The sequence below is a fragment of the Vibrio sp. B1FLJ16 genome, assembly GCF_905175385.1.
Lineage (GTDB): Bacteria > Pseudomonadota > Gammaproteobacteria > Enterobacterales > Vibrionaceae > Vibrio.
On sequence record NZ_HG992750.1, the window covers coordinates 1095462 to 1153132 of the forward strand.

The following is a 57671-nucleotide window of genomic DNA, read 5'->3' on the forward strand; positions in this document are numbered from 1 at the left end:
AAAAACGTCTTGGCAAGTGGATACCATGGGAAAATCCTTTTTATCTCTTCGAAAGACTACTCTAGCTTGTCTAAAGCAGCATACGAACTTGGTGCAAATGGCTTTTTGCACAAAAATGAGAGTAAGCAAACCATTAAGGACGCGATTATCAGTGTTTCTCGTGGTTACTCTATGTTTAAACTTAAACACACGCAGTTTTCAAGCAACCTTGCGTTGTCAAAACGCGAAGCGATGGTATTCCACTATTTAGCTCAGGGTTATTCAAATAAACGAATCTCAGAGCAATTGTCACTCAGTGCGAAAACCATCAGTACTTATAAAACGAGAATTCTGAAAAAGTATCATGCTACGTCGCTGATCGAGCTACTGAATACCATTCCTGAATCAGAGGGCGTACAAACTAGCTTTTAGTCGTCATATATCTAGCGATTGCGTCAGTTAATATCTGATGCATCGCATCATGGCGATTAATTTGCTTCATTTGTGCCACGACCTTTGGCCAGCCATTCGCGAAATGGGATTCAGGGATCGGTATAAAGCGAAACCCTTCTATCGGAGCCTGAAAGTTATGAAGTATTCCTGCAAACCCAGTTTCTTTTACAAATTTTAGTAAAGCGTTAACATTGTCCAATGTGACGATTCGATTGACAGTTAAACCTTGATCTTCCAATGCTCGTTTAGCAAGTTGCTCGCGCTCTTTCCATCCAATCAATCCAAACATAGCTATAGGTAATACAGCCGCTTGTTCAAGGGTGGTAATACCTGACTCTTCCGTCACCACAACAATCGTAGGCGCATATCCTACAAAACGTTGGTAAATGGATTTTGGTAACTCATCGTTAAAGTAATGTAGTTGAACATCAACTTTGCCGAACAGTATATCTTCAACGGTATGCTCATTGTTAGTGGTGATCGTAATATGCGCTTTGGGAAATGTTTCCATCAGTTCCATCGCTAACAGATGGCCAAATGAATATTGAGCGACTTGAGGCAAAGAGATTGTGATATCCTTCTCGTAGTTTTCTGGTTTAAACTCTGAACTCACTAAGCATCTATCTAACTGCTCAAGTGCATCTTCGATTTTAGGTAACTGCCGTACGAGGAACTGTGTCGGTTCCAGATGATGAGGATGACGTATAAACAGTTCGTCATTAAGCTGGGCGCGTAAACGAGCAAGATACTTACTGATTGACGCTTCACTTTTCCCTAACGCTTTGGCAACAGGCTTTAACTGGCGATGCTTTTCTAACAAAACGAGTATTTTTAACAGATTAAGATCGAGTTCTTTGTTCACAACAAGGCACCATTGACATTTGGCATTTTCAAGAAAAAAATAAGGCAGCCACTGCTGGGAATCAGTGGCTGCCTTATATAAAAGACTAAATTTACCGTATGGTCAAATTTATCAAATCGTTATGTCACAATCCTGACAAGACACGCTCAACCACCCTGCCTGAGTGACTGACTCGATTGAATCAATCTCGTTTTTTCTTCATTTCGTACAGCTCCTCATCTGCCCTGATGATCACATCCTCAAGAGACTCATGTTCTTCTGATGTAGCCAGACCGATGCAGACACTAATTTCTATATCCAGTGTTTTCAGACGATTGTCCTTTACCACGCCCTGAAGTTTATCCGATAAGACTGAGGCTTGGCTGAGGCTACAGCTAGGTAAAATAGCCAAGAACTCATCCCCTCCTGTACGGACTAAATAGTCGCTATTGCGAAAGACTTTCTGCATGGATTCAGCGATGATTGCTATCGCATCATCACCGACATGATGACCGTACTTGTCATTAATTCTTTTAATTCGATTACCGTCAATCGCCATCACAGTGTATGGTGCCTTATTGAGACGCACATTAAATGCGTCATCTTTAAAGAGCCTTCGGTTGTACAAGCCCGTCAGTTCGTCTTTTGTTACGTCCGTTAAAGCATTATCAAGTAAAAGTTTGCCTTCTTGTGCTTCAGAGAACTTTGAGAAATACATCATGCATAGCACGAAGAAAAGCGGCCAAAGAGCAAAATAATCAACGAATACCTTAGACATTGGATACTTATAAACCAAAACATTAAAATTATCGATTACAAAACTCTTAGAAAAATACAATTCAGGAAAAGGATAGCCTGGGTAATAAATCACTATATTGCGGTTGCCATCACTTAAACTTGTTTTTATTGCTTTCCCATGATCATAAAAACGTTCATTATCAATTAGCGCTGCATATTCGCCAACTATCTTATTATCCAGATAAACTGGTGCCATTAGGCTTATAGTGTTCTGGCCAGTAATAACACTATCAAAAGGCTTAGAAACCAAAATGCGGTCACTAAGTTGCCCCTTCCACGCACTTAATATGCAATAACCATACTCTTGGCAGAGTTCTAAACTAAATCCAATGTTCTTGTCATCAATCCCTTCGACATGACGTTCCAGAATAAACTTGTTATCGGTAAATGAACGGAAATAGAAGAAATATAAAGGCTTCTCAAACGTATGAAATAAATAAACTTCAGCGTCGTGAAGCACCTTACGTGCAACTGCTTCGACAAAGTCTAATTTGGCACCGGGCTCTTCAGAGATAATCATATCATCAAAACTCAGCTCTGTTGCTGACTCTACCTCTTCCGCACTTAACAGCCGATGGTTTTCTAGTTCTGACTCAGTCAACATACTAAACAGAATAATACGTTGCCTTATATTTTTCAGCGTCTCAACGTAACTGCTAAACTGCTTCTCCCTATAGCTAGTTACACTCATCGTAATGCCCACCAAGGTAGTGACGAACAGCAATGTAGCGGTTATAAGTGCTAATGTAATATTCTTATATTTTAATGTCATACTGCGTCCTTGATATCTCCCGCGACTCTTGTTAATTCCACGATATTGCTAACATTAAATTTGTCTAACACACGGCGTTTATACGTGCTTACTGTTTTGTCGCTGATAGATAATACTTCGGCGATATCTCGGTTTGATTTACCTTGCAGTAAGTATTTCATCACCGCGCTTTCTCGGCTTGATAGCTGTGGTGCTTCTTTTACTTCGACCGTCGCCTGCTTGAATTTAAAGAACGAGTAGCCTTTTGATACTGCCTCAATCGCGTCTTTAAGAATCTCGTGATTCTCTGACTTACAAACGTAGCCGTCTGCACCAGATCGGAACGCCATCTGGCTGTACATTTGGCTGGTTTCTGCAGAGAAAAAGATCACTTTCCCTTCGTAACCGTGAGATTTGATACGCTTATAGAAATCAAAACCATCACAGTCAGACAGGTTAACATCCAGGATTAACAACTCAATGTCATTCTCTTTTATCATTGATAGTGCAGACTTGGACGAGGTTGCTGTAGACACTTGGTTTGCAACACCTAAGTCTTCTAACAAGTATTTAATCGCAACACAGACAAGCGGGTGATCATCAAAGATCAAACAATTTAAAGTATTCATTTTTAGTTCAGTACGGTTATTGCTTCTAAGGGCATTGGTTTGTTGATGTAAAAACCTTGGCAAAGGTCAATTCCATATTCGCGCATGACTTTCATGGTTGCTTCATCTTCAACACCTTCAGCCACTACAGGAATATTTAAGCTTTTTGCGAGCGCACGTATCGCCGCAACGATATTGCGCTTTTTAGGGTCACTTTCGATCCCATAAACAAAAGCGCGATCAATTTTCAGCTCGTTAAACGGCAATTGAGCTAACTTCTCAAACGTCGATGAGCCGGTACCAAAATCATCGATTGAAACAGTCACCCCGTTCATTCGTAATTTCAGCAGGTTTTTATAGAGTGACGCACTGGCCTGAAACGTGTCGCGCTCAGTGATCTCTATAGTTAATTGCTCTGGATTAATGTCATGTTCATGACATTGTTGCAGAACGTAGCTTGCAAAGTTACGGTCTTCTAAATTCGCCTGTTCAGCATTTATAGAGACTTTTTTTGTGATGCCATGACTTTTGATATCACAGATAACGTTGCTCAATACCGCTTCAAAAAGTTCTTTCGATAAGTCACATCGTTCTACGATAGACAAAAAGTGATACGGAGACAGAACACCATAGATCGGGTGGTACCATCTCGCCAGTGCCTCATAACCCAGCACTTCGCCGGTTTTCGTATCGATCAGCGGTTGGTAATAATTTTTTACCAGCCCTTCACCCAGTGAGAAAAGAAACTCCTGATCTTCTACCATTATTGAAGACGAGTCCGCCGCTTTCTGTTGGTGCTCTTTCTGCATATTCTGAATGATGTCTGCAACTTCAGTTTGGTCATAAGGCTTTTGTAGCTTACCTACTACCTCAAAACTAAAATCGGCACACATCGCCTGCAATGCAGAGATCATAGTCAGATCCATCGCACTGACTATGACAACTTTACCTTGGTAATTGATGTAATCGAGAAGCTCCATCATGTCGACGCCATCTTTTTCGGGCATCATGATGTCGCAAAAGATCACATCAAACTTTGTGGTTCTGGCACACTGAATCGCCTCTTCCACACAATTAAACGAACTAACGTAAGCATCGTGTTTACGTAATGCATGCGTCAGTAAAGTGGTTTGAAGAGGATGATCATCGATCACCATCGCGTTAAACTGTCTGTTCATTTATCTCTGCCCAGTTCTCTATCTTTTCGATCTCCTTCTCGATACATGTTGCTAATTCCGCTACGTACTTATCCAGTTCAGCAGCAGAGGCTTTCTCAGCCTTAATACACAACTCGACTAACATAGATATACCTATCGCACCCACAGCGCCTTTTATGCCGTGGATTACCTGCTTTTTATCTTTTTCAGTGGAAGCACTGTTTAGCTTTTCGATATCAGTCGCCATAGACTGACTAAACACTTGAGCTATCTCTTTAGCTTCCCTTGGTGGAAACTTCTCTATCCAAGTCGGAGATGAAACCTGTTCGGTTTGACCGATAAACGGAATCAAAACACGTTTCAGTTTATTGAGGTCATAAGGCTTATACAGCACATCATCCATCCCCATCTCTTTTGCTTTCTCGCTCGCAAGACGAGAGTCCTCTGCCGTTACACCAATAACCGGAATTGCTTTATGCTTCTGTGAAGACTTCACATGCTTAACCAGTTCGTAGCCATCCATTTCCGGCATATGGAAATCGGTTAGGAGAACAGCAACGTTCTCATTACGCTGTATGTACTCCCAGGCTTCACAACCGTTATTCACGATCACGGGTTTAATACCAAGCTCGTTCAACTGCATCGTAATGATGCTCTGGTTGATTAAGTTATCTTCTGCGACAACGACAGTGCCATCTATCCAGGACAGGCTTTCAGACACCCGTTCTACTTTGTTTGGCTCTTGCAAGCTTTGATCGAACAACGTCAGCAACATATCCGGATATTGTATTTCGTTACACGACAGACAAACTGGTGCTGCATCTTGTTGACTAAACATAATCCCTTTACAGCGCCCTTCTAGATCAAACTCAGGAACTAAATTTGCCTCGTCAAGTGCTGGTTGAACATCCCATACATCACACCATTGACGAACGTTCAGCGGCAGTTCTTCACTATATGTCCACTTTGAATAGTTCTCACTGGCGTAATCACAATGAGTCACCGGTAATTTAACAACGATTGTTGTGCCCAGTCCGTATTGCGAATCAATCGAAAGCTCACCGCCCATACATTGGATGAGACGGTCAACAATACTCAGCCCTAAACCGGTACCACCAAATTTACGAGTGATGGTGTCATCCGCCTGAACGAACGGGTCCAGAACACCTGCAAGCTGACTTTCTGTCATGCCGATACCAGTATCCGCAACTTTTACCGTCAACATTGCTTTATACACAGTGACACTGATGCCGATTTCACCTTCCGCGGTAAACTTAATCGCATTGGAAAGCAAGTTAGTGACAATCTGAATCAAACGCAGTGAATCAACTTCTACCAAACGCTCCGCAAATGGCTTGATAACGACTTTGTAATCTAAACCTTTATCCAGGGCTTTAGGTTCGAAGCTACGCAGAACATCACAAAGCGTTACAATCAGATCAGTTTTTACTGGTACAACCGTCAACTGTCCTGCTTCCAGTTTTGAGTAATCCAGCACTTCATCGACAAGTACATTCAGGTGATTGAGCGAGCGCATCGCCTGAGTGATTAGCTCTCTGTTCGACGCGTCGTCAACCTGTCGTTCCAACAAATCAAGAATGCTGTGGGCAGCAGCCAAAGGCGTTCTTAATTCATGACTCATCGTTGCTAAGAAATTTTCGCGAGCACGTACCGCCGTTTGTGCCTTTTCCTGCGCATCAATCAGAGCCTGTTCACGCTCTTTTTGCGTTGTAATATCCTGAATCAGCGTCAATACAAGCTTTTTCTTACCGCTAGGAGACGAAATTGTCTTACGTTCACGGTAAACATGGTTTATACCCAAGCCACAACCTGAAGACGCAACCTCTTCTGCTATCCTCTTGCCTTCAAAGACTTTGATTAGCTCACTTTTATTCTCAACAAGGCGCGAATTAGTTGAACAATTTTTCAGGCTACACTCTTTGCACTGACCATGCTGGTATCGTGCGCAGTTACTCATCTCCAGGCTATTGTTCTCATCGTGGATAAATACCAGGCTGTTAATTTCCTGAATAATATCCATGAGCCACTTCTTCTCTTTTTCTTCGTTGTTGGCATTTAATTCTGCCAAATTCACCTTCAGTTTGAGGTGACTGAGAACGAAGTAAACTACAACGAGCAATAGCGCAAATGCGAGAGCAGCAAGCAAGAAAACGCGAGCCATATGTTCGTCATCGTAGCCATACACAAGATTGAAGTTTTGATATGAACGAAGCAGTTTGTCGATTTCGTTCGAATCAATCGTCTCAATGACGCTGTCGAGCATATTTTTTAGTTGTGTGTCATGGTTCGACACCGCAAAAGCAATCGAAAGTTTCAGCGTATCGTGGTGGTTAATAGTAAGGCCGTCTACCTGATCTTGTGCAATCAGACTATGAATAACGTCATCAGGAACGTAAGCAATATCCAACTTGCCTGACTTCAGGTCCGACAATAGCTGTCTCACGTCATCGTATCGGGTAAAGCGATCATGTTGCCATGAGTTTAAATGTACTAATCCTTGCTTTTTAAAACTGATCAATAAGCCCAGTTTCGAACGGTTAGTCGCATCAACTTCGTGCTCCTTGGTACGGATAGAGACGAACTTGTTGTGCATAAAGGGTTTAGTTACTAACCAGTCTGACGCGGGAACTTCATCAACATAAGCCACGGGAACCAGATCCGAGTTAAATGCCGTAAGGCCACTGCTTAAGCTTGCGTTAGGCTTAACAAAGTCAAATTTCAATCCCGTACGTGACTGGATTAACTCCATAAAATCCGGGAGAAAACCATCTAAATGACCAGACTGCTCATTCTTGTATAAAAACGGATACGAATCTTCACTGCTGCTGTAAGTAATCTTGCGGTCATTGCCGACTTTACGACGGTACTCCACCAGTAATTTATCGTTGATGTGGTAAGGATTACTCGAAGCGACAGAGCGAATGTTTTTGCCGCTCTTTTCCCAGTTGAGGATCTTGTTAATTTGATTAACCAGTTCCTGATTACCAAGCCCTGTAATGAAACTTACCTTCTCATCAGGAAGCCAGTCAGGTACATCAATTGCCCCTTTAACAATATTTTGCTCATCAAGGTACTGAGTAATAGCGACATAGGTCGAAATCAGCGCATTTGCACGGCCACTGCGAACGTATTCGAACGCTTCTAAGTTACTTTTAACCGGAACAATATTCGTGAAGCCCTGCTTTTTAAGGCTTTCACAATAGGCTGTGCCCTTTACACAGACCCATTTAATGCGTCTTTGATCGCGCTCTTTTTGCTTGGTGTCTTCGTACCACACCGCAATCGTGCTTGAGAAGAATGGCTGTGAAAATAGAAATCGAGCTTCTCTATCTGGAGTTTTACTAAAGCCTACTGCACCATCAATAACGCCGCTTTCAACATCAGCTAGCAAAGGCAGGATTTCATTGTATGGACGAAGCTTTACTCTAAGGTTGAGCACTTTCGCAATATTAGATAAGTAATCGAGGTTGATACCGTAAAACGGCCCAATGCTATCAACAATAGAATCCGCAGACTCACGCTGGGTGATCACTCCAACTGTGACAGTGTCTCTTTGTTCTTCGTTTGCAGATACAGCAGATGCATGAAAAGAAACCAATACGCTGATAAACGTAACGGTTAACAAGAATGCTTTTCTAAGAATGCTGAACATAAAGACTTCCTCTAATTGGGAAGTCAGACTAATCTGATGGGCTTAAAAGTCAAATTGCGGCCCTTTACAATACAACACCTATCATATTGATATTAAATAATTAAATCGCTTCATGTAGGTAACTCCTTACAGCATCTTCAACCTTGGACTACACGTTATTTGCGCTCAGCGTCCCAGAAAGCGCTCAAAAACGCGTTTCATCTTACATAGTGATTTGTAATAGCTCGGTCAATACGAGCAGTCCAAAGTAAGAATGTCAGAAGTCGTTGATTACAAGCTGTACCATACATCTTACAAGTGATGACGTGCCACGTCGTTAGTTTTTAAATAAACAAGAAACCGAGTCACAAGATATTCTTTCAGATATTAATTCAAACAGTGATAATCATACTGAAACTCGTTTAGAAGCAGCTTAGTCCACGCTTAATGGTACAAAGAGGAGCCCACTGGAAGAACCATTTAAGGACTCCAAGCAAAAAATGTTTACCTATGATTGACGAAACATAACTTAACTCGCGACCCAAAAACAGATGGTACTAAAACCTTTTGGACCGCTCTTATCTAAATATTTCAATAAGATAACGAGTTAAACTCTTCAGACAAAAAACTTCCAAGACGCACCAATAACAACACTATGTTAAACGCCACCAACTCCTTGAGAGTTTAATTCTGTTATCACTGATGCTAAAGCGGCATCCTCTTTTTCAAGTCGAGCAATTTCTTCAGCATATTCGTTATATTGCTCAGAATCTTTAACAAGCATATCAAGCATTAATTTCCGGTCCTGTAAAACAAGTTCAGAATTCTTTTTATTCATTTGAGCTTTAGCTAAGTCAGTTTCAAGAGCTTCTTTATTACCCTTATTTGCTTTAATACTCGCCTTTAGTTCTGCATTTAACTGAGCATATTCGTAATTTACTTTTCTAGCTTCAGCCAGCAGCGCTTCTTTTTTATCATTATCTAAAGTTACGTCTCTTAAATTAGAAATTTGTACCATAGCTATATATTGAGCTATCTGCTGAGCAGCAATAGTTCCTCCGATACCTGCAGCTAGTTGTAATGCTAATGGCCAATCTTCTCCATATTTGTTTATCAATATAGCAGAAACCGCTACTCCACCAATAGTACCAGCGACCGTCGCCTGCTTCATTATTTGCTGCTCACTCTCAGACCTAATTACATTTTCATTTGTTGTGCTTGATGTAATCGGTTGGATGCCCGTCGTCATACAGCCAACTTGAGGTAATAAACATACAATAGACAACGCTGTATAACCAATTTTGTTAAACATATTCCCCTCCGCATAAGAAGTTTTCTATAAAATACATTGCAAAATTTTTGGCAGCGTCATTTAATTCTATTTAAAAAGAACTACAGCTATAACCCCCCCAACTTAAGCACATTACCAGTAGTGCATTGATAAACTGCTCTACATTGTCGACAAATATAGTAGGTAATTTTAAAAACTATAAACCTCAATCAATTCTTTTTTCTTCTCAATATCTTTTTCAAGCGTGTTTTTTTTCTCTTGCAGTATGATTAATTGTTTTTTCTGATCTTGTTGGGTTTCTTTCATACTACCTGACGAAGTATTGCTAGATACTTCTTCAATCTTTGCTATTTCATATTCTAAGTCAGAAAGCTCAGCGTTCAGTGACGCGAGCTGCGCTTCTAAAGCAATACGCTCTTTCTCACTGTCACGTGTTTTATCTTGCTCTACACCTAGATTTGCGCTGAGTATTTGTTGCCTTTGCTCTTGTGCTTTCATCGCATTGTGGTAAGCACAACCAGAAACCAAAGCGAATACAATACATAACAAACTGACTCTATTTAAAATTTTTCTAATCATATTCACTCTCTTATTTCTAACTCAGTAAGAAGGTTTTTATAAAGATAGTCTAACTGCGGGTATTTGCCCTGTTTAACTTCGTTGATATGCCTCTCCAATAAATCCATCCCCTTAATTTGCTCTTGACTTATATTATTATCCTCTAACCAGCCGGTGATTTTTGATTTTATTTCAGGAAATAAGTTATGGTCTGTATTATCAACAATTTGAATTACATATTTTCGGTATTCCTTCAACATACTTTCCGCTTCGCTTTCATTAATCGCCCACGCATCTTGGCTCAGCGCACTACCTGCTTTCTTTTTAATTTCAATCGCTTTTAAATTCCTCCAAGCGGTGAACAGATTATAACCAGCCACACGAACTAAAGCCTCCAGCAGACGTTTTTCTGCAAGCACTATCCGTTTTTCGTTCTTCTCAGTCTCGAATTCAGCTAGCTTACGTCCGCGTATTGCATCATCTAATTCCTGTTGTAAAACACGGTTCCGTTTCTCAATTGACTCTGCTCTTTTCAGCTCATCGTTCTGCTTATTAACCGTTTGATTCAGCCTAAATCGCTCTGCTTGCAAACGCGAGATTTCAGAGTCTTTGGCTTTAATTAAAGTAAGCGTTTTCTGTTCGACGGAACTTTTATCAACAAAGGTCGCTAAATCTTCGTTCTTCGCTTTTTCTGCATCTAGCTCTCTTTGTAAGGCCGCTAGCTCGCTAGCCTTTTTATTTAGAATACTTTTTAAATCAGTGTAATTAGATTGGATAGTTTCATTCTGCTGATTTAAATCTTTAACATCGTGATCTAGTTGATTGATTCTTTCTTTCATGTAACTGATTAGATCGTTTAAAGACTCAAATGACAAATTACTTTGTCCATGCAAAGAAGACCAACCTACACCACCAACACTATTTAGATAATCATCGAAGCCATCAGCTAGTTGATCTTCGCTAAACCCAGCCCCGCTTACGAACGTTCCTAAAGCGAGTCGAAATCCTACTCTTTTATCTCGCTTGCTGTAGGGATCGTAACCTTTATACTCTGCACGTTTAGAAACTTTCAGATCATCAAGTTCATCATCGAAATTTCCTCCACGAATGACTAAACCACCATATCGTGCAAACAGAAAGTCATGACCGAAAATACCGTAAGTAATTTCTGACGCATTACCTAGCATGTCATACAATTTCAAAGGGTTTTGCTTAAGATCGCTTGACCCCGTCTCTTTAAGCTTCCCTCCTGACGATCGCCTATACCATTCATAACCTTCTATTGACATTACTCCCCCTTCCTCATAAGGGTAATGTCGATCAAAAACTTCTGGGGATACCTCGTTGCCACCACGAGCAGCAAACTCCCACTCAACCTCAGTAGGTAAACGAACATAGCCCACAGCGTTACCATACCTTGGTAATTCATTTATTTGATTTTTCGTTAAATAAATATTCAAAGCTTCGATAAATGTCAGTATTTCAGCTGGAGTCTTACCTGTTTGAGGAAGTAATGAGTTGTCTACCGGTTCGATGTCCTCCCCTTTTTCTTTCTGCCACCAACGCATTACAGCGTTCCACTGCCTAACCGAAACTTCTGTTTCACCTAGATAATATAGCCACTCATTTCGACCTTCATTTAGTGCAGTAAACGAACCACCTAGACTTGTAATTGAAAGATGCTCTTCATAGCTATTCACACCCTCACGCGATCCAAGCTTCACTCTTTTTGCGGAAAAAATCTGATTGCCATCAAGTCCTAAAAAAACAGGCCGAAACTTGATAGAGACGTTGTCTGGCAACGGGAACTCTTTTACTAATTCATCAGATTCTGACGCATCCGATGCATAAAGGTTGGTGCTGAAAATCGCACCAACAAACATATAAATCAATGACAATAAGGAAAAATGGTAAGTCATATCTGTACCTTTTCGAGTCAATTTTGCGACCGACACCGACAGTTAACTCAGTTTTAGCCTTTTCTTTAAACATACACTCAGATTGAACACTTATTCCTCAACCTCGCACAGCTCTCTAAAATTGAGTAAATTTATTAATAAGCCTTGTTTACATATTTGTGGAGGTAAGTAAGTCAACTGGTTCTGACTAGCTTCCAACCTCTCCAAAGTGCTCAAGCCAGCTATACTGGGCGGCAAGGTGAACAAGGCATTTCCACTAACAAGTAGTCTTCTTAATGCTTTCAACTGACCTATCTCGGGCGGCAACGCTGTTAACTGATTATCCATGACATCTAATCTTTTCAATGCGCTCAACTGACCTATCTCGGGCGGTAATGAGGTTAACTCGTTATTATTGATGTCTAGCCATTCCAACGATCTCAACTGACCTATTTGTGCCGGTAAGCTAACCAACTGGTTTTCATTAATGTCTAGCCTCTTTAATGTACTCAAAGCACCTATCTCCGAAGGTAACCTCGTTAACTGGTTCTGATTGAGATCCAGCCTTTCCAATGCTCTTAGCTGACCTATTTGAGCTGGTAAGCTAACTAACTGGTTTCCATTAAGAAACAGTTCCCGCAAGGAGATTAATTGTCCTATCGGGGGAGATAAGGTGGTTAAATTATTGTCATAAACATCCAACCACTTTAACGCTCTCAATTGACCAATCTGCGCTGGTAGGTTAGTCAACTTATTATGACTCACGTCCAACCTCTTCAACGTGCTCAACCGACCGATTTCCTTTGGCAAAGAAGTCAGTTGGTTACGACTGACATTCAACTCTTCCAACCCGCTTAACTCACCTATCTCTGATGGCAAGACAGTTAATTGGTTAGCACTAATATTTATATCTTCCAATATAATCAACTGACCGACATTCGCTGGTAAATCAAGTAACTCGTTGCCACTGACGTCTAGCCTCTTGAGTGAGTTCAACTGACCTATCTGAGTTGGTAAATCAATTAACTGATTGTTACTAATAGATAGCCTATCTAATGATAACAATTGACCTATTTTTTCTGGCAAGGTGATCAACTCATTATGATTGACTGACATTTCCTTAAGTGCAGCCAGTTGGCCTATATCTTCAGGTAAGGATATCAATGTGTTATAACTGACTTCTAACCTCTCCAACTCGCTTAGCTGAGATAAAGACGCTGGCAAGTTACTCAGCTTATTATGACTAACATCCAGGCTTTTCAATGAGCTTAACTGACCTACCTCTATCGGTAATTCAGTCAGTTTGTTATGACTAATATTTAATTTCTCCAATGCACTTAATTGAGCAACCTCTGTCGGTAAGCTAGTCATTTGATTCAGGTTCTCGCTCCCACTAATATCTAATCCCTTCAACGTATTTAATTGGAACATTTCTTTCGGCAAGTTGGCCAACGGGTTTTCGCTAATATCCAGTACCTCCAGTGACGTCAATTGAGCTATCTCAGGCGAGATGAGTATCAATTCATTACCACTTACATTCAGCCTCTCTAACCTGCTCAGCTGAAATAATTCCGGAGGCAATTCGGTTAATCCATTTAAACTAACAGTTAGCTCTTTCAACGTGCTTAAGTGACCCAACCCAGATGGCAAGGTAATTAACTGATTATCACTAACGTTAAGCACTTCCAATACCGTCAGCTGACCTATTTCTGAAGGTAACGTTGTTATCTGGTTATTACTTATAGAGAGACTCTTTAATGATCTTAACTTACTCACTTCCAGCGGTAGCGTGGTCAACTTATTTCCACTTAGCTCCATTTCCTTCAATGAGACCAAGTAACCTACCTCTGGTGGCAATGCCCCTATCAAATTATTACTCAAATCTAGCACTTCAAGCTTTGGGAAAGATATCGCTATTAATGCTAATTGCTCCGAATCTAGTTTGTTATTTGATAATTTTAAGTGTTTGAGATTTTTTAGTGACAGCGCCTTAACAGGCAATTCAACAAGACCAAAACCTCTTAGATCTAAACTATCTTGACCTCGCGCCAGTGCGTTAGAAATAATTGCATCAGGTGTTATATCTGGACCTGAGAAATTATTGAACGCCTCTTGCGAGAAGCTTTGCCTTATTAAATAGATTTTTGCTTTATCTTCTGTTGTAAGTGCAGCGTAAGTTTCCTCTTTTCCGATTTCTATGTAGCAATTTGCTTGTTCAAATTGTTCAATATGATTCAAGACCATCATCGAATTAACACGGCAGTGTTTAATTTCACTATGTAAGAATACGATTGGCGTATCCTTTCGAGTATCGTCATCGGCTTCATAGATGTACCTAAAATCCACTCCAGCTAATCGAGAGAGGGAAAAAACAACTCCGCTCATACGACTACCGCGAAATGTCGCTTTATTTAACTGCGCTCGAATAAATTGTGCATTTGTTAGGTTTGCACTGGTAAATCGGGTTTGTGCCCCCTCGGCTATGATACCGACGAAAGAAGTATTCTCAGCGGATATATCTGTCATATTGACACCGCTTAAATTCGACAGAGTAATATTCGCATAATCGAGGTTTGCTCTTGAGAGATTAGTGCCGGGTAGAAAAAGGGTGTTTTCGATTGCAGAGTAAGAAAGATTGGCTCCAGTCAAATCACCATCGATAAGTGCACGGTTAAGAACAGAGCCCCGCAAGTCAGCGTTAGAGAAATCTACACCACAATAATCGTTATCAGATAACCGGGCTAGCCTCAGATTTCGACCTTCGAGTCGAATCTTAGGTAGCTGGTTATCTGTCTGACAATTTTCTCTATTTCTGAATGTTGTCTCTACATTTTGTTCTGTTGCAGCTTGAGCGTTAACATCGTGCGTGATTTTATCTTTTTCAGAAAATAGAGAATTACCATCTTCTGTAGTTCGACTGTTCAAGACTTGAATCTGAGAAGTGACGTCGATATGTGGAATCAGCCAAGAAGTATTTTGGCTATCAACCAGAGGTTTTAGCGTTTGCGGGACCATGTCTGCGGCAATAAGTCCCCCTACACGAAGAGCAATAGCACCTATCGCCAAAGTTAAATAATACTTTTCATACTTGCTAGCCTTAAATCGAGACTTACAGGTTTCAAACTCAGACCTTAAGCTCTTAAAGAACTGGATAACCTTTTGTTTGACAGTGGCGTCAGTACCCTTTTCTAGTTTGCTCTCTACTTGGTGTGTGAATTTCTGCGGGTACTGGATGGGAAGCCAGAGGACTAAGTGCAAATAAACAGACAAAAGTATGCAAGCCCCATGGAAGGCGGTTGTTCCATAACTTTGATAATTTGCATATTTCCAACCGATTAATACAAGCAACGCTAAAGGAAGAATTGATATCATTCCCACAATGATGGCATTGATTAAATAATAGTTTCTTGAACGACGTTGCTGAGTTTTATCTCCTTTTTCAGGTGTTATAGGGAACACGTCGTATTTGGCTCGGGTGTTGAACATAAACGCATGCAACAGATCGAGGTTAGATATTTGATTGTTATCCTTGTGACCTAACCAAGCTTGTAATGTTCGAACGTGCTCGTGGAGGTTGATATACAGGTTGTATTGTAAAGCAATCAAAATCCCTGGGGCTAAATGTACAAAGTCTCTAATCGAAACGGGAATTCCGACTAAAGGTAAACTCAGAGTACTATCTAATAGTAGTAACTGTAGATCAGTAGTACTCACAACAGTAACGAGTAGATAAAGTTGCAAAAGAAAAAAAGCGAGCACTACGTTTCGATTTTTTTTTACTGCTATCATCGAGTGCACTTTTCAGAGCAGACATTTCAGTCGTAAGCTGTGGTTTATTACGAAATCTCAATGAATTCATCCCAAACTGGTTTTTAAGCACAAACTTGCATAAGTATAGGACGATCATTCTAAATATCTAACCTTTAGCTAACACAAATATCATTCAATGAACAAATAACATCCCACATAAGGAATTTTTATCTTATTTATCTAACTATTAGGAGAGTTCAGCATTAGAAGTTATTTATTGGATATCGCATTTTATAGAGTAATCATGAAGGGCAGCGTATTATTGAGGCACAATAAATATACCAATACCCAACTCAATAAGGGGTTGTTGAGTAATTCAATTTAACTTAATCAAAAACCTAAAAGCTGGTTGGCTATACCCACTATGTTATGTCGCTTCATGCCACGACTTCGTTACAAAACAACTTATCGGAAACAGTACAACAAAGTTCTAGTCAACATCGGCTCTCTTACTTTTTAAGGTCATGGAGAAATCATAAGCGAGTGAAAACAAAGAAAGCAGGATAAGTGAAAGAGGTCCCACCGATTCAGCGACCTAGCCATCAAAACAGCACTTGTCTATCAACGCATACGCGCTTAACTATATATTCAAATTTTAAATAACAATTAACAATCAAGTGCTAATAACCTTAATTTAAATGGTTATCCGTACTGAAAAATGAAGTTTTAACATATAACCATTTAATATACACTTGTCCTTAAACGTCTAAACATTATCTTATAAAATCTTTAAATTTTTAATACAGACTTTAATGAACACCAGTCTACAAAATCATTCCATTTAAACATTACGAAGTACTATTTAATACAGTCTGGAGTACTATTTAATAGTAAATTTAATCAAAACAAAAATAGAACCTTTATTTTACCCAGAATTACCAAGTGACTTTAATATCTTGATAAAAATTATACACTTCAGAGTTAATCATCATTAATTAATCATAAAAACACACTATACCTTAAGTTACTTAAAACTATCCATCGCACTATTTAAGTGCAGAAATGACTCTTTTTGGGGCCATTTAAAATTGTATAATTACACTCAATGAATCAGAATTAATTATAGAATTATGGAACAACGTTCTGGTTATGAATAACGACAAAAAACAAACTAACAAACCAAAAATGAATTTCAATAACTGATTATTATAATTGACAATTTACTGAGATACCTATTGAACCCTTTATCTAAAATAGTATTCACATATTTAGATAAAACTTAATCCATCCCGTAATATTTAATAATTATATCGTATTGGATACTATACAAATACATGCCAATAGTCACACTCAAACTGTCAAAAATTTTTACACTTTTAAACGTTAACAGCCCTACAAAATAAAATAACCCCACCCGACAGAGCGTTATAAATTGGCACACTCTGTGCCTTCTGAATTATTTTAACAATTTTTAAATTATTTTTAAATTTCACCTAACAAACTAGGTGAATATAACTGGATTCGTCAGGTTGCTAATCCAGCTGTTTTGATGAATCCGCGTAGTAACGTAGTAACTTAGGTGCCAAGTACTTAGCAGTAGGTACCAAAAATGGAGATGATGACTATGCGTAGGCTTATTAGTTGTTCAGCATTAGTTATAGCTTGTTTGACATTATCTGGTTGTTGGCTAGAAGATGATGACCCAGAAGGAAACAACGCTGACCAAATTGTTGATACCCCTCAATCAGATGACACTACTGGTAACGATGACAATGCCGATTCAGGTGAGAACAGCGACACCGATGATAATACGGGATCGGATAACACAGCGGATGACGATTCAACTGGATCCGATGACACTACTGGTGACGATGATTCAACGGACTCCGGTGATCCAGTTTATGTCGGAACACCAACAGATTCAGATGACACGAATGATACGGGTGACTCAGGCGATTCGGATGACAACGGTGATACCAATGACAACACAAGATCGGGTGGCACTGTTGATACTGACGATACAACCGACTCCGATGACACTGCAGATACTGATGACTCAACCGATTCCGATGACACCGCAGATACCGACGATTCGACCGATTCCGATGACACCGCAGATACAGGCAATTCAACCGATTCCGATGACACCGCAGATACAGGCGATTCAACCGATTCCGATGACACCGCAGATACAGGCGATTCAACCGATTCCGATGATACTGACGACAGCACGGATAATGATGGTACAACGGTGATCACTAAGTACCAATGGCGTAGCCCTGTATTACTCTATGACGCTGACACCCCTCCAAACATCAGCTCCCATGATGACCAAGTTATCACCACCTGGTATCAAGATCTCGAAATCTGGGCGAGCGTTGGGACGGACGATGACATGGAAAATGCGCAGATTTTCAATGTTTCCAAATCTGGTAAAGTCCTTTACTTCTATGCCAATCCAACTTCTAATACTGTTTTATACGAACAAATCCGCCCTACTGTATCAAACAGCAAAGGAGAAACTTGTACGGTATGGGCAGAGAAAGACCCTTACCTCGTCCGAGCAGCTTGTTACTCCTCAACATCAGGATCATGGTCAGAGCCATTGACGTTGAATGAAGAAGAATTTGGCTTTTTCGGTTTTAGAGGGTTCAAAATGGTCGCGCTATCTGATGACCGTTTCGCGATCGTTTTTAACTACAATATAGCGTCATCAAAAACCGATAAAATTCTACTGGCGATATTTACCCCAAGTGAAGTGCAACAACGTAGCATAGTAGAATCTGATTTAGCTTCCAGCCAGATCACTGTTACACCCAATGACAGTGCAGGTTTCAATCTCTTATACACTTCTGTCCATCCAACCAATGGAACTTATAACAGATTATTGTTAAGCAAAATCGATGCTGAACTCAACCTGACCACCACCGTGCTAGATGAGCGCTACACGACAAAAAGCCACTTATTGCTTACCTCAGGCGACAATCCAGCGCTTTCATATGTAAGCTCCGGTAATGTAAAGGAAATGTACATTCTAGATAGTTCATTAACCGAAATCGATATCGGCGATGCTCGGCTCACTCCGTATCGATATCATTCACTGGTTTCGACCTCCGATGGCGCTTTACATTTTTCGTGGCAAACCCAAGGTCTAGGTGGTGTTATCAGACACATCATTGTGAAAGATAAAGAGGTAACAACGACAGATACTACACGCATAAACGAACAACAACTACGTAGTGTAGTTCCACAATTAATCGCCGACGGTGACAAAATTTACATGTATTGGTTAGTGCAAGTCACCTCGGGAAGCTCTGGTAAATATGCGATTACTTTTAGTCATTACATTGATGAAGCATGGACTGAACCAAGCACATTCACTTGTGGTGAAGGTCAAGAATGCTTTAACTATATGGACAGTTTTCATTACGCCATTACCGATGACATCATTGCCATTGCCTATAGAGATGAGGAGGGTGGTAAGATAGTCACCACAGCAAAAGAGGCCGCAGTTGAAGAAGAGTAAATTGAACCTTGCACTTTAGTCAGTATCGCTGGCTAAAGTGCAAAATTTGTTACTACTTACTAGTAATTGGCTTTTTTTTAAAGCTTAGTTCTCATACAACCTCAAACCTGCATGATTTAGCACCTGAACTAAAGTAATAGTCCACGGGTCCGAGCTGTTCAAAATCCAAAAGCCCCCATCGTTCTTGAGGGCTTCATGTAATTAATACGATATTTAACCAGCCACAACCGACAAATTGGATACCAATCCCTTTCTCACGTACAATAGTCCCATTCCAACTTTACCAACGACTATCAAGATCTTTTCGTACTATGTGTTGTCATGCATTTTGTACCCCACTAAGGTTTAGATAAATTTTAAGGCAGTAATTTCAAATGGTTAACAACTCAATCCAGTGGTTTCCTGGCCACATGCACAAAGCACGTAAAGAGATCGAAGAAGCTATCCCTCAGGTGGATGTGATCATCGAAGTACTGGATGCACGTATTCCTTTTAGTAGCGAAAACCCTTTGATTTCTCAGATTCGTGGCGACAAGCCCGTCGTTAAAGTATTGAACAAGCGTGATCTGGCTGACCCTGAACTCACTCAACTCTGGATTGATCATCTTGAGCAAGAGCAGAATGTGAAAGCCATGGCGATCACGACCTCTGAGCCTCAGGAAGTCCATAAAATCATGGAGTTGTGCCGTAAACTTGCTCCTCACCGTGAAGAGATTGGCAAAAATATTCGCACTATGATCATGGGCATTCCGAACGTAGGTAAATCCACCATCATCAATACACTAGCGGGCCGTACCATTGCAGTAACTGGCAACCAACCTGCGGTCACCCGTCGTCAGCAGCGTATCAATCTTCAAAACGGCATCGTTTTATCTGATACACCGGGGATTTTGTGGCCAAAAGTAGAAAACCCGCACAGCGGTTTTCGCCTCGCAGCAACTGGCGCAGTGAAAGACACTGCCATGGAATATGATGAAGTGGCGTTTTACACGATTGAATACTTAGCAGCTCATTATGCTGAAAAGCTTAAACAGCGCTACCAGATCGAAGAGATGCCAGAATCAGATATCGAGATCATGGAAGAGATTGGCCGTCGTCGCGGTGCTCTGAGAGCTGGCGGGCGTGTAGATTTACACAAAGTGTCTGAAATCCTGCTTCACGAATTACGTCAGGGAACATTAGGGCAAATTACGTTAGAGCGCCCTGAAATGATTACTCAGGAACTTATCGAAGTAGAGATAGAAACTGCACGTAAAGAAGAAGAGAAAGCAAAACGTAAAGAAGAACGACGTAAGCGTTACTTGCGTAACAAGCGTTAAGTTACTTTAGTCACAAACACAAAAGCTCAGTACAATACTGAGCTTTTTCGTGTCTAGATTACTACTTTTTAAGCAAGCGGCTCTTTAGCATTGTTAAGAATAAACTACGTGTGATTCTATGCCATTAACTAAAGATTGTGCATTCGACCAACGGAACACTTTTTCCATCACTTCTGTGCCGCCTGGCGCTTGCCAAGTACGCTCCTGGCATTCTTGTCCGCCGATATGACGGTAAAACTCTATTGCTGAAGTGTTTTGTGAAACAACTTCGAGATACAAACCACTGTCTTTAAAGTACTGCTGCTGCCATTCAGCGACTTCTAATAGTAACTGCTTACCGATACCTCGGCTGCGATAACCCTCATCAACGTGTAACGCATCTATATAACTACCACGCTCAAAGTCATGATTACCAAATATGCACGCAAAGCCGAGTAAAAGACCACCTTCTTCAGCGAGCACAATATGTTGATTGAAGGGAGGATTGGTCAGACGGATCTGCCATATCAGTAGCTTATCATCAAGTACTTCTTTATCCAGATAGCTATTACTTAGAATGCCTCGGTAATGACGCTTCCAATTCTCAGCATGCAAATGTGCGATGCGTTCGTAATCCTTATATTCCGCTAATCGTAAATCCATTACGTCTTCCTATTTACTTACATATTTTGCTTCTCTGAAGATCTTTGGCATTTTCCACCGTTATAAAGCTAATTTAGTGGTTAAATTTCCATAACTAAAGCCAAAGGTCATTGTTTAATACTACCTATTATTTAATTAAAAGCAAAATCTGCCAGCGATATTATGAGGTAGACCCGACAAGAATCATCACATTGTTCTAACTTTAATTTGACTTACACGTGTTCGCTGATATTCTGGCGTACAGTTGTTAGCCCAAACTTAGGACCATATCGTGAACCAAAACAAACCACCCGTTATCTGGCTGAATTTACTTATTTTTTCTTCCAGTTTTGCACTAGCGTTTATCGTTACTCCTTGGTATGCATACCACTTTGGATTCGGCTGGGAGCATTTAGTTTGGGGGATCATTGCGTTCAGTTTTACTAATCTATCCATTACTGCTGGCTATCACCGCCTGTGGAGCCATAAAACGTATGAGGCTCACTGGATATTGCGTTCTATATTTGCACTTGGCGGTGCATTTTCTCTGCAAAATAGCGTATTACACTGGTCTTCTGATCACCGCGTACACCACAAGCACGTGGATAATAATGATAAAGACCCCTACTCGGCAAAACGCGGATTCTGGTATTCCCATATCGGCTGGATGTTACGCGATTACAACAATTCAAAAGAAAACGAATATACAAACTGCCGCGACTTAAAACGCGACAAAATCGTAATGTGGCAACACAAATACTATGTTCCGCTTGCACTGGTTACGAACATTGGTTTTCCAGTCCTGCTGGGTATAATTTATGGCGATATCTGGGGAATGCTATTGGTAGTTGGTGCAGTACGCCTGTTTATGAGTCACCACACCACCTTTTTTATCAACTCCTTGGCGCATGTTTGGGGAAAGCAGACTTTTACTGATAAGAATACAGCCCGCGATAACGGAATTTTGGCCTTTTTCACCTTTGGTGAGGGTTACCATAATTTTCATCACATTTTCGAGAACGATTACCGTAATGGCGTTTACTGGTGGCATTATGACCCGACGAAGTGGCTGATTAAATCATGCTCATGGATGGGGTTAACATCGAAATTGCGTACTACTTCCACATTCAAAATCGAAAGAGCACGAGCGGCACAATTGTTAAAGAAAACAAAGGAAAAGATCGAGTCGAGACCGAATGCGCAGACTATCCTGATTCAACTCCAACAAGAGTTTGATTCTCTCGTTCATCATATGCAGGAATATTATGAAGCGCGTAAAGATCTCGTTGGCCAAAAAACAGCAGATGTAGTGAAAAAGTACGAATATTCAATCTGCAAAACAAAGTATCAGCAGATAAAAGCAGAGTTTAATAATCAGCAGCGCAACTGGAACCTATTGGTTAGCCGGTATGCTTAATCCATTGAATACTTAATCTATTGATAACCTAAGCTATTAAGTAAAAACCAAGCTCCGAGATTTCGGAGCTTTTTTGTACTTCTTTATCCAATCAGTGAAACAGTTACTAAATAAACCTGCCTTAAACCACGCTGTTCCAAGTTTTGAACCAAGCCACAAATAAGAATTCCACAAATTCTCGACCATAATATGAAACGGGATCTTTCTTTTACTCATAACCTTGGAGACACCTATGCTAGAGCTATTAATCGGCTTAGTAGTGACCATTGTCGTAGGCTATTTCATTGTCAAAGGCTACAAGGTAACTGGTGTGCTGTTGACCGCTGGTATCGGTTTACTTCTTATAGCTGGCATATTAGGTCACCAGGTTCTGCCTTCAAGTATCACCTCAACCGGTAACATGGTCACAGACTCACTGGAATACGTGAAGTATATGCTTCAGTCCAGTGGCGGCGGCCTGGGTATGCAGATTATGTTGTTGTGTGGCTTTGCATCCTATATGACACATATCGGCGCGAACAACGTCGTTGTAAAACAGTTCTCCAAACCGCTCTCGGTAATTAAGTCTCCCTATGTACTGCTGGTAGCTGCTTACATCATCGCCTGCTTAATGTCTCTGGCCGTAAGCTCTGCGACTGGGTTGGGCGTGCTGTTAATGGCGACTTTATTTCCGATGATGGTTGCGATGGGTATTTCTCGCCCCGCTGCGGTCGCTGTCTGTGCATCTCCTGCGGCTATCATCCTGTCTCCGACATCCGGAGATGTGGTTATCGCTGCAGAGAAAGCCGGGCTGGCACTTGATGTATTTGCTGTTCAAACTCTTCTTCCTGTATCCATTTGTGCCATCATTGTCATGGCTATAGCCGCTTACTTTTGGAATAAGTTCTTAGATAAGAAAGACAATACCCCAATGAAAAAGATCGATGTGTCAGAAATCGAAGCAGATGCCCCCGCGTTTTATGCCATCCTGCCCTTTGTGCCTATATTAGGCGTATTTCTGTTCAATGGTCGCACTATTCCAGGCCTAAGCTTGGATATCTACACCATAGTGGTCGCTTCTATTTTTCTCGGTGCAGTAATTCACTATATTGTGAATAAGTTTGACGGCAAAAAATCTCTGGAAGGTTTAGAGGCTTGCTACGAAGGTATGGCTGATGCGTTTAAAGGCGTGGTCATGCTATTAGTCGCCGCGGGGACATTTGCCCAGGGCCTGATGTCGGTTGGCGCAATAGACAACTTACTTAACCTTGCAGATCAGGCTGGTGCAGGTGGTGTCGCATTGATGCTTATCCTGTCCGCTTTAACCGTAGCCGCAGCTATTGCGACCGGTTCTGGTAACGCACCTTTCTATGCCTTTGTTGAGCTGGCTCCGGCGCTGGCTGCGAAGATGGGTCTGAATCCGGCGTTCCTGATCATTCCTATGCTTCAATCATCAAATCTGGGCCGTACCATCTCTCCGGTTTCAGGCGTGGTCGTTGCGACTTCTGGTATGGCTAAAATCAGCCCATTTGAAGTCGTTAAACGCACCTCGGTCCCTGTACTCGCTGGATTAATAACCGTCATCCTAGGCACAACGGTTCTTGTACCAATGAGCGGATGAATGTTTCTCTGCCGCTTAATTGTTATTTAACAGGTACCCGACGTAAAGTCGGGTCTGTTATTTCTACTCACGTATCACTTGTCAATTTCTTACATCGCATATGTAACGCCATTTATAGCATCACATAACATCTTTCGCGTATGTAAGGCAGCATCAGCGCCAGACTCTGCCTAAAATATAAGCAACTTATATAAACTGGAACCTCATTATGACTGCACTGATTGTCCTGATCGTTATTATTCTGCTTATCGCAGCCTACGGTATTAGTATCTACAACAAGCTTGTGACCCTGCGCAATCGCTTCAAAAATGCCTTTGCCCAAATCGAAGTTCAGCTCAAGCGCCGCTACGACCTGATCCCAAATTTGGTCAATACAGCAAAAGGCTATATGGAACACGAAAAAGAGACGTTTGAGCGAGTCATTCAGGCTCGAAACCAAGCAATAGCAGGTTTGAAAGCGGCAAGTGAAGCGCCGGACAGTGAAGCCGCCATCAGCCAGCTAAACCAGGCAGAAGGCATGTTGCAAAACGCATTGGGCAAACTGAATGTCGTTGTTGAAGCCTATCCAGAGCTGAAAGCAAATGACACAATGACTCAACTTCAGGAAGAGTTAACCAGTACAGAAAACAAAGTCGCCTTCGCGCGTCAGGCGTTTAATGATGCGGTAACGAGCTACAACACATATAAGCAAACCTTCCCTCCTGTGATTTTTGCCAATATGTTCGGGTTCCAAAACGGTAAACTGCTTGAGTTCGCTGATAGTGAAGCCCTTCAAGAAGCACCAAAGGTTGAGTTCTGATGGATTTTTTCAACCAACAAGACAGAGCACGTAAGCGAACCGGACTGTTGGTATTTCTGTTTACTCTGGCAGTTATAGCAATCACCGGATTGGTCAGCGTGATTTCCATTGGCATCTATTTTTCGGTTTCAGGTGAGCCGTTCAATACACAGAGCATCATCCACTATTGCCTATTAAGTTTTGCAGGAGTCGTGTTGGTTGTTGCTGCCAGTTCACTGATTAGGCTCAGTCAACTTAGTTCAAGTGGCGGACGGGGAGTCGCAGAAAGTATTGGTGGAACACTGATTTCTCCGGATACAACGAATGCTAAACACCGACAGTTACTGAATGTTGTTGAAGAGATGGCCATCGCCTCAGGAATTACGGTTCCACCTGTCTACGTGATGACCGAAGAACGCGGAATTAACGCATTTGCCGCAGGTATGAGCATCGACGATGCCGTCATTGGCGTCACACAAGGTGCACTTGAAAGCTTCAGTCGTGATGAGCTCCAAGGGGTCATTGCTCACGAGTTCAGCCATATTCTAAATGGGGATACACGGCTCAATACACGACTGATTGGGGTGTTGTTCGGCATTACCTGTATCGCCTACTTTGGTCATTTAGTGCTGGACAATTCTCGCTACTCAACTCGTGGTATGGGTCGTAGCAATTCTGACTCAAATAATGGCTTCGCTGTTGTTATGCTGATTGCGCTGGTTTGTATGGTGCTAGGATGGCTGGGCACGCTGTTCGGCTCTATGATAAAAGCCGCAATTTCTCGACAACGTGAATTCTTAGCTGACGCAAGCGCAGTGCAGTTCACTCGTAACGATCAAGGGATTGCTGGTGCACTGAAAAAAATTGCCGAACATTCTTTTGGTTCCAAGCTGGATGCCACAGCAAGCGAAGATATGAGCCACATGATGTTTGGGCAAAGCAAACTCTCCGGCTTTTCAGGATTGTTTGCCACTCATCCTCCTCTTGATGAAAGAATCCGCCGGATAGACCCCGGTTGGGATGGCAGTTATATCAGGCAAGATGAAAACAGAACTTCGGCTTTTACTGGTGAGCAAGTCAGTGGATTTGCAGGTGAAACCAGCAACGTAGCTATTGAAGAAGCAGCCTCAGAGCCTATCTCTGCCGCAACGCAACTAAGTGACACTGGTCAACAACTAATAAGACAACTGCCACCACAATTAGTTGCTCTTGCGCGAGAGCCTTATAGTGCGCGTTTCATTCCTCTCTTCATTATCTTTGATGGCAGTGATATTCAGCGAGAGATGATCAAAAGTCATGTTCCGCCATCGTCTCAGGCGGAGCTACTTCCGTGGCTGGATTACTCGATCCCCCTTCACCTTCGCTTCCCTCTACTCGAACTGGCTATACCCGCGTTGAAATCGCTCAGTGAAGGACAAAAAAATAGGCTTTGTGAGGTTCTGAGCGAGCTATCTCAAACGGATAATCACTACACTCTCGCCGAATGGTGCGTTATTAATTTGGTGGAAAAGGAGTTAGTCGTTTCTTTCGGGCGCACAAGACAGCAAAAATCATTGGGGCAACTGAAAGAAAGTGTACTTTGGTTACTCAGAGAGCTCGCATGGGTTAGCCACCCAGAACCGATAAGAGCACAGCACGCGTTTAACTCTGCGGTTGTTTATCTGGGTCTGCCAGAACAGGTATTGCAAGAAGCAAATCAAAACTGGAGTTTGAGTCGTGCTGCGTTAGAACTGCTTGTACAACTCAAACCAAAAGATCGGGAGAAATTTGTCAGAGCATGTCGACTCGCTATCGAATCTGACGGGAAAATAACGGTCGCTGAGGGTGAACTCTATCGCGTTATTGCCTGCTTCCTGGAAGTGCCAGAGCCACCACTAACAGTGACTGTTTAGGTTAACTCGAACTCATAAAGCAAAAACGCCAGCGGTAAGTCGCTGGCGTTTATACATTCGGGACAAGTAACTATTACGCTGCTTTCAAACGTACTGGAACCTGCGTGATACTGTCGCGGTAACTGAACCACAGATATGTCACTACGAGAGAGAAGAAGAAATAAGACAACGCGAACACAATTGGCGAAGTAATAATATCCGCTGACATCCCCCAAACCACACCTGCAACGGTGATCGCTAGCTTAGACAACATGCCGCAAATTAGAAGAAATAACGCAAGTTGCGGGAATCTGGAACTACGAAAAGCGAAAAAGTAGCAACTGCCTACCGCCAAAGAAGCGACTGACAGGCCTAACATAAATGAATGGAAATGCTCTGCCGATGCCACACCTGCAAATACAGAAGCGAGAAGCATTAGGAACAATTTCATAAGTTACCTCACAATAAGTCGAAAAAAGCATCCCTTCATAAATGAAAACTCATTTTTCAGCCTATTTTGCTCATCTCACGCACAAATACAAGCACATTTTTTGTTCATTTTTTGTCAAAAAAACTAATCAATTAACATTATTACAAAAGGTTAACAACTTAAGTTTAATAAATCGTTAGTATCCAATACTTAGCCTTAAAGTGGCTCATTTATCCTATTTTTATCACAAAGCATTAACACAAAAATGCGCCGCAATTTTTATTTAAAATTGTGAGTTCAGTGCGGGTGTCCATCGACTTTTATCAACTAACAGAGAAACTTCTCGTGAAACTAATAGAACATTCCATTTTTAACACTTCATTTACACCTGTAATCGCTGATGTACAAATGATTTAATACATTCAAATTATTTTTAACGCCAAAGGTAAAAAGAGATTCCAATCACATATTTATTGGTTATAATCCGCGCTCATTGCGTCACTTGTTGAAAAACGCAAACTAATTTTGAAAAAACGCATCTTTAAACTACCCCTCTTTAAAGTCGGGCTATCGACCTACCCATACTGGTAACAGCTAAAAGGTCACAGGCTTCAGCCAAGAGGAATAACCGAGAGAAAAAATGAGCAAGATTGATAAAGCTATGCGCATCCTGCTAGCAGGTTTCTGTATCAACCTTTGTCTTGGCATCCTGTATGCCTGGAGTGTTTTTAACAAGGCATTGGTAACTGAATCAGGCTGGACTGCTGCTGAAGCTTCCGCACCTTACGCAACTGCAACCATCACTTTCTCTATCTGTCTTCTTGTTGCGGGCATCCTGCAGGACCGTATGGGTCCGCGTCTGATCCTTATTCTGGGTACGGTACTAACCGGCCTTGGTATGATCGCGTCAGGTTTTGTTAACTCACCACTCATGCTAAATATCACTTTTGGTGTGATTACTGGTGCCGGTATCGGTTTTGGTTACGCATGTCTGTCACCTTCTGCAATGAAGTGGTTCCATGCATCGAAGAAAGGCATGGTGAACGGTATCATCGCAGCAGGTTTCGGTCTGGCGGCTATTTACCTAGCTCCTGTTACCTCAGCGTTGATCGAAAACATGGGTATCCAGACTAGCTTTTTAGTTCTGGGTATTGGTGTTCTTGTAATTGCAGTGCCACTAGCAGCGACTATTAACAACCCACCAGCCGATTACACGCCAGCTGAGCCTAAAGTAAAAGAAGGCCAGGCACCTAAGGCAGTGAAGAAATCTGACGATCTAAGCTGGAAAGCGATGCTGAAAACGCCACAGTTCTACTCCCTATGGATTATGTACGCTTTTGCCGCTTCTGTTGGCCTGATGATCATTGGTAACATCACAACAATTGCGAGTGTTCAGGCTAACCTTCCTAACGCGGTTTACCTGGCTTCTATTCTGGCGGTATTTAACTCTGGCGGCCGTGTTGCGGCTGGTATGCTTGCGGATAAAATTGGCGGCGTTCGTACTCTGCTTCTTGCGTTCGTTCTGCAAGGCATCAACATGGTGCTGTTTGCAACATTCAACTCAGAATTTACGCTGATCATTGGTACTGCAATCGCAGCTGTTGGTTACGGTACACTTCTCGCGGTATTCCCAACTCTGACGGCAGAGTTCTACGGTCTGAAAAACTACGGTACTAACTATGGCGTGCTATACACAGCATGGGGTATCGGTGGTGCGATCGGTGCTGCTGTAGTTGGTTACTCAATGACGAACGGCGAAGGTTACACTCTGGCTTACACCATTTCGGCAGTAATGATGGCGGTATGTATCGTATTAGCCTTCATCACTAAACCACTGTCTGAAGCAAAAGTCGCTGAGCTAAGAAGCGCTTAATTGTGAATTGATTTGATAGCAAAAAGGCTTAACCTATGGGTTAAGCCTTTTTTGTTATTGGTTACTTATCAACATATGCAAAGCCCTGTCGAACTCGCACCAGATTACTATTTAGATAATTTCTTTAAGCTGACCCAACACGCTACTAAATGGTATGGCGATTTACTGTCAGATGAAGAGCATCAGTGGCTATCGGCATTTGAGCAATTGAGTAAACACGCTCAATGCCTTTTGGTACGTTTATATAGCCGCAAAGGCTGTTGGTTTCGTAGTGATAAACTTAGCTACGCAGAAATACCGTCCATTGACGAGTCTCTGATAGAACTCAATCAATCCAAGCTTGTTGAACTTTCTCCTAACCTGTCACATCAAGAGCTAACTGCGAACTTACTAACAAAACCAGAAATTCTCGCACTCTACCCGAACTTACCTAAATCATTAAAAAAAGATGCACTGGTCGAGCAACTAAGTAGTAACGAATTCATTTCGTTCTCAGCCCTCGATTTTACAGTCATCAGGCTGAACTCAGCCCACATGATTGATGTTTTACTCACCTTGTTCTTCGCTAATACACACCAAGACTTAAGTCAGTTTGTACTAGACGACCTTGGATTACATAAGTTCGAGCACTATCAATTAAGCAAAGAACGTCGCTTCTTCGAGTCTCGATTGCAAATTGACCGATTGATTGAGCTGAGCGAACTAGCCAACATTTACTGGCAGTGCGATCGGAAGGACAAAGCAAACCTCGACCTTCTAATTAAGGCAATGCCAGAGACTGTTCAACATAGCTACGTGGACAGAAAGCGGGAGCACATGCTCAACGACATCGCTCGTGACTACGAACGTATTAGTGAACTGGAAACAGCATTAGCGCTTTTTAAACAAACCAACCTCCCACCGAGCAGAGAACGTCGTGCACGAATATTCGATAAGCTGAACCGTGACAAACAATTTAGTGACATTGTCACTGAAATGTTAGCATCACCTACCGATGTATCTGAATGGGAAGTGGCCCAAAAGCTGGAGCAACGAGTAAAACGAAAGTTTGGGCAAAAGGTACCAAGAGCAGCCAAACCCTACTGTCATGAGCATCATATCGAACTGGATTTATCCCAACAACGTGTGGAACTTGCTACCAAAGAGCACTTTGAGCGCTTAGGCTGGAAAGTATTCTACGCAGAAAACACTCTGCTCAACGCTCTGTTAGGACTCACCTTTTGGGATGCGATCTTTGCCCCTATTGAGGGTGCTTTTATCAATGCCTACCAACATCGACCACTCGATTTGTATCACGCTGATTTTGTATCCAGACGCGAAGAATTAATCAGCTTGGCATTCGCTCAACTCGCGTCTGGCAATAGCAAATCTATACTTGATAGATATGACGCTAAATTTGGCATCAGCAACCCTTTTGTTTCTTGGGGCGTAGTAAGTAAAGAGCTACTCGAACATGCACTCAGTACCATTCCTACTGCTATGCTAATTGAGCTGTTCAAAGTACAACTTAGCGATCTCAAACTGTATCGCAATGGAATGCCAGATTTAATCGCGTTTAAGGATGGACAATTTGAATGGATTGAAGTGAAAGGCCCAGGCGACAAACTACAGGATAACCAGTGGCGATGGATTAAAGAGTTTAATCGCCTTGAGGTGCCGTTTTCTGTTTGCTATGTGACAGCTACAAAAGATTGATAAAGACTGACAGGACTTAGGTACTTGCCCCGATACATGGACAATCTTCAGGCAATACTAAACGGATACTTTTAGGCAAAACGTCAAAGCGTACCTTGCGCGAGCGATAAGGTTCGCCGTCTAGATTCAGAGGTAACGGATTTGGGAAATCAATTTCGAGCCAGCTTGTACGGGTATGCTTAACAAAATCACCGGTAATTCTAGGATTATTGATCTCTTCTATCACTTTCGGCAGTTCATGTGGCAGGAACGGGCAAACCAGCGTTAAATCCATAAGGCCATCATCAATCATCGCATTAGGAGCTAATGACTGACCACCACCAGCCAAACGGCCGTTACAAAACGCACCAAGTAAGATTCCCCCCTTAAAGCTGCCATCATCTACTTTTATCGTTCCATCGTAAGGCTTGAAACCCAGAGCTTTAACAACGCCCGTTAACGTATATGCTCCGCCACCTAAAAAGTTTTTCAACTCCGCAGGAGTTTCAGCAGTAATCTGAGCTCCAAACCCCGCTGCCGCAACATTGAAAAAATAACGATCATTCGCTTTCACACAATCAACCAAATATGACTTCCCTTTTAACGCCAGGAACAGAGCATCACGGATAGAGCCAGGAATACAGTTGGCAGTGGCAAAATCATTAGCGGTTCCAAGTGGAATTATTGCCAGTTCAGGCCTTTTCTCTTCATCAATTTGTACAATTGCAGAAACTGCTTCATTAACTGTCCCATCACCACCTGCGACTGCAATACGAGTAATGCCTTCATTTACGGCCTCATTGACTAAACGCGCCATATCTTGAGATTCCCATGTCACACGGACTTGTACATCGAAGCCCTTATCTCTCAGCGCCATGATTGCGTTTCTCAGTTCGGGTATCCCAGCTTTTTTGCCGTTTAGTATCGCTCGTATTGTTTTTGTTTTCATTTTACTCTTTCCCAGTTTCGCCGCTTCGGTTTAACTTATCCAACTGAGGTAAGGCTTTAGGTATACGAAGTTTAAACGCTTTTCTCTTAATCTGAATTTTACGCCACATCGACTTAATAAGGCTTGCACTGCGCTCTCCGCTTTGCAGTCTTGCTGAACTTTTCTGCCATGAGAGACTTGCGTCTACTTTGCTCATCTCTAGTTCAGAGGTATTAACACGTAGCTGCTTATAGAGCACCGCCCTTGCCTCTCCCCAACGCTTATCTTTCAGTAAACGGTGTAAAGTTAGCCATGGAGGTGTTGGTCTGTTTCGGTAATAGCGCTTAATCGCGAAAAACAAAACGACACTAAGCAAAGCTGCCACAAGCGAACCAATAATCCACGCGAGATAAGCTTTAACGAACGATTTCAATGTGTGTTTTGCCTGAAAAGACTGCCCCTCAACCACCACACTTTCAAGTTGCTGTGTTTTACTGTTCCACCATTGGAACTTATAGTCAGGTAATGTCAGCTCTCCGCCTTGCTGAATGACGTAAACACTCTCTTCTACTCGACTAGATTGATAGTCACCACGTGTTTGCGTGTCCGAGAGTCGATGGGGTTGCGGGTAAGCCTGATAGCGTGTGGTCGACTCGCCTTTAAGCAGATCGGGCAGTAACACCGACAAGCTGTCCTGTGCCGTGATCGTTATTCTGCGCGTGATTGCATCACCAACTTTTAGCGATTCACCTGAAGTTTCCCACTCTTGCGTCACTTCTGCATCCGTCGCGACAAACCAAGGCACATTGTTACTCAACAGCCCCGACGGCAGCGATGCTTTGAACTTAATTGGCTGAGTATAAAGCGTACCTGAGACGTTTTCCCCGTCAGGTGCAGACACCTGAACCCCAACCGCAACAGGCGGGATCACAAATTCTCCCGATGCTTGCGGGTACATTGTCACTTCCCACCGTTGGCGAGACCAGGTTTGTCCGCCTTTACGCTCAGTAAAATTGGTCGCCAGTTGATTGCGCTGTTTCGCAATCACATTGGGAACATCCACAGTACCGATTCGAGTCCCGCCAGTAAACCAGCGAGGAGTTGCTACCTCAATGGTCAAAACTACCTGTTCATTAACACTGAAACTTGGAGGAGTTCGACTTTCTCCATCAGTCGCATCCTTTCCCACCCAGGCTTTTATCTCGACGTCGTGGCTGCGTTGTAAGTCTTGAATATCTTGAGCAAAGATTAAGCTACTCGTAAATAAACTCACCAATACCACTAACAGGCGTGACAAACGAGAAGAGTTGAAGCAATGAAAATGCATCATCATTGTCGGCTCTCCTCGTTGCTGTTTATGTCGCGACTACTAGATGCATTAGTCGATACTGGTGACCGCAACTGGATCTGAAACTTAGCTCGCAGAAAGTCTTTAGGATCAGACTCAACACGTTTTAGCCATTTATCCGCCATCTCTTGATTACCGAGAATCTCATCGGCAGTTAACTTCTCTTTAACCATCTTGTCTGCGGTTGTCTGTTCGTCTGCGCCCTCTGCCGTTTGTGGGTTATCCCCAAGTTCAGTCGAAGAATCTGGTTCTGTTCCTGCCTGGCTTTCACTCATCTGATTGATTTCCTCAACAAGAGCGCTGATCACTTTTAGATTATGTTCAACATCAGGTCTCAGTGCATTGCTTAATGTCGGCTTACTCGCCAAAGCCTTAAGCAGATCTCTCGCTGCCAGGTACTCGCGCTGGCGTGCTAGCGCACTCGCAGCATTGTATAAGCCAAAATCTCTTACCTCTTCTAATGGGTCATTCTGCATTTCTAAGAATGCACTATGAGCGAGTTTAAACTCGCTGGCGTAATAATATGCCGTTCCTTTGCGCAGAGGGTCAGAGAAGTGCTTTGCTGCCTCCAGGTACTCTAATTTATTAAACAGCCGTTGACCTTGTTGATCAGGCGTCAGCCATAAATCCCACCACCACTGAGTAACCTTATCGAGTGCAGATACCGTCTCTACGACCTGAGGCTGTTCAGCTTTCACGGAAATATTCTCCGCCAACACTTTATTGGGCATAATGAGACTGCCAGAGACCATCGCAATCACACACCATTGGACTAACCACCCTTTTCTGAACCACAATAGCATGATAAGTGCGATTGGAAACAGCAGGCTATAGCCCATGTCTTTCCATGGCATAGAAGATTCACCGTTAAGTTGCATGTTACGCTCTACATAACGGTTTAACTGTTCTATATCACTGTTATCAACGCTCACTTCAACTAATCGCCCGTTGGTTTTGCTGGCGAGTGTTTGTAGTGAGGCCAAATCCATCGGGTTATTACTGACCACATCAGAATTACCCGCTGCAAGTATTAATAATTGGTATGGTTTATTCGCAAAATAGTCCTCATATTGCTTAGCTGTGGCTGGGTTAACACCGTCTGACACCAATAACACCGTCGAGCCAGTTACCCCTTGCAACTGTAGGTCAATCAGTGGCAATGCCTGCTCTGGGAGTTTACCTTTAACCGGCATAATCTCCGGCGTGATTGCAGCGAGAAATGGATCAAATACTCTACTGTCTTGTGTCACTGGCATAGCAACATGCGCGCTACCAGAAAAAACCACTAAGCCCGTTTTACCACCTTGCCTTGCCGCTAATAGGTCACGTATTTTTTGTTTAGAACGCTCTAACCGACTTGGTGGCAGATCCTTTTGCAACATAGAGTCACTGTTATCCAGAATAACCAACATAGACGCTTTGTCTTCACCAAACGGGGAAGCCTCGCGCTGCCAACTTGGACCGGCACAGATAATAATGGCAAGAAATACATTGACCATGAGTAGTTTGAGAGGCAACTGTTTACGCCAGCCGTGTTCACCAATCGTCAATGCCTCTCGCAGGTGCTCCGGCAGAATATCTTTCCAGCCTGGCTTACTCTCTTCACGCCAGCGTAGCCAGATCAGAAACAGCATCGGGATTAGCGCCAGTAACCACAATGGGCGAATAAAATGAAACTGGGTGAAAAATTGCGTGAAGCTAAGAGAATCAAACATCGCGTTCTCCCAACGGCACTTTACCTAATGATACATTCCCTGCTGATAAGCGCACTTTAGCTCTTCTTTTCAGTGTCGCTACACCAAACGCAAGCAAGTGTACAACCACCAGCAATACCATTAGATAATGGTGTAAACTTTGTTTAGGACGATAGGTCGTGCTTTCGTAAAGCTGCGGCTCCAGCTTGCTGATGTCTTCATAAGCGCCAGACAATTCATCTCGATTAAGCGCTTCAAAAGCTTGGCCACCTGATTCGGAAGCAATTCTGTTGATCACATCCATATCAAGTGCCGTTTCACCGATAGTCTGAGGGTCACCCATTGCGATAACATGCACACGAACGCCTTTTGCTTTCGCTACCTTTGCCGCATCTATCGGTTCAACAAAACTGCCGGTATCATTCCCATCCGTGAGTACAATTGTTACTTTTTCACGCTTTTGGCTGTGATCTAATTCACTGCGACTCTTGTCACTCTGATCAAAGACTTTAATCGCTAAACCAATCGCATCGCCCAAGTTTGTGCTCTGTCCTGCCATGGCAACATCCGTTTGATTGAGCAGTTCGAGCCACACCTTCTGGTCGGCCGTAAATGGGGTTTGAACAAATGCTGCATCACCAAACAAAATCAAGCCGAGCCGATCACCTTTTCGGGACTGGACAAACTCAGCCATCACCTCTTTGGCTGCATCGAGACGAGAGATTTTTTCACCAGTGCGAGAAGTAAAATCAGGTTCCGCCATGGAGCCAGACAAATCGACGACCACCATCACATCTCGCCCAAGACTTTCACGCACTTGAGGGGCTCCTAAGATAGTTGGCTTTGCCATTGCGATAACAACACATATCCACGACAGGAGTAGCGTCGCACGCTGCCACCAACTTGGAGTTAGCTGACTTGCTCCTTCAGACGGAGTTTCACCAATGGCTTCAACTAACTGGCTAAAAAAAGGCACTTTAATGGCCATTTGTTTGGTGCGGTAAGCGGGTACCAGATAGTAGATCACTAACGGTAACGGCAAAACAACCAGCCAAAACGGATGACCGAACTCAAAGCCAGGCAAGCCCATTACAGAAAGAAGATCATTCATGATGACCTCCTTGGAAATCTTTTGACGCTGATGAAGTTTTACCTAATTCAGTCACTTGTGAATGTTCTTTAACCCAGCATCGAGCCTTCTCGATGAGAGAAGTACGCTGATCGCCTGTGAGCTTTATATTTGGATTAATAAGACTTCCGAGCCATAACTTTGAGACTTCATCAGTAAAAGCATGTTTTTGGGGATTAAGCTCATCGAGTTTGCGAAGAAAAGCGCTATCAAACAGCTTCGCGTTACGGCTATCAAGATGAATCAGCACTATCTTCAAAATGGAAAACAGAGTTTTAGGCATTTCACTATCATTTACATCCAGTTGGGAAATCGCTTCCAACGCTTCTTTCCGATAGCGGTTAACCCACCACTTACGTACCAAGCGGTAAGCGATATAAAGAAAAACAAGAAAAACCCCGACTGCAAGAATTTTCCAGCCAATGGTCTGTGGATACCAACTCACACTTGGTGGTACCGTCACATCATGCAGTTTACTCAGAATATACGTACCAGGTGGCTTAGGCAGTTCGCTCACTTAACGCCCTCCTACCCGTTTCTGAAATTCTTTAATGTGTTTACCTGTCGTATTAAGTTCAATATGAGGCAGGTGCTTTATCGCCATCAGCTGAGCTAATGATTGACGCTGAAAATCAGCTTTGGCTTCCAATGTGGCACTTGCAGCTTCTACTTTCGCATTACTATCTAAATTAAGCTGAAACTGGCCATCACCTATCACCCACTTTGATTTTGCCAAGTCATCAGGCAATGCTTGTTCCAGGGGATCACTGACCATTACCGCAAGAATATCGTTGTGTTGCTGAAGCTGTTTTAAGTGATCAAGGTGATGCTCTTCGCAGTCACTCCAATCACTAATAAAAATCAGGGTAGACTGTTTGAGCTTCATTCGTTTTATCAGCTCAATCCATTTGCTAAAGGTCACTTTGTCTGAATCCATCGATTCGACACTGAGCGATTGGTTGGCCCGCGATAAGTGTTTAAGCTGAGAAAGAAGAACGTTTTGTGAGCGCTGCGGTTTAGCGTGAAACAACGCTTGATGGGAAGCAATCACGAAACCCACTCTGTCACCGTCTTTTAAAATTCTCCAGCCACACATTGCCGCGATTTCGGCTGCGACAACAGACTTCATTACCTTGGTGGAAGCAAAAAACATCGCACTGCGCTGGTCAACGCAGACGATCACATTGCGATCTTTCTCTTCGGTATAGCTACGCACATGAGGTTTACCCGTTCGCATCGTCACTTTCCAGTCGAGGTTACGGATATCATCACCCAATTGGTAATGGCGTAACTCTTCGAAATTCAGTCCGCGCCCACGAAAAAGTGAATTATGTCGCCCGGAAAGCGCACTGCCAGCTCTTAGGTGAGGGAGTAAACTGAACGACTCGGCTTGTGCCTGCAAACGCACGAGCCTTGCATAATCGCAATGCAAACGGGGATCGGTCCCCTCAGATTTAGGCGCAAGAGTCGGCTTTGCCATAATGCCTCCGCTTACCCGATTGCGACTGAGTCTAGCAGTTCCTGAACCACTCGCTGATGATCAACACCATCTGCCAGAGCATCGTAAGTCAATGAGAAACGATGCCCTAATACGGACGGAACCATTGCACGTACATCATCCGGTGTGACATGGTCGCGACCTTGTAACCATGCATAAGCTCGTGCGCATTTGTCCAAAGAAATGGAAGCACGCGGGCTTGAGCCAATTTCAATCCATTTGGATAATTTAGAGTCAGCGTAGCGTTCCGGCTTACGAGTCGCCATCACTAAGGCAACGATGTAATCTTCAACCAGTTCAGACACGGCAACATCAGGTTGTTGGCGGCGTGCCTCTAACACTAACTCAGGCTCAATGTGCTCTGGCGTCACAATCTCAGAGCTGGTTTCTGCACCTAGCTCTTCACTGCGCACTAAGCGGATGATTTCTCTTTCAGCTTGATCTTCAGGATAGTCCACCGTGACCTTCATGATAAAGCGGTCCATCTGCGCTTCTGGCAGAGGATATGTACCCTCCTGCTCAATCGGGTTTTGTGTCGCCAGTACCATAAACAGTTCGGGCAGCACATGCGTTTTATCGCCAACAGTAATCGTGCCTTCAGCCATGGCTTCCAACAAAGCAGCCTGCACTTTTGCTGGTGCGCGGTTCACTTCATCCGCCAGAACAATGCTGTTGAAAATAGGGCCAGGCTGGAAATGAAGCTGCGGTTTGCCGTCTAGCTCCTGATAAACCTCTGTACCGGTCACGTCAGAAGGCAGTAAATCTGGGGTGAACTGAATTCTGCCAAAGCTGGTATTAAGCAGATTTGCTAACGATTTTACAGACCGTGTTTTCGCTGTTCCCGGTAAACCTTCCAGCAGAACATGTCCGTTGGTCAGTAAACCAATAACTAAAGCCTGCACGACGTGGCTTTGGCCGATAACACTTTTCTCAGTCTCTTCAATCAGTTTATTTATCGCTTGCTGCGCATTGTTCATCGTGATCCCTACTTAGAGTTTTGTTGTTGCAGTAACTGCGATAAACCGACCAACATAGGTAAAGTGTCATCAAAGAATCGACGAATACCTGAGCATAGGTAATTAAGCCCTTCCTCACCATCCGGCGTTTTTATCAGGCGGTTTTTCGGGCACTCGCCCCAACAGTATTTTAGATAAGGACACTTCTTACAGTAGTCTGGCAACGAGTCCCGCTTTGCCATACCGAAACTAAACTGACGAGTTGAGAACGCCATTTCATTCAACGAGTGTTCGTGAATATTTGAGAGCTTGTATTCCGGATATACATAATGGTCACAGCTGTACACATCACCGTTATGCTCTATTGCTAATCCTTTTCCGCAAAATTCAGAAGTAATACAAAGCTGAGCTGGCTTGCCCATAACCTGTGCTACCGCGGTTTCAAACAGGTTGACGAGAACACGACCCAAATCGTTATTCACCCACTCTACAAACATATCGCTCAGGAATTTACCCCAATCGTCAGGATCAACTGACCAGTCAGTTACCACAGACATAGGATGCCCCGGTTTAGCCAATTCACTTCCCATTACGGGAATCATCTGTTCGTTCCAGAATTGTGGGGCTGTGGTGTGAAAGTCGTTTGCTTCAACCACTGGCGCGAGCTGAATGTAAGTAACGCCCAACTCTCGGGTTAGAAAGCGGTAAATCTCCAGAGGATACTTCACGTTGTGGCGATTGACTGTTACCAGCGCATTAAATCGAACGCCATGATGCTGTAGTTTCTCAACGGCTTTCATCACTAAATGAAAGGTTGGTTTGCCGCTGCGGGTTTTACGATACTTATCGTGCAGTTCTTCCGGACCATCAATCGACAAACCGACAAGAAAGTTGTTTGCAACTAAAAACTCACACCACTCATCGTTGAGTAAAATACCGTTAGTCTGTAAATCGTTCTCTATCCGAGTGCCATTAGGCTGGTATTTCTTTTGTAGCTCTACGACTTTGCGGAAATAATCTAAGCCGAGCAGCGTAGGTTCACCGCCCTGCCAAGAAAACACGATTTCATCGCTATCTTGACTCTCAATATAACTCTTAACAAACGCTTCTAAGGTTTCCTCATCCATCTTTGGTTGCTTTGGCTGATGAAGCAGATTTTCTTTGTGTAAGTAAAAGCAATATTGACAGTCAATGTTACATTTCGCACCGCCTGGTTTAGCCATGACATGAAAGCGGCGTTCGTTTTCCTGATCAGATTTGAATGCAGTTTTCATTGGGACAATTGGCATAACCGTAGAATGACGTGGTGAAGTTTTGCTCATATAGTCTCTCTTTTGAAGTTGGCTTTTTTAGCGTTAGCTCTTTTAAATATGGCGCTCCTGAGAGCGCCATTTATTATATTAATACAATTGAATGCTTATTCTGGAACGAATGAACCAGATTCCATACGAGGAGGGAACTCTTTGAAGGTTTCCATCATTTCTGCCACTTTCGCTGAAGCTGGTGCCATCAGGAATGAACGCTCATACATCCACTGACCGTAACCGATACCAGTATCACCACGCTCAAATGGATCGATGCTTAAATCGTACATCTGAGGTACACGCAGTTTAGTCAACGGTTTCTGCCAAATCGCTAAACCAGTTTCATTCTCTTGGATGTTAAAGTGGAATTTCATTTTGCCCTGGCGCAGAGCAAACAAATCACCGTCATCACTCCAGTAGAAGAACTCATTACGAGCAGACTCCTCTGCCTTACCAGTCAAGTAAGGTAATTGGTTGTAGCCATCTAAGTGAACTTTATAAGATTTACCGTCAGCTTGTTTACCTTTTAACAGTTCTTCTTTCACTTTATCATTACCTGCAGCCGCAAGAAGTGTCGGGAAGAAGTCTTCCAGAGACATGATACCGTTAAAGGTCTTACCGGCTTCGATTTGCCCCGGCCACTTAATAATCATAGGAACACGGAAACCGCCTTCCCAACCGGTATTTTTCTCACTGCGGAACGGGCTCATACCCGCTTCAGGCCATAGGTTGATCATAGGACCATTATCAGTGGTGTAAACAATGATAGTGTTGTCATCAACGCCCAGATCTTTAATCTTCTGCAGCAATTGACCGATTTGGTCATCGTGTTGTTTTACACCATCAGCATAGAAGCCTGCGCCCGTTACACCTTTGTACTCTTCCGGAAGGTGAGTAAAGTTGTGCATACGTGTGGTGTTGAACCAGGTAAAGAATGGTTTATCAGCTTTAACTTGTTTCTCGATAAAGGTTTCGGCTGCTTCCAGGAACTCACCATCAACGTTTTCCATACGCTTACGAGTCAAAGCACCGGTATCTTCGATTTTGCCATCCGCGTACGAGTGGATAACACCACGCGGACCGAATTTTTTCTTAAACTCTGGATCTTTAGGGTAATCTACGTTCTCAGGCTCTTCTTCCGCATTTAAGTGGTATAGATTACCGAAGAACTCATCAAAACCATGGTTAGTTGGTAAATGCTCATCTCGGTCACCCAAGTGGTTTTTACCAAACTGACCTGTTGCGTAACCCAAATCTTTAAGCATGGTTGCAATGGTAGGATCTTGTTCATTAATACCTTGTGGAGCACCTGGCATGCCAACTTTTGTTAAGCCTGTACGTTTTGGCATTTGACCGGTGATAAACGCACTACGACCCGCTGTAGAACTCTGTTGCGCGTAGAAGTTCGTAAACTTAGCGCCATCTTTTGCAATACTATCGATATTGGGTGTGGTGTAACCTAGCATACCTTGATTGTATGTGCTTAAGTTCCAGTAACCGATATCATCACCGAAAATTACTAGAATGTTCGGTTTGTCAGCTGCGTATGCGGTTGCAGAAGCAGCACCTAGCGCTAAAGTACATGCGTTAAGTACGAGTTTTTTACTGCTCGTTTTGGTCGCATTTTTCATAATTTCTCCAAAAGTTCGCTGATGCATTAAAATGGCATTCGCTTTCCAATACCATTGTTGATATAAGATAAAGCACTAATCTCAAACGATAAATGCAGTTGCAGTTAGTTAACCTATAAATTCAATTTATGAGTACCGTTATGGACTTAAACCTTATCCAAACTTTTCTGGTCGTCGCCGAGTTTCAATCCTATACAAAAGCTGCAGAACAACTCGGGCTAACGCAACCCGCGGTAAGCGCGGCAATAAAACGTCTGGAGCTAGTCGTAGATAAGCAGCTATTCGTAAAAAAAGGCCGGGGCATTGCCCTGACTTCTACCGCGCATCAATTACTTCCTCAGTTTCAGCAAGCGGTGAATATCATTGACAGTGCGATTTCCGATAAAAACCATTTTGAAGTCTGCTGCTCGGAAATTTTTTTACATAGCATGCCTCCGATTCAAAATGTGGTGTTTCATGAGTCCCCACCTGAAAAATACCTGCTGTTTGAATACTTAAGACAACAAAAAGTCGACCTCGCGATTGATACAGTCGTAACTAAAGATTCTGCATTCGTCATAGAAGACGCCTACTCCGAAGAAGCAGTAGTCATCTGCCGTGAGAACCATCCCAGAATTCAAGGTTCTATCTCCAAACAACAGTTCTATGAAGAAAGCCACTGTTTGTTTTCCGGGAAATGGGAAAACGTGACCGGATTTGAGCAGCTTGCCAAAGAAAAGATACAAGAACGAAAAATCGATATAGTCACATCATCATTAGCAGGTATGGCTTTGTATGTCGCTGATCGTGATTGCCTGGGAGTGGTCTCTCAATCCTTCGCTAAAAAATGGAGTAATATGTTGAAATTACAAGTACTCCCTTGTCCAATCTCTGTCCACACAATTCCGTACAAGTTTGTCTATCACAAACGTGAGATGAGGAACCCTGCTCACCTAGCGTTGCGCCAAAAAATTAAAGAGCTACTCATTGCTGCACATGGCGAGCCTATATCGAAGTAAAAGCCACACCTTTAAACAACTTTGCTGAACTTTCTGCTTTGCGGATACATACAAAATCCACATAAAGACGAAAGTTCGGCAATCAACGTCATGTTTAGCAAACCTATAAATCAAACTAAGTTAATTAAATCTCAGTACAACAAAATTTATAGTAGATAAATTAAGTGTATGCAAAAAAGTATAGTTGCCCTAACTATCAGGGTATGTTGATTTTTTGAGACGGTTTTTACGGTATTTTTCGGGGGCTTTTTCCCTAAAACATAACGTTTCATTCTTTGCTCTTTCATCAATTCTTTTGCTTTAATTAATCTAAATAGAATCCACGCTAAGCAAGCCAATGAATTTGCGCTTAATTTTAGTCCTTGTAATAGCCAGTTTATTTGCTGGTTGCGCTACCTACGCAGGTTTCAACTACGATGCTCTTTTTGGTCCGCAATTGGTAAGAGATCGCACAGCCAGCGTCGAGTCCGAGCACGCTAACGTTTTTCTGAACAACGTTAAACCCATCATAGATAACCGCTGTGTGGTTTGCCATGCATGCTACGACGCACCCTGTCAGCTGAAACTCTCCTCTGTGGAAGGGATAGACAGAGGCGCGACCAAGGCACTGGTTTATGAAGGTACACGACTTACCGCTGCGGCGCCAACTCGCCTGTTTGAAGATGCAGAAACCACTCAGGAGTGGCGTGATGCTGGCTTTCACCCTGTTTTAAATGAGCGGGAACAAAGCATATCTGCAAATATTAATGCGGGATTAATTGCGCGGTTATTGACACAAAAGGAACGCCATCCTTTACCTTCTCAAGTACAGTTAGAAGGGTTCGATTTTTCAATAAACCGTGAACAAACATGCCCAACCATTGAAGAGTATGATCAATACGAAAAGGACAACCCGACATGGGGTATGCCATTTGGGATGCCTAACTTGACCGATTCTGAATATCTTACTTTAATGAACTGGCTGGAAAATGGCGCGATAATGAATGTTCACACACCAATTACTGACCATGAACAGGCACGAATCGACAGGTATGAGGCTTTTCTTAATGACGATAACCTCAAGAATCAGCTCATGGCCCGCTACATTTATGAGCATCTTTTTTTATCTCATTTGTACTTTGCAGATCTAAACCAAAAGCTCAAACCGCGCTTTTTTTCACTGGTTCGTTCTTCTACTCCACCAGGGCAACCTGTGAGACGAATTTCAACCCGTCGGCCATACGACGATCCCAGTACAGATCGCGTTTATTACCGCCTCATACCTGAGCAAGGCACTATTGTTGACAAAACCCACATGCCTTATGCATTAAATCAGCAGCGTTTCGATAATTGGAAGCAATGGTTCATTCACCCAGCATACTCAGTTACAGAGCTTCCCAGTTACAAGCCCGAAGTTGCTGCAAACCCGATGACCTCATTTACTGACCTCCCTGTGAAGTCTCGATTTAAATTCATGCTGGATAATGCTCAAAATACGATAATGGCTTTCATAAAAGGTCCGGTCTGCCGTGGCCAATTAGCACTTAACGTCATTAATGATCACTTCTGGGTATTCTTCCTCGATCCAGACAAAACGGACATTCCGGCATTAAATGAATTTTACCGTTCGCAAGCTGAGAACCTAAAGCTACCGAGCGAATTAGAAAGCAACACATTACCCGTTACAAACTGGGTAATGTACGCACGCCAACAAGCCCGCTACCTTGAAGCTAAATCGGATTTTGCTAATAAACGCGATAAATATGTTGAGTATGTATCTACCGATGTAATCTGGGATGGTTATGGTGTCAATCCGAATGCGGCGTTAACCGTGTTTCGTCATTTCGACAGTGCTTCTGTCGTTCAAGGTTTAGTCGGCGATCAACCAAAAACAGCTTGGGTAATGGATTATTCCTTGCTTGAACGTATCCATTATCTGCTTGTCGCTGGATTTGATGTTTACGGTAACTTCGGCCACCAGCTTATTACCCGAATGTTTATGGACTTTCTTCGTATGGAAGGCGAAAGTAACTTTATCTCGTTATTACCAGCCGATATGCGACACCAATTGCAATCTAGCTGGTATCAAGACCAAAGTCCTCAATTAACAGATTTCTTACTTCGCAACGTTAAACCGTTCAACCAGCCAACCAATGTCGTTTACACTACCGATGACCCTAAGCATGAACTGCTAAACATATTACAGAAACAATTGTCCCTTGCTCTTCTGTCACGCTATGAAATCACTGAAACCGCACTTTCAGCCAAAAGTGAGCAGCAAATTAAACGTATCGGCCGGGTAAAAGGAGAGGGACTGAAAACGGTGCCTCAAATCACCATGCTGATGGTGCGCAGCCAGTCGGGAGAAGATGAATTATTTACCCTACTTCACAATAATGCCCATACGAATATCTCCAGTTTGTTTGATGAAGAAAGCAACCGTGACTACGCTGAAGATTACATGACCATCGTGCATGGCGTACTCGGAAGTTATCCAGCAGCATTTTTCTCACTACAAGAAGATCAGATAAGAGATTTTGTCGACCAATTCAGTTCGATTCAAAATGAAGAAGACTACGTTAACTTATTGGATCGCTTTGCAATTCGTCGTAGCTCAGACGAGTTCTGGCCATTTAGTGATCGGCTTCATCATTGGTATCGTACAAATCAGCCGATCGAATTTGGATTACTTGACTATAATCGTTTTGAGAATCGATGATGATTTAGGGGGGTTCTCATGGGTATCCGAGATAACATTGCCGCTCTTGAGCAGCAGATATATGTTGCCTGTTCAGAGGGAGACTACGATACGGTCAATATGCTTGAGCATCAACTCGAATACTTGCGTGGCAGAGTAGAACATCCATTAGATGATGACCCGTATGCTCTTGACACTCGGTTTGAGTGGGAAGATGACATGACCGAATAGAAAAACCTCCGGTATTTCCCGGAGGTTTTTGTTTTGGCTGATAGGCGACCTAACCATCTGTCAGCTTATCCAGTGCGTTTATCGACGCAGTCACTTGCTCTGCGAGGTGCTGCTGCTTTTGTCTGTAAGCATCAATTGGTTCACCAGCAATTTCAATGTCCTGTAATGTATTTATAAGCACCGTTAAACCTAAACTTCCAGCGCTCCCTTTAAGCTTGTGTGCTAAAGACTTTACCTTACCTGCGTCGTTTTCATTTGCAGAATTTTCCATCTGCGCGAGAATCTCGCTGCTCGTATTACGAAATAAGTCAATTAGGCGCAGCACCGTATCTCTGCCCAGAATTTTCATATCGGACAAAACCACTTCTGGGTTAATGAGGGTCGTTTCGTTCACTGCGGTCTGTGTAACTAGTTCACTCGACGCTTGTTCGTTTTGCACGGCATATTCCTGGCTTTGAGGCAACAACATCGGCTTCCCGTCCAACTGTTTTTGTATCATTTCCCCAAGTTCTTCTTTAACCAGTGGCTTTGGCAGGTAACCATCAAAGCCGGCGGCCAAGTAGCGTTCAACATCTTCTTCGAACACATGAGCGGACACCGCAATCATCGGCGTAGTCGATAACACCTGGCCTGCAGGTTTACCTCTTTCAGTTCGTTTTAATCGCTGCATCAAATCTGCACCGTTGCAATCGGGTAAATTAATATCGACCAAAGCGATATCAAAGTCCTGCTTCTCGATAATTTGCTCTGCCTGATGACCATTTTCGGCTATCACTACCTCGTGCCCCATACTTTGCAGATAACCTTGCGCAACAACTTGGTTTACTTCGTTATCTTCGACCAGTAGTACTTTAGCTTTCACGTTGCAGTGGGTGATTGATACGGGGCTCGTGTCAGTATAATTTCCCGTTTCAAGTGGGACAGAAAACCAGAAACGACTTCCCTGCCCTTTTTCTGATTCGAAAGCAAGCTTGCCCCCCATCGCTTCTACGATGCGCCTGCTGATCGCTAAACCAAGCCCTGTGCCACCTGCACTGCTTATACCATCCTCAGCTTGGGTAAAGGCATCAAAAAGTGAAGTTTTATCCTTATCGGCAATGCCAGACCCGGTATCGCTTACCTCGAACAGAACTTGTGTTTCATCTTCTGGATTCAGGCTTACATAGATATCAATTTCGCCTTTGTCGGTGAACTTAATCGCGTTTCCTACCAGATTATTCAGCACCTGGCTTAAGCGTGTTACGTCCCCTTTCCAGTATTTCTGTACATCACTCTCTATATGGTAAGAGAACAGCAATTGCTTCTCTTTTGCGCGGCTTTCCATGAGCTGAAAGTTCTCTTCCACCATCTGATGCAAATCGAAGTTCAAACTACGAATTTCAAGGTGACCAGCTTCAATTTTGGAGTAATCCAGAACGTCATTGATGATAGCAAGCAGAGTCTTACCGCTGCGGTTGATAATATCCGTATAGCGTTGTTGTAATGGGCTCAGTCCTGAGTCTAGGAGCAACCGAGCAGTACCCAGAACACCATTTAAAGGGGTTCGTATTTCATGGCTCATTGTGGAAAGAAATGCCGACTTTGCACGGTTTGCCTGCTCCGCTTGCTTACGTGCCTTGGCATGATTTAACACCTCTTCATTTAAACGGTGGTTTGCGTTTTTTAACTGAGATGTACGCTGTTCTATCAACTCTTCGAGGTGATCTTTATGCTCTTCCAGGGCTTTCTTGGCTCGAGCTTCACCTTCTGCCACGACTTTTAACGCCTGTGCGGTATCTCTGGCATTGAGAATGGCTCGCCCCATGTAAGCAAGTTCATCTTCACCTGTTACTTGCAGATCGACGTCTAATTTACCTTGCGCTACTGAGAGTAACGCAGTCGAATATTCATCAAGCCGCTTAACCACGGAAACATAAACAACGCGCCATACTATCCAAACAACCACAGCGAGGCCGACAATTGAAATCACCGCCAACGACCACTGAGCAAAATTCAATGAACTGGTCATATCATCAATCGCAACTGTTGTGGCTTGGTTTGACTCATCGACCAGCTTGTTCACAGTACTATTTAGTTCAGCGAACAACTCCAATGTGTTTTGCCGGAGCTGTTGAGACTGTTCGTGCTTTTCATACTTATGCATCAAAATGGTGAACAATTCTGTACGCTCACCCAGCTGAGTCAGTAATTGTGCCATTCGGCTGGAAATCGTCGGGTCTTCTACTGCCTGCACACGGCGCTTCATGATTCCGAGATTCTCAGAATAGTCCGTTTGTACTTCTTGTATTCGGTCAATATTGGTGAGTGTGCGGGCTTCTTCAATCTGATTGAGTACCTGAAACGCCAATAGATGAAACTCATGCAGTCGCTCAGCCAAATCTAAGTCGACTTCAACTAACGTATCTAATGCCTGATAAGCCTGTTCTTTCTTGTGAGACTCCAAAAGACCGTAAATATGGGTCACGTTTGCTACAGCGACGGTGCTGGTGTTTTGTACTTGAGTGCGCGTAAGCTGTTCCAGTTCTTCACTGAGCAAACGCATTTCTTTAACCCGCGCATCAATCTCATTAGCGAGCTGCAGCTTTCTTTCTACTGATATGCCTAAATCGGCAAGGTTATTGATGACTTTCTGCACGTGACTTTCCAGTCTGTCCAGTAACTCAGCATCAAATGACTCCCTCCCGAGCTCTTTGATATGAGACAGTAACATATCCAGCTGATCAAACAGCACACGGCCTGATTCTTTTCTCTCTTGCTCATTCTGCGCATTTGACAACATCTGGACAGAGGAAATAATACGTGAACTGAGTTCAGAGACCTGCCTTGCCTCAATCATCGCGGGAATCGCGGAATCAACTACATTCCTTTCTGTTTTGGATACCATTGAAAAGCCGGACATACCGATCAGTGCGGACAGCATGACCAACAGAACCATCGCGATAAAAGATAAGAAGAGCTTGCGACCGATGCTTGCAGTGCCTAGCAGCATATTTTCATAACCTTTATGTTTGTATTCGGCGAAATATACCAGGTGATTTGGGTATAATACGTTATATTTCCCCAACTTTACTTAATCTAAGCCAACTACTTAATCCATGCTTATAAATCAACGCTCACTTCGATCAATAATTAAACACTCTGTACTATTCGGTACACTGTTGGCGTCACTTCCCTCGCTTGCAGAAGAAAAAATATGCGCGATTTACCCTCACTTGAAAGATTCGTACTGGCTTTCTGTCAACTATGGGATGGTTACTGAGGCAGAAAAGCAAGGTGTGAATCTTCGCGTGCTCGAAGCTGGCGGTTATCCCGACCAAAACCGACAAGCTCAGCAGCTTGAGCTATGTACACAGTGGGGAGCAGACGCCATCATTCTGGGCACCGTCGCCCCTGAAGCGTATGAACACAATTTAGGCTCCCTTGTGGGTGATACTCCGGTGTTTGCTACCGTGAATCAGCTGGTGCTGGATAAAGCGCAAAGTCAGCTGTTAAAAGGCGAGGTTGGCGTAGACTGGTACTGGATGGGTTACGAGGCTGGTAAGTACTTAGCAGAGCGTCACCCAAAAGGCTCAGGCAATACCAATGTCGCGCTCCTGCTTGGTCCTCGTATTAGTGGAGGCACCAAGCCGGTTACCGCCGGGCTTTATGACGCAATAAAAGAGAGCGACGTCCAGGTTATCAGTTCGTTATGGGCAGACAACGACAAAGAATTACAACGTAATCTAGTGCAGCGTGTAATTGATATGGAGCGTATCAACTACATCATCGGTAGCGCGGTTGCGATTGAGGCAGCCATAAGTGAACTTCGCAATACAGAGAAAGAGTCCGAGATCGGTTTAATTTCTGTCTACTTAAGTCATGGTGTGTACCGGGGCTTACTGCGCAATAAGGTACTCTTTGCAGCGACGGACAAAATGGTCGAGCAAGGCCGCCTTTCCGTGATTCAGGCGACACGTTATTTACGCCAGCAACCGTATGAAAAACATGCCTCACCTGGTATCACGCCATTAACGCCGTCAACACTGCATGATGAGACAATTCAAGAATCGTTATCTCCGTCCGAATATCGGCCAACATTCAACGTAAAGGCTGTTGATTGATCGACTAAAAAAGTGTTTTATTAACAGATATACCCAAATGACTTCAAGAAGCAGGATTCAGTGCTTTGTCATAGGCATAAGTTATCTGAAACTAAAATAGATTCAGTTTCACGCTCTTACAGAGCGAGGTTATTTGGGTATATACATTCATAATCTCAAACCGGAAATAACTTGATGCAAAAAACAACTCGTACCATGCCTGCTCATAAACACGTGGCGTTAGTTGCCCACGATAACTGCAAGCCTGAGCTGCTTCGCTGGGTACAAGAAAACAAAGAAAAACTTCAGCGCCACTTCCTTTACGCGACTGGCACGACAGGCCACATGCTAAGCAAAGAGACGGGCCTCGCGATAAAAAACATGATCAGCGGTCCAATGGGCGGAGATCAACAGATTGGTGCTCTTATCTCTGAAGGAAAAATCGACGTATTAGTCTTCTTCTGGGATCCACTAAATGCTGTACCACATGACCCAGACGTAAAAGCACTGCTTCGTATTGCCAGTGTTTGGAACATTCCTGTCGCTACTAACCGTGCAACGGCAAAGTTTCTGTTCAATTCTCCCCTTATCGCACAAGAAGTTGAGATTGAAGTACCAGATTATGAAGCTTATTTGAGTGAGCGTACTTAGTTTAACGCACTTCAAAACATTAGATAGAACAAAGGCGATACACAGTATCGCCTTTATTTTGTAACCCTTTCCTAGCGGGAGGTGACAATTGGGTAATCCCCTTCCACAAGCTCCTTTATAAATGCAGAACCAGCTCCGGTATGAGTTATCCAGACTTTCTCTTTTGCCCGGGTTATAGCGACATAGAAGAGCCTTCTCTCCTCCGCGTGAGGAAACTTATCGTTAGATTCCGTTAGCGCCCCATCAATATGAACTTGCTTTTTCTTCGTCGGGAACTGTCCTTCATCGACCGAAAGGATAATCACAAAATCCGATTCTCGTCCCTTACTCGCATGACAGGTCATAAAGCGAATATCAAGATTCGGGAATCGTTTTAGCCAGTCATCGTATAAATCTGGTTTATGGTAATGGTTCCGACCAAGTAACAGTACAGACTTAGTTTGCTTCGCTTGCTGGTTTAGCTGATCAAGAATTTTCTCAACCTGGTTACTCGGAGCAGTATGTACACTCTTCTGCTTACGTTGTTTATGGCTGTTCAGTGTTTTTGGCAACTGTGCTGGGTTTTGCTGCACAAAGGCATTCGCCACTTCACCAATCTGGTTATTAAAACGATAAGTCGTATCAAGGTGATGAACCGTAGAGTGCGCAAACCGTTCTTTGAACCCCGTTATCAAATCAACGTCCGCACCAGCAAACTGATAAATAGATTGCCAGTCGTCTCCTACCGCATACAGGGTTGCACCCAACTGTTTATCCGTAGACTCACATAATGCTTCAATCAACGCTAAGCGATCAGGAGAAATATCCTGATATTCATCAACCATGACAAAGCGCCATGGAGAAACAAACTTCCCTTTTTTCACATAATCCGTTGCCCGGCTGATCATCATCGGGAAATCAACCTGATTCGTCTCTTTAAGCATTTTTTGCCAGGCGGTAAAGCATGGCCAGCAAAGGGCGAGTTCACTGTTCAGGCGAGTATATTCCTGGTGATCGACCAGTTTTTCCTGAACCTGCTTTTTAGTTAAACCTGCAGCTGCTAAATGTGACAATTGCGTATCCAACCACGCAATCAGTTTAGGGTTTTCTGAGTGGCTGCCTAATTCATCGTCACCTTTCAGATACGCGATTGGCCACTTATCAAGGTGCTTTTGCCAGCGCTTAAAATTGGTTGGTGTCATCCAGTGCTTTTTAAGCCAGTCGATACACCAGGCAATACGTTGATTGTCTTCCAGCGCTAACGGGCTGATTTCAACAGGCTGTGATTCAACTTGATTTAAAATGTACAAACCCAATTGGTGAAAGGTATTGACTCTGGCACCTTCTGCCGCCATCCCCACTTTATCCACCAAGCGTTCTTTCATTTCTTTTGCAGCATCCCGCCCGAAAGCGAGCATAAGCAGATCTTCAGCCTGAGCCTGATGGCTTTGCAGCAAATAAGCAACCCGAGCGGTAAGCACACTGGTTTTACCCGATCCTGCTCCGGCAAGAACCAAGTTATGATCGTCGTTAAGTAACACCGCATATTGCTGGGACAAATTCAATGGTGAAGATTCGATACGATTAAACAGAACCTCCCAGTTAGGGCGCTCGCACTCCAGCCAGTCGAGATTTCTCTCTGCCAAAGTGTAAGAGGTATTAGTAAGCCAGGGTTCGAGCTCAGACATACGATTCGGCATGCGTAGTTGAGCTTCTTCGAGGCTGGTCTTCATTTCCTCAAGATCATGGTTTAATCGTTCAACCCATAACTGAACCTGAGAATGTGAAAGATATGCAGGAAGATGTTTAAGCTTATAGAGTTCCTCTTCCCACTCAGGAAGATATTCAGCCAGTTTTCTGCACTGATTGTTGTGCCAATGTTGATATTGATGAACGGCATCTAAGGCAAACTTTCTGCATTGAGGCCAAGGTAACCCCTGCACCAACCAGCTCTGCTGCTTACCGCCTTGCTCATGAGAAAAGAACTGTAATGAGCTCCACAACAGCCCTCGTTTGACGTTCACTTTACCGTTCCATACCGTAAACGGAATGTGCTCTTCGCTGCCGATAGAACTTAATAAAACACTATTTTCTTTTATTTCGACATGATAATACTCATTTTGAATAAAAAACTGTGCTTTGCTAGTGGCAGTAAGCTGCATGAAAAGTGCGCCTTTTTGATGATCGGTTGTCGGTTTATATCATTTTAAAGCATTAAATTGTAGCGGTGTGCACCACCGAAATAAGCATCCACTTTACATTCTTAAATAAATTTCACATTACTGCTGCTTTTGTGAGCACCTCTCTGCCCATCAATCAAATCCATATAGAGCTCTGAATAAAAACAGCAAGCAAATAAACGTAGTAGAGGGGCTGTTCTGCTCATTTCCCGACCAAGCAGTATTATTTCTTAAATTAAATCATAAAAGCGCTATAGTGAAGTTGGTATCATAACAACATTCTTTAAGATACTGAGCTAAAGATATTTGGGTATCACTACCCGTTTTATCAACTGCCCGTTTATAGGAAAGCAAAGGCGCATCGTGCAAACAGCTTCTAAATTTCGCCTCTACTGGGCAAACCAAACCGTTAATTACTGTATTCTTATCCTCATCACCTTGTTGGGTGTTGTCATACCAGCATGGTACTTTGGTCAAAACACTTTGATTACGCCGCTCATTCTGGGGATCATTGCAGCTGCGCTTGCTGAAAGTGATGATAGTTTTACCGGGCGAATCCTCGCTTTAATCCTGACATTTATCTGTTTTGCTATCGCGGCGTTCTCAATTGAACTCCTGTTCAATACTCCCTGGTTGTTTGCTATAGGTCTGTTCACATCAACGTTTGGTTTCATCATGCTTGGGGCAATTGGCCCTAAGTACGCCAGTATAGCTTTTGGTTCACTACTCATTGCTATCTACACCATGCTGGGCGCCCATGAGAGTCCCAATCTTTGGTTTCAGCCTCTGCTACTTTTGACGGGTGCGGCATGGTATTACTTCATGTCAATGATATGGCAGATTTTCTGGCCGCTGCAGCCGGTTCAGCAAAACTTAGCCAATGTGTTTTTCCAGATGGCGAACTATCTCGATGCTAAAGCCAAACTTTTCCATCCTGTTATTAACCTTGAGCCACAACCAATGCGTATTGAGGCTGCGCGTCTCAATGCTCTCACTGTTACTGCGTTAAATGCCTGTAAGGCCACTTTGTTAAACCGCTCGAAACGCGGACATATCGTTGGTCCGAGTGACCGCTTTTTAAAGATCTACTTTATCGCTCAGGACATTCATGAAAGAGTAAGCTCGAGCCACTACCGGTACCAGGATCTGGCAACCGAGTTCGAACGCTCTGACGTTCTGTTTCGGTTTAAGTACTTACTAGAATCGCAAGCAAGGGCGTGCCGCGATATCGGTCAGGCTATCCAGTTAGGTAACGAATATTCTCATAGCAATGAATCTATCCTGGCTTTAGCTGAGGTGCAGAACTCCCTTGCATATCTCGAAGAGCAAAAGCAAGGCCACTGGAAACGTTTGTTGGGTCAGTTAACTTACCTGCTCAACAACCTGGCGACGGTTGAGAAACAACTTAACAATATAAACAACCCTGATGCTGAAGGTCTGGAAGAAGATGTCCTCGATGACACTAATCCACACACATTAACCGCTATGTGGCAAAGAATTTCGGCAAATCTGCACAAAGACTCAATGTTGTTCCGCCACGCCTTACGCATGTCGATTGCATTAACTATCGGCTATGGAATTATTCAGGCATTTGATTTTGATCGCGGTTACTGGATCCTTTTAACCACGCTGTTTGTCTGTCAGCCAAACTACAGTGCAACTCGTCAGAAACTCACTGCCAGGGTGATTGGTACATTGGCGGGATTGCTAATTGGCGTCCTGTTACTTACCGTCTTCCCTTCACAGGAAAGCCAGTTGGTTTTTGTTGTTATCTCCGGCGTGATGTTCTTTGCATTCAGGATGAACAATTATGGCTATGCAACCGGCTTTATTACATTGCTCGTACTGTTCCTGTTTAATCAGTTGGGTGAAGGCTACGCCGTTGTCCTGCCCCGACTTGCAGATACGTTAATTGGCTGTGCACTAGCAGTAGCTGCAGTAATGTTCATTCTTCCTGATTGGCAGTCACGACGACTTCATAAGGTGATGTCAGATGCGATTGATTCAAATAAACAGTATCTCGGTCAGATTATTGGTCAGTACCGTGTGGGTAAAAAAGACAGTTTAAGCTATCGAGTTGCTCGCCGTCAGGCACATGACAGCGACGCCACCCTTTCATCAGCCATCAGTACCATGCTGGCTGAGCCAGGAAAATACAGAGCAGCGGTAGATGAGAGCTTTCGTTTTCTGACCCTTAACCACGCGATGCTCAACTATATTTCTGCACTTGGTGCACACCGAACCCGGATAGACGATAAATCAATTCACAAACTGGTGCTGGATGCGCACCGTTGTATCCATCAACATTTAGAAGTACTCCACCAGCAGCTTCATCAACACTGTGAAGAGTGCGATCTGTCAGCTATCGAAGATGCGGGTCTGGAACAGCGTCTGAATGAGTGGCGAGATGAAGACGATAGCTCAGCGCGAATGGTATTACAGCAACTTCACCTTATTTACCGTATGTTGCCGGAGTTACATTCACTCGCCAGCAAGTTTGCAGTCAGAGTGAACTAACCTGAGAGCAGAATAAGAAAGTGTGCAAACTTCTGAACAATACTCATTTGATTGCAAATGTAGCGTTACGACCGTTTTTTGATGATTTACTAGCCAGGGCCAAACGATATTCTTTGGCCTATTATGCTGACTTCAAAAAGTTTGCAGTCCAAAAGAGTGGGGGTAAGTGGAATTATTTGCCCAAAAATCGGATGTAAGAGCCTTCCTACACAAAAAGTAATTACACTTACATTTTGACCTCTCACTTAACACACCCTGACAATATTCGGACAAAAATAAAGCGTTCAAACTCTAATCTATACCAAGCAAAGTAAGTTTGTTGTATGGCCACGAAGGCCGAAAGATGGGTATCAGGGAGAGACCTATGTACAACGAGGATTTAGAGATGACGACACAGCAATTTAATGAACTTAAGCGTAAGCTAACCGATCTGACAGACAGCCAATTAAAGTCTCTTCAGGGCGAAATCAGCCTGACGTTAAACCAGAAGCGAGAGACACTTCTTTCTACTGAAGAACGTGAGATGCTGTCACAACTATTTTCGTAAACAAGCTGGCGATTTTCACTTTTTCAATGCCAGCTTTTCGCACCTTCTATAACTACCATGCGAACGTAGTACTTCCCGCCGCAACCAACAAGGGCAACAAGCCAAACACAGCACTGTAGTAACTTGAGTTCTTGGACAGTTTGATCAGTATTGGTGACAAGTAGAATGTCACGATAAGGTATGGCACAACATAGACAGGTTGCAGAAAACATGCGAACAAAACGTGTGATAGAACATGCAGCTCTGCACTCCAAAAGCTGGGCTTGGTTCTGCGGATCAAAGCAAGAGAGAGTATAAGGCTAGCAACAAGATTAATCATAGCAATTCAATTGAAAATAATTATCATTTAAAATAGTAAATGACCATCAATGATTATTCAAATATGTTTTAACTATTGGTCCCATAGTCAAAACTAACCACCCAAATATCCGAATCAGATGTCTAGGCGAAAAGTATCCCACTTCTCATGATGGGTTAAGGCAATGTTGTATGACATGCGCATCAGAGGAGCATGTTTTAAATGCTGAAAAACCTCATAACCACTCATTCCAGCATCGAAGCATCGAGCGAAATAAGCAATGCTTCAGCTCTTCTAACCGTTAGTTTGTGACTCAAAGAATGGACCGACTATTTAATTTAATGGTTTTTTCATTTCGAAGTGAGTTGATAAAGTAATATTTTTCTTACTAAACGTTTGCGTAATCGCTAACCTTCACTCCCCCCAAAATTAGGGCTTTCATCACGTTTTGTACATTGCTATAGTACGCCCACTTAATGACCATTCGAGGCACGGAGCTTCCTCATTAATCTCAAGAAGAGAAGAATTGGTACCGACAAATTCGGCAGATTTATAGAGGGTCAAAAAATGGAAATGAATATGGTTGAGATTCTAGGCTACGCAGCTTCAATCATGGTTGCTATCTCACTAACTATGAAAGATATCGTTAAACTTCGCGTTCTTAACTTTATCGGTTGTGGTCTGTTCACTGCTTACGGTCTTATGATTGATTCATGGCCGGTTGTACTAACTAACGGCTTCATTGCATGTGTTAACGTATATTTCCTAGCAAAAATGCAGCAGGAAAAGAAAGCACTAGAACCTGAAAAAGCATAATAGAAACATCGTTTTCTAAAAGCCCGCTAACATAATTAGCGGGCTTTTTTGCGTTTTATGGTTCTGCATATAGAAGTCATTTGGGTATATAATCGCAGAGAACGTCATCTTGAATGCAGGGGTAATTATGAATATTGGAGTTGTTTCGAAGCTGACAGGCCTATCTTCAAAGTCTATCCGACTATACGAAGACAAAGGGATCATATCGCCACCAGCGCGTAGTGACTCAGGCTACAGAGAATATTCTGAAAACCATATTCAAGAACTCAACCTGGTGTCGCGTGCTAAAAACGCAGGTTTTTCTTTGCAAGAGTGCAAAGAGTTTGTTCAGCTTGCACAAAACCCCAACCGAAAAAGCAGCGATGTGAAAGCTCGAACAATGGATAAACTGAAGGAAGTAGAAGAAAAAATCGCTCACCTGTTCGAGATTAAACAACAGTTGGAAAGTTGGGTATCTTCCTGCCCGGGAGATGCGAAGAGTCGCTGCCCGATCATAGACGAACTTACCAAATAGTTTTTGTAATCATTAGTTTATTCACTTAAGACCTTGACACTCTTTCGTTCAATTAACGTAGGTTCTAGCTGTACTACTCCAGCCTCATCTGATTTCTCGTCCAATCTTCGAACTAAGGTCTCTACTGCGGCCTGACCTAATCTGTATTTAGGTTGGTGAATGGTGGTCAGAGAAGGAGACATATACTTAGCGATGTGAATGTCATCGTAGCCAATAATAGAAATGTCGTCTGGTACCTTAACATCAAGCTCGTTTGCAGCATTAATAACGCCCATTGCCATCATGTCGTTAGACACAAAAATTGAGCTGGGTAACACTCCCCTTTCGTGCATATTCATAAAGGCCTGATAGCCACCTTCACATTCAAAATCAGACTCGATAATCCAGTTGGAATTAAATTCCAAGCCCGCTTCGTTCATCGCGCGCTTGTAGCCTTCATAACGCATCTGGGCCTGATGCTTAATCAGAGGGCCGGTAATACAACCAATCTCCTTGTGACCGCAATCTATAAGATGCTTGGTTGCTAAATAACCGCCCAGAAGAGAGTTATCCTGAATCTTATCGCTGGTAAACAGCATTGGTCCCCAGTCCATCACAACGACAGGAATATCAGGGTAGCGCTCGAACACATCAATACGCTCACCTCCCACTGAATCGCACATCAGTATTAACCCATCAACCCGCTTTTGCAGTAGCGTATTAATGGAATGACGCATACGTTCATTATCACCCTCAGTGTTACATAAAATGAGGCTGTAACCTTTGTGGTAACAACTGCGTTCTACACCTTTAACCACCTCACCAAAGAATGGGTTAGTCGACGTTGTCACTAACATGCCAATTGTTTTGGT

Annotated in this window: 42 protein-coding genes and 1 pseudogene (2 of these 43 cut by a window edge); 19 read left to right on the forward strand and 24 right to left on the reverse strand. The window is 43.1% G+C overall.

The genetic code is table 11. The annotated features are described in order from the left end of the window. Window positions 1-411: the 3' portion of a response regulator transcription factor gene (locus KHN79_RS18905; protein ID WP_182009158.1), read on the forward strand. Its footprint begins 198 nt before the window's first position; only the last 411 of its 609 coding nucleotides appear in the window; the start codon falls outside the window, past its left edge; its stop codon occupies window positions 409-411. Here KHN79_RS18905 and KHN79_RS18910 read toward each other — a convergent pair. The 9 genes from KHN79_RS18910 to KHN79_RS18950 form a co-directional block, all read right to left on the reverse strand. Next, complete coding sequence (locus KHN79_RS18910) at window positions 401-1294, reverse strand: LysR family transcriptional regulator (RefSeq protein ID WP_182009157.1); 894 nt, start codon at window positions 1292-1294, stop codon at window positions 401-403. The genes KHN79_RS18905 and KHN79_RS18910 overlap by 11 nt on opposite strands. Before the next feature lie 181 nt (window positions 1295-1475). Further along, window positions 1476-2843: a GGDEF domain-containing protein gene (locus tag KHN79_RS18915; protein WP_182009156.1), complete on the reverse strand. Its 1368-nt coding sequence runs from the start codon at window positions 2841-2843 to the stop codon at window positions 1476-1478. Then, window positions 2840-3451, reverse strand: a complete 612-nt coding sequence (locus tag KHN79_RS18920; RefSeq protein ID WP_182009155.1) for a response regulator transcription factor — start codon at window positions 3449-3451, stop codon at window positions 2840-2842. Before KHN79_RS18920 ends, KHN79_RS18915 begins: the two co-directional genes overlap by 4 nt. A gap of 2 nt (window positions 3452-3453) precedes the next feature. After that, window positions 3454-4608, reverse strand: coding sequence for an EAL domain-containing response regulator (locus KHN79_RS18925; RefSeq protein WP_182009154.1), 1155 nt, complete (start codon window positions 4606-4608; stop codon window positions 3454-3456). Further along, window positions 4592-8260: a transporter substrate-binding domain-containing protein gene (locus tag KHN79_RS18930; protein WP_182009153.1), complete on the reverse strand. Its 3669-nt coding sequence runs from the start codon at window positions 8258-8260 to the stop codon at window positions 4592-4594. The genes KHN79_RS18925 and KHN79_RS18930 overlap by 17 nt, the downstream gene beginning before the upstream one ends. Window positions 8261-8897: 637 nt before the next feature. Next, window positions 8898-9551, reverse strand: a complete 654-nt coding sequence (locus tag KHN79_RS18935; RefSeq protein WP_182009152.1) for a hypothetical protein — start codon at window positions 9549-9551, stop codon at window positions 8898-8900. A gap of 168 nt (window positions 9552-9719) precedes the next feature. Next, the gene (locus KHN79_RS18940) at window positions 9720-10109 is read right to left on the reverse strand and encodes a hypothetical protein (protein ID WP_182009151.1); all 390 of its coding nucleotides are present in this window, start codon (window positions 10107-10109) and stop codon (window positions 9720-9722) included. A gap of 2 nt (window positions 10110-10111) precedes the next feature. Further along, the gene (locus KHN79_RS18945) at window positions 10112-12007 is read right to left on the reverse strand and encodes an SUMF1/EgtB/PvdO family nonheme iron enzyme (RefSeq protein ID WP_182009150.1); all 1896 of its coding nucleotides are present in this window, start codon (window positions 12005-12007) and stop codon (window positions 10112-10114) included. A 90-nt stretch (window positions 12008-12097) separates the two neighbouring features. Beyond that, window positions 12098-15775: a leucine-rich repeat domain-containing protein gene (locus KHN79_RS18950; RefSeq protein ID WP_211907280.1), complete on the reverse strand. Its 3678-nt coding sequence runs from the start codon at window positions 15773-15775 to the stop codon at window positions 12098-12100. A 400-nt stretch (window positions 15776-16175) separates the two neighbouring features. Here KHN79_RS18950 and KHN79_RS21670 point away from each other — a divergent pair. From KHN79_RS21670 to ylqF, 3 genes and pseudogenes are all read left to right on the forward strand, one after another. Then, window positions 16176-16367, forward strand: a pseudogene (locus tag KHN79_RS21670) (IS5/IS1182 family transposase); the annotation flags it as partial. 993 nt (window positions 16368-17360) lie between these two features. After that, entirely contained in the window at window positions 17361-19262 is a 1902-nt protein-coding gene (locus KHN79_RS18955; protein WP_182009148.1) for a hypothetical protein, read from the forward strand. Window positions 19263-19636: 374 nt separating this feature from the next. Beyond that, entirely contained in the window at window positions 19637-20581 is a 945-nt protein-coding gene (gene ylqF, locus KHN79_RS18960) for a ribosome biogenesis GTPase YlqF (protein ID WP_182009147.1), read from the forward strand. A gap of 93 nt (window positions 20582-20674) precedes the next feature. Here ylqF and KHN79_RS18965 read toward each other — a convergent pair whose 3' ends face one another. Continuing rightward, complete coding sequence (locus KHN79_RS18965) at window positions 20675-21223, reverse strand: GNAT family N-acetyltransferase (protein ID WP_182009146.1); 549 nt, start codon at window positions 21221-21223, stop codon at window positions 20675-20677. A 271-nt stretch (window positions 21224-21494) separates the two neighbouring features. Between KHN79_RS18965 and KHN79_RS18970 the strand changes: the two genes are divergently transcribed. The 4 genes from KHN79_RS18970 to KHN79_RS18985 all read left to right on the forward strand — a co-directional run bounded on the left by KHN79_RS18970 (window position 21495) and on the right by KHN79_RS18985 (window position 26889). Further along, the gene (locus tag KHN79_RS18970) at window positions 21495-22619 is read left to right on the forward strand and encodes a fatty acid desaturase (protein ID WP_182009145.1); all 1125 of its coding nucleotides are present in this window, start codon (window positions 21495-21497) and stop codon (window positions 22617-22619) included. A 232-nt stretch (window positions 22620-22851) separates the two neighbouring features. Beyond that, the gene (dcuC, locus tag KHN79_RS18975) at window positions 22852-24219 is read left to right on the forward strand and encodes an anaerobic C4-dicarboxylate transporter DcuC (RefSeq protein WP_182009144.1); all 1368 of its coding nucleotides are present in this window, start codon (window positions 22852-22854) and stop codon (window positions 24217-24219) included. 208 nt (window positions 24220-24427) lie between these two features. Then, a complete protein-coding gene (locus tag KHN79_RS18980; RefSeq protein WP_182009143.1) occupies window positions 24428-25018 on the forward strand; it encodes a LemA family protein in 591 nt (196 codons plus the stop codon). After that, a complete protein-coding gene (locus KHN79_RS18985; protein ID WP_182009142.1) occupies window positions 25018-26889 on the forward strand; it encodes a M48 family metallopeptidase in 1872 nt (623 codons plus the stop codon). The genes KHN79_RS18980 and KHN79_RS18985 overlap by 1 nt, the downstream gene beginning before the upstream one ends. A gap of 73 nt (window positions 26890-26962) precedes the next feature. On the opposite strand, the gene KHN79_RS18990 is transcribed toward KHN79_RS18985, so the two are convergent. After that, a complete protein-coding gene (locus tag KHN79_RS18990; protein ID WP_182009141.1) occupies window positions 26963-27319 on the reverse strand; it encodes an NADH:ubiquinone oxidoreductase in 357 nt (118 codons plus the stop codon). Between the two features lie 619 nt (window positions 27320-27938). Between KHN79_RS18990 and KHN79_RS18995 the strand changes: the two genes are divergently transcribed. Continuing rightward, entirely contained in the window at window positions 27939-29171 is a 1233-nt protein-coding gene (locus KHN79_RS18995; RefSeq protein WP_182009140.1) for an OFA family MFS transporter, read from the forward strand. A 75-nt stretch (window positions 29172-29246) separates the two neighbouring features. Continuing rightward, a complete protein-coding gene (locus KHN79_RS19000) occupies window positions 29247-30866 on the forward strand; it encodes a VRR-NUC domain-containing protein (RefSeq protein WP_182009139.1) in 1620 nt (539 codons plus the stop codon). Window positions 30867-30882: 16 nt separating this feature from the next. Here KHN79_RS19000 and yegS read toward each other — a convergent pair whose 3' ends face one another. The 9 genes from yegS to KHN79_RS19045 form a co-directional block, all read right to left on the reverse strand. After that, window positions 30883-31794 (reverse strand): lipid kinase YegS, encoded by a 912-nt coding sequence (gene yegS, locus KHN79_RS19005; RefSeq protein ID WP_182009138.1) that lies wholly within the window; start codon window positions 31792-31794, stop codon window positions 30883-30885. A gap of 1 nt (window position 31795) precedes the next feature. Continuing rightward, window positions 31796-33106, reverse strand: a complete 1311-nt coding sequence (locus KHN79_RS19010; RefSeq protein ID WP_244812684.1) for a BatD family protein — start codon at window positions 33104-33106, stop codon at window positions 31796-31798. Beyond that, window positions 33103-34836, reverse strand: a complete 1734-nt coding sequence (locus KHN79_RS19015; protein ID WP_182009137.1) for a VWA domain-containing protein — start codon at window positions 34834-34836, stop codon at window positions 33103-33105. Before KHN79_RS19015 ends, KHN79_RS19010 begins: the two co-directional genes overlap by 4 nt. Continuing rightward, window positions 34829-35926 (reverse strand): VWA domain-containing protein, encoded by a 1098-nt coding sequence (locus tag KHN79_RS19020; RefSeq protein WP_182009136.1) that lies wholly within the window; start codon window positions 35924-35926, stop codon window positions 34829-34831. Before KHN79_RS19020 ends, KHN79_RS19015 begins: the two co-directional genes overlap by 8 nt. Then, a complete protein-coding gene (locus KHN79_RS19025) occupies window positions 35919-36461 on the reverse strand; it encodes a DUF4381 domain-containing protein (protein ID WP_182009135.1) in 543 nt (180 codons plus the stop codon). The genes KHN79_RS19020 and KHN79_RS19025 overlap by 8 nt, the downstream gene beginning before the upstream one ends. Beyond that, entirely contained in the window at window positions 36462-37424 is a 963-nt protein-coding gene (locus tag KHN79_RS19030; RefSeq protein ID WP_182009134.1) for a DUF58 domain-containing protein, read from the reverse strand. Between the two features lie 11 nt (window positions 37425-37435). After that, the gene (locus KHN79_RS19035) at window positions 37436-38419 is read right to left on the reverse strand and encodes a MoxR family ATPase (RefSeq protein ID WP_182009133.1); all 984 of its coding nucleotides are present in this window, start codon (window positions 38417-38419) and stop codon (window positions 37436-37438) included. A gap of 8 nt (window positions 38420-38427) precedes the next feature. After that, window positions 38428-39720, reverse strand: a complete 1293-nt coding sequence (locus tag KHN79_RS19040; protein WP_182009132.1) for an anaerobic sulfatase maturase — start codon at window positions 39718-39720, stop codon at window positions 38428-38430. A 95-nt stretch (window positions 39721-39815) separates the two neighbouring features. Continuing rightward, entirely contained in the window at window positions 39816-41333 is a 1518-nt protein-coding gene (locus tag KHN79_RS19045; protein ID WP_182009131.1) for an arylsulfatase, read from the reverse strand. Window positions 41334-41473: 140 nt separating this feature from the next. Between KHN79_RS19045 and KHN79_RS19050 the strand changes: the two genes are divergently transcribed. From KHN79_RS19050 to KHN79_RS19060, 3 genes are all read left to right on the forward strand, one after another. Continuing rightward, window positions 41474-42331 carry a LysR family transcriptional regulator gene (locus KHN79_RS19050; protein WP_182009130.1) on the forward strand — a complete coding sequence of 286 codons (858 nt, stop codon included), beginning with the start codon at window positions 41474-41476 and terminating at the stop codon, window positions 42329-42331. Between the two features lie 337 nt (window positions 42332-42668). Continuing rightward, window positions 42669-45029, forward strand: coding sequence for a fatty acid cis/trans isomerase (locus KHN79_RS19055; protein WP_182009129.1), 2361 nt, complete (start codon window positions 42669-42671; stop codon window positions 45027-45029). A gap of 18 nt (window positions 45030-45047) precedes the next feature. Further along, window positions 45048-45239 carry a hypothetical protein gene (locus KHN79_RS19060; protein WP_182009128.1) on the forward strand — a complete coding sequence of 64 codons (192 nt, stop codon included), beginning with the start codon at window positions 45048-45050 and terminating at the stop codon, window positions 45237-45239. 49 nt (window positions 45240-45288) lie between these two features. On the opposite strand, the gene torS is transcribed toward KHN79_RS19060, so the two are convergent. Further along, entirely contained in the window at window positions 45289-48228 is a 2940-nt protein-coding gene (gene torS / locus KHN79_RS19065; RefSeq protein ID WP_182009127.1) for a TMAO reductase system sensor histidine kinase/response regulator TorS, read from the reverse strand. A 106-nt stretch (window positions 48229-48334) separates the two neighbouring features. On the opposite strand from torS, the gene torT reads away from it, so the two are divergent. Further along, window positions 48335-49339, forward strand: a complete 1005-nt coding sequence (gene torT, locus KHN79_RS19070) for a TMAO reductase system periplasmic protein TorT (protein WP_182009126.1) — start codon at window positions 48335-48337, stop codon at window positions 49337-49339. Window positions 49340-49513: 174 nt separating this feature from the next. Continuing rightward, window positions 49514-49969, forward strand: a complete 456-nt coding sequence (locus KHN79_RS19075) for a methylglyoxal synthase (RefSeq protein WP_182009125.1) — start codon at window positions 49514-49516, stop codon at window positions 49967-49969. A 71-nt stretch (window positions 49970-50040) separates the two neighbouring features. Here KHN79_RS19075 and helD read toward each other — a convergent pair whose 3' ends face one another. Next, window positions 50041-52110, reverse strand: a complete 2070-nt coding sequence (helD, locus tag KHN79_RS19080) for a DNA helicase IV (RefSeq protein WP_182009124.1) — start codon at window positions 52108-52110, stop codon at window positions 50041-50043. A 381-nt stretch (window positions 52111-52491) separates the two neighbouring features. On the opposite strand from helD, the gene yccS reads away from it, so the two are divergent. Together yccS and KHN79_RS19090 are read left to right on the forward strand one after the other, a co-directional pair. After that, on the forward strand, window positions 52492-54645 hold the full coding sequence (gene yccS, locus KHN79_RS19085; RefSeq protein ID WP_182009123.1) for a YccS family putative transporter: 2154 nt from the start codon (window positions 52492-52494) through the stop codon (window positions 54643-54645). Window positions 54646-55009: 364 nt separating this feature from the next. After that, on the forward strand, window positions 55010-55192 hold the full coding sequence (locus tag KHN79_RS19090) for a hypothetical protein (protein ID WP_182009414.1): 183 nt from the start codon (window positions 55010-55012) through the stop codon (window positions 55190-55192). Between the two features lie 52 nt (window positions 55193-55244). Here the strand turns inward: KHN79_RS19090 and KHN79_RS19095 are convergent, their stop codons facing one another. Next, window positions 55245-55511: a hypothetical protein gene (locus KHN79_RS19095; RefSeq protein WP_244812686.1), complete on the reverse strand. Its 267-nt coding sequence runs from the start codon at window positions 55509-55511 to the stop codon at window positions 55245-55247. 546 nt (window positions 55512-56057) lie between these two features. Here KHN79_RS19095 and KHN79_RS19100 point away from each other — a divergent pair. Both KHN79_RS19100 and cueR read left to right on the forward strand, forming a co-directional pair. Further along, window positions 56058-56306 carry a YgjV family protein gene (locus tag KHN79_RS19100; RefSeq protein WP_182009122.1) on the forward strand — a complete coding sequence of 83 codons (249 nt, stop codon included), beginning with the start codon at window positions 56058-56060 and terminating at the stop codon, window positions 56304-56306. A gap of 127 nt (window positions 56307-56433) precedes the next feature. Then, window positions 56434-56820 carry a Cu(I)-responsive transcriptional regulator gene (gene cueR, locus KHN79_RS19105; protein WP_182009121.1) on the forward strand — a complete coding sequence of 129 codons (387 nt, stop codon included), beginning with the start codon at window positions 56434-56436 and terminating at the stop codon, window positions 56818-56820. 17 nt (window positions 56821-56837) lie between these two features. Here the strand turns inward: cueR and KHN79_RS19110 are convergent, their stop codons facing one another. After that, window positions 56838-57671, reverse strand: the 3' portion of a protein-coding gene (locus KHN79_RS19110; protein ID WP_182009120.1) for a substrate-binding domain-containing protein. The gene runs 177 nt beyond the window's last position; 834 of the gene's 1011 nt are visible here — the last part of the coding sequence; its start codon lies off the right edge, out of view — the gene reads right to left on this strand; the stop codon is at window positions 56838-56840.

Bases quoted from the DNA above. Each gene is read 5' to 3' on its own strand.
- KHN79_RS19000 (WP_182009139.1), top strand. From the start codon at position 29,247: ATGCAAAGCCCTGTCGAACTCGCACCAGATTACTATTTAGATAATTTC.
- KHN79_RS18995 (WP_182009140.1), top strand. From the start codon at position 27,939: ATGAGCAAGATTGATAAAGCTATGCGCATCCTGCTAGCAGGTTTCTGT.
- KHN79_RS19095 (WP_244812686.1), bottom strand. From the start codon at position 55,511: ATGATTAATCTTGTTGCTAGCCTTATACTCTCTCTTGCTTTGATCCGC.
- KHN79_RS19050 (WP_182009130.1), top strand. From the start codon at position 41,474: ATGGACTTAAACCTTATCCAAACTTTTCTGGTCGTCGCCGAGTTTCAA.
- KHN79_RS18945 (WP_182009150.1), bottom strand. From the start codon at position 12,007: ATGACTTACCATTTTTCCTTATTGTCATTGATTTATATGTTTGTTGGT.
- yegS (WP_182009138.1), bottom strand. From the start codon at position 31,794: ATGAAAACAAAAACAATACGAGCGATACTAAACGGCAAAAAAGCTGGG.
- KHN79_RS18980 (WP_182009143.1), top strand. From the start codon at position 24,428: ATGACTGCACTGATTGTCCTGATCGTTATTATTCTGCTTATCGCAGCC.
- cueR (WP_182009121.1), top strand. From the start codon at position 56,434: ATGAATATTGGAGTTGTTTCGAAGCTGACAGGCCTATCTTCAAAGTCT.
- KHN79_RS18985 (WP_182009142.1), top strand. From the start codon at position 25,018: ATGGATTTTTTCAACCAACAAGACAGAGCACGTAAGCGAACCGGACTG.
- KHN79_RS18925 (WP_182009154.1), bottom strand. From the start codon at position 4,608: ATGAACAGACAGTTTAACGCGATGGTGATCGATGATCATCCTCTTCAA.
- KHN79_RS19015 (WP_182009137.1), bottom strand. From the start codon at position 34,836: ATGTTTGATTCTCTTAGCTTCACGCAATTTTTCACCCAGTTTCATTTT.
- KHN79_RS18950 (WP_211907280.1), bottom strand. From the start codon at position 15,775: ATGATAGCAGTAAAAAAAAATCGAAACGTAGTGCTCGCTTTTTTTCTT.
- KHN79_RS19035 (WP_182009133.1), bottom strand. From the start codon at position 38,419: ATGAACAATGCGCAGCAAGCGATAAATAAACTGATTGAAGAGACTGAG.
- KHN79_RS19020 (WP_182009136.1), bottom strand. From the start codon at position 35,926: ATGAATGATCTTCTTTCTGTAATGGGCTTGCCTGGCTTTGAGTTCGGT.
- ylqF (WP_182009147.1), top strand. From the start codon at position 19,637: ATGGTTAACAACTCAATCCAGTGGTTTCCTGGCCACATGCACAAAGCA.
- torS (WP_182009127.1), bottom strand. From the start codon at position 48,228: ATGCTGCTAGGCACTGCAAGCATCGGTCGCAAGCTCTTCTTATCTTTT.
- KHN79_RS18930 (WP_182009153.1), bottom strand. From the start codon at position 8,260: ATGTTCAGCATTCTTAGAAAAGCATTCTTGTTAACCGTTACGTTTATC.
- KHN79_RS18940 (WP_182009151.1), bottom strand. From the start codon at position 10,109: ATGATTAGAAAAATTTTAAATAGAGTCAGTTTGTTATGTATTGTATTC.
- dcuC (WP_182009144.1), top strand. From the start codon at position 22,852: ATGCTAGAGCTATTAATCGGCTTAGTAGTGACCATTGTCGTAGGCTAT.
- KHN79_RS19045 (WP_182009131.1), bottom strand. From the start codon at position 41,333: ATGAAAAATGCGACCAAAACGAGCAGTAAAAAACTCGTACTTAACGCA.
- KHN79_RS18915 (WP_182009156.1), bottom strand. From the start codon at position 2,843: ATGACATTAAAATATAAGAATATTACATTAGCACTTATAACCGCTACA.
- KHN79_RS18990 (WP_182009141.1), bottom strand. From the start codon at position 27,319: ATGAAATTGTTCCTAATGCTTCTCGCTTCTGTATTTGCAGGTGTGGCA.
- KHN79_RS18920 (WP_182009155.1), bottom strand. From the start codon at position 3,451: ATGAATACTTTAAATTGTTTGATCTTTGATGATCACCCGCTTGTCTGT.
- KHN79_RS18935 (WP_182009152.1), bottom strand. From the start codon at position 9,551: ATGTTTAACAAAATTGGTTATACAGCGTTGTCTATTGTATGTTTATTA.
- KHN79_RS19030 (WP_182009134.1), bottom strand. From the start codon at position 37,424: ATGGCAAAGCCGACTCTTGCGCCTAAATCTGAGGGGACCGATCCCCGT.
- KHN79_RS19055 (WP_182009129.1), top strand. From the start codon at position 42,669: ATGAATTTGCGCTTAATTTTAGTCCTTGTAATAGCCAGTTTATTTGCT.
- KHN79_RS19100 (WP_182009122.1), top strand. From the start codon at position 56,058: ATGGAAATGAATATGGTTGAGATTCTAGGCTACGCAGCTTCAATCATG.
- KHN79_RS19060 (WP_182009128.1), top strand. From the start codon at position 45,048: ATGGGTATCCGAGATAACATTGCCGCTCTTGAGCAGCAGATATATGTT.
- KHN79_RS19040 (WP_182009132.1), bottom strand. From the start codon at position 39,720: ATGAGCAAAACTTCACCACGTCATTCTACGGTTATGCCAATTGTCCCA.
- KHN79_RS19090 (WP_182009414.1), top strand. From the start codon at position 55,010: ATGTACAACGAGGATTTAGAGATGACGACACAGCAATTTAATGAACTT.
- KHN79_RS18955 (WP_182009148.1), top strand. From the start codon at position 17,361: ATGCGTAGGCTTATTAGTTGTTCAGCATTAGTTATAGCTTGTTTGACA.
- helD (WP_182009124.1), bottom strand. From the start codon at position 52,110: ATGCAGCTTACTGCCACTAGCAAAGCACAGTTTTTTATTCAAAATGAG.
- KHN79_RS19010 (WP_244812684.1), bottom strand. From the start codon at position 33,106: ATGATGATGCATTTTCATTGCTTCAACTCTTCTCGTTTGTCACGCCTG.
- KHN79_RS19075 (WP_182009125.1), top strand. From the start codon at position 49,514: ATGCAAAAAACAACTCGTACCATGCCTGCTCATAAACACGTGGCGTTA.
- KHN79_RS18965 (WP_182009146.1), bottom strand. From the start codon at position 21,223: ATGGATTTACGATTAGCGGAATATAAGGATTACGAACGCATCGCACAT.
- torT (WP_182009126.1), top strand. From the start codon at position 48,335: ATGCTTATAAATCAACGCTCACTTCGATCAATAATTAAACACTCTGTA.